At 69.9% G+C, this 57,671-nt stretch carries 48 protein-coding genes and 3 pseudogenes (2 of these 51 cut by a window edge); 25 read left to right on the top strand and 26 right to left on the bottom strand.

The features are described from left to right. The 6 genes from B0675_RS27930 to B0675_RS27905 form a co-directional block, all read right to left on the bottom strand. Nucleotides 1-1,023, bottom strand: the 5' portion of a protein-coding gene (locus B0675_RS27930) for an MFS transporter (RefSeq protein ID WP_081222370.1). It extends 276 nt beyond the left edge of the window; 1,023 of the gene's 1,299 nt are visible here — the first part of the coding sequence; the start codon lies at nt 1,021-1,023; its stop codon lies off the left edge, out of view. Nucleotides 1,024-1,058: 35 nt separating this feature from the next. Further along, a complete protein-coding gene (locus B0675_RS27925) occupies nt 1,059-1,994 on the bottom strand; it encodes a TauD/TfdA family dioxygenase (protein ID WP_081222369.1) in 936 nt (311 codons plus the stop codon). Between the two features lie 315 nt (nt 1,995-2,309). Beyond that, on the bottom strand, nt 2,310-2,912 hold the full coding sequence (locus B0675_RS27920) for a TetR/AcrR family transcriptional regulator (protein WP_081222368.1): 603 nt from the start codon (nt 2,910-2,912) through the stop codon (nt 2,310-2,312). Nucleotides 2,913-2,951: 39 nt separating this feature from the next. After that, nucleotides 2,952-4,469 carry a cryptochrome/photolyase family protein gene (locus tag B0675_RS27915; RefSeq protein WP_081222367.1) on the bottom strand — a complete coding sequence of 506 codons (1,518 nt, stop codon included), beginning with the start codon at nt 4,467-4,469 and terminating at the stop codon, nt 2,952-2,954. 327 nt (nt 4,470-4,796) lie between these two features. Continuing rightward, complete coding sequence (locus B0675_RS27910) at nt 4,797-5,693, bottom strand: NAD-dependent protein deacetylase (RefSeq protein WP_081222366.1); 897 nt, start codon at nt 5,691-5,693, stop codon at nt 4,797-4,799. 108 nt (nt 5,694-5,801) lie between these two features. Beyond that, nucleotides 5,802-6,413: a TetR/AcrR family transcriptional regulator C-terminal domain-containing protein gene (locus tag B0675_RS27905; protein WP_081222365.1), complete on the bottom strand. Its 612-nt coding sequence runs from the start codon at nt 6,411-6,413 to the stop codon at nt 5,802-5,804. A gap of 145 nt (nt 6,414-6,558) precedes the next feature. Here B0675_RS27905 and B0675_RS27900 point away from each other — a divergent pair, with 145 nt between their 5' ends. Together B0675_RS27900 and B0675_RS27895 are read left to right on the top strand one after the other, a co-directional pair. Further along, entirely contained in the window at nt 6,559-8,061 is a 1,503-nt protein-coding gene (locus B0675_RS27900) for an APC family permease (protein WP_081222364.1), read from the top strand. Nucleotides 8,062-8,112: 51 nt separating this feature from the next. Continuing rightward, nucleotides 8,113-9,690 (top strand): amidohydrolase, encoded by a 1,578-nt coding sequence (locus B0675_RS27895; RefSeq protein ID WP_081222363.1) that lies wholly within the window; start codon nt 8,113-8,115, stop codon nt 9,688-9,690. 82 nt (nt 9,691-9,772) lie between these two features. Here the strand turns inward: B0675_RS27895 and B0675_RS27890 are convergent, their stop codons facing one another. Beyond that, nucleotides 9,773-10,330, bottom strand: a complete 558-nt coding sequence (locus B0675_RS27890) for a GNAT family N-acetyltransferase (RefSeq protein ID WP_081222362.1) — start codon at nt 10,328-10,330, stop codon at nt 9,773-9,775. A 180-nt stretch (nt 10,331-10,510) separates the two neighbouring features. Beyond that, a complete protein-coding gene (locus B0675_RS27885) occupies nt 10,511-11,725 on the bottom strand; it encodes a glycoside hydrolase family 3 N-terminal domain-containing protein (RefSeq protein ID WP_081222361.1) in 1,215 nt (404 codons plus the stop codon). Nucleotides 11,726-12,733: 1,008 nt separating this feature from the next. Here B0675_RS27885 and B0675_RS27875 point away from each other — a divergent pair. Beyond that, complete coding sequence (locus tag B0675_RS27875) at nt 12,734-13,498, top strand: alpha/beta hydrolase (RefSeq protein WP_081222359.1); 765 nt, start codon at nt 12,734-12,736, stop codon at nt 13,496-13,498. A gap of 92 nt (nt 13,499-13,590) precedes the next feature. Here the strand turns inward: B0675_RS27875 and B0675_RS27870 are convergent, their stop codons facing one another. After that, entirely contained in the window at nt 13,591-14,031 is a 441-nt protein-coding gene (locus B0675_RS27870) for a hypothetical protein (RefSeq protein WP_081222358.1), read from the bottom strand. A gap of 222 nt (nt 14,032-14,253) precedes the next feature. On the opposite strand from B0675_RS27870, the gene B0675_RS27865 reads away from it, so the two are divergent. The 9 genes from B0675_RS27865 to B0675_RS27825 all read left to right on the top strand — a co-directional run bounded on the left by B0675_RS27865 (nt 14,254) and on the right by B0675_RS27825 (nt 23,416). Then, nucleotides 14,254-14,724, top strand: a complete 471-nt coding sequence (locus B0675_RS27865; protein WP_081223928.1) for a TrkA C-terminal domain-containing protein — start codon at nt 14,254-14,256, stop codon at nt 14,722-14,724. A 6-nt stretch (nt 14,725-14,730) separates the two neighbouring features. Beyond that, on the top strand, nt 14,731-15,999 hold the full coding sequence (locus B0675_RS27860; RefSeq protein ID WP_081222357.1) for a cation:proton antiporter: 1,269 nt from the start codon (nt 14,731-14,733) through the stop codon (nt 15,997-15,999). Between the two features lie 209 nt (nt 16,000-16,208). Next, entirely contained in the window at nt 16,209-17,195 is a 987-nt protein-coding gene (locus B0675_RS27855; RefSeq protein ID WP_081222356.1) for a GlxA family transcriptional regulator, read from the top strand. Between the two features lie 119 nt (nt 17,196-17,314). Next, on the top strand, nt 17,315-17,953 hold the full coding sequence (locus B0675_RS27850; RefSeq protein ID WP_081222355.1) for an HD domain-containing protein: 639 nt from the start codon (nt 17,315-17,317) through the stop codon (nt 17,951-17,953). A gap of 60 nt (nt 17,954-18,013) precedes the next feature. Further along, the gene (locus B0675_RS27845; RefSeq protein WP_081222354.1) at nt 18,014-18,652 is read left to right on the top strand and encodes an HD domain-containing protein; all 639 of its coding nucleotides are present in this window, start codon (nt 18,014-18,016) and stop codon (nt 18,650-18,652) included. A 22-nt stretch (nt 18,653-18,674) separates the two neighbouring features. Continuing rightward, complete coding sequence (locus tag B0675_RS27840) at nt 18,675-19,598, top strand: NADP-dependent oxidoreductase (protein WP_081222353.1); 924 nt, start codon at nt 18,675-18,677, stop codon at nt 19,596-19,598. 124 nt (nt 19,599-19,722) lie between these two features. Further along, the gene (locus B0675_RS27835; RefSeq protein ID WP_081222352.1) at nt 19,723-20,886 is read left to right on the top strand and encodes a 4-hydroxybenzoate 3-monooxygenase; all 1,164 of its coding nucleotides are present in this window, start codon (nt 19,723-19,725) and stop codon (nt 20,884-20,886) included. Between the two features lie 150 nt (nt 20,887-21,036). Next, a complete protein-coding gene (locus B0675_RS27830; RefSeq protein WP_241540032.1) occupies nt 21,037-22,887 on the top strand; it encodes a methyltransferase in 1,851 nt (616 codons plus the stop codon). A 190-nt stretch (nt 22,888-23,077) separates the two neighbouring features. After that, on the top strand, nt 23,078-23,416 hold the full coding sequence (locus tag B0675_RS27825) for a hypothetical protein (RefSeq protein WP_241540031.1): 339 nt from the start codon (nt 23,078-23,080) through the stop codon (nt 23,414-23,416). A gap of 66 nt (nt 23,417-23,482) precedes the next feature. On the opposite strand, the gene B0675_RS27820 is transcribed toward B0675_RS27825, so the two are convergent. Continuing rightward, nucleotides 23,483-25,201, bottom strand: coding sequence for a GAF domain-containing SpoIIE family protein phosphatase (locus tag B0675_RS27820; RefSeq protein WP_241540030.1), 1,719 nt, complete (start codon nt 25,199-25,201; stop codon nt 23,483-23,485). 405 nt (nt 25,202-25,606) lie between these two features. Here B0675_RS27820 and B0675_RS27815 point away from each other — a divergent pair, with 405 nt between their 5' ends. Continuing rightward, nucleotides 25,607-26,440 carry a DUF1963 domain-containing protein gene (locus tag B0675_RS27815; protein WP_241540029.1) on the top strand — a complete coding sequence of 278 codons (834 nt, stop codon included), beginning with the start codon at nt 25,607-25,609 and terminating at the stop codon, nt 26,438-26,440. A 131-nt stretch (nt 26,441-26,571) separates the two neighbouring features. Here the strand turns inward: B0675_RS27815 and B0675_RS27810 are convergent, their stop codons facing one another. From B0675_RS27810 to B0675_RS27795, 4 genes are all read right to left on the bottom strand, one after another. Further along, nucleotides 26,572-26,916, bottom strand: a complete 345-nt coding sequence (locus tag B0675_RS27810) for a DUF1622 domain-containing protein (RefSeq protein WP_081223926.1) — start codon at nt 26,914-26,916, stop codon at nt 26,572-26,574. 206 nt (nt 26,917-27,122) lie between these two features. After that, on the bottom strand, nt 27,123-27,839 hold the full coding sequence (locus B0675_RS27805; protein WP_081222349.1) for an NADPH-dependent F420 reductase: 717 nt from the start codon (nt 27,837-27,839) through the stop codon (nt 27,123-27,125). Nucleotides 27,840-27,885: 46 nt separating this feature from the next. Next, entirely contained in the window at nt 27,886-28,917 is a 1,032-nt protein-coding gene (locus B0675_RS27800; RefSeq protein WP_081222348.1) for an LLM class flavin-dependent oxidoreductase, read from the bottom strand. Then, on the bottom strand, nt 28,910-29,959 hold the full coding sequence (locus B0675_RS27795) for an LLM class flavin-dependent oxidoreductase (RefSeq protein ID WP_081222347.1): 1,050 nt from the start codon (nt 29,957-29,959) through the stop codon (nt 28,910-28,912). The genes B0675_RS27800 and B0675_RS27795 overlap by 8 nt, the downstream gene beginning before the upstream one ends. A 118-nt stretch (nt 29,960-30,077) precedes the next feature. Here B0675_RS27795 and B0675_RS27790 point away from each other — a divergent pair, with 118 nt between their 5' ends. Beyond that, on the top strand, nt 30,078-30,551 hold the full coding sequence (locus B0675_RS27790; RefSeq protein ID WP_241540028.1) for a MarR family transcriptional regulator: 474 nt from the start codon (nt 30,078-30,080) through the stop codon (nt 30,549-30,551). 221 nt (nt 30,552-30,772) lie between these two features. Here B0675_RS27790 and B0675_RS27785 read toward each other — a convergent pair whose 3' ends face one another. The 3 genes and pseudogenes from B0675_RS27785 to B0675_RS27775 all read right to left on the bottom strand — a co-directional run. Further along, on the bottom strand, nt 30,773-31,333 hold the full coding sequence (locus tag B0675_RS27785) for a CGNR zinc finger domain-containing protein (protein ID WP_081222346.1): 561 nt from the start codon (nt 31,331-31,333) through the stop codon (nt 30,773-30,775). A gap of 122 nt (nt 31,334-31,455) precedes the next feature. Then, on the bottom strand, nt 31,456-32,016 hold the full coding sequence (locus tag B0675_RS27780; protein WP_081222345.1) for an NAD(P)H-dependent oxidoreductase: 561 nt from the start codon (nt 32,014-32,016) through the stop codon (nt 31,456-31,458). A 133-nt stretch (nt 32,017-32,149) separates the two neighbouring features. Further along, nucleotides 32,150-32,583, bottom strand: a pseudogene (locus B0675_RS27775) (alpha/beta hydrolase); the annotation flags it as partial. A gap of 418 nt (nt 32,584-33,001) precedes the next feature. Between B0675_RS27775 and B0675_RS27770 the strand changes: the two are divergent. Continuing rightward, nucleotides 33,002-33,697, top strand: coding sequence for a type 1 glutamine amidotransferase domain-containing protein (locus B0675_RS27770; protein ID WP_081222344.1), 696 nt, complete (start codon nt 33,002-33,004; stop codon nt 33,695-33,697). 100 nt (nt 33,698-33,797) lie between these two features. On the opposite strand, the gene B0675_RS27765 is transcribed toward B0675_RS27770, so the two are convergent. Further along, nucleotides 33,798-34,253 carry a MarR family transcriptional regulator gene (locus B0675_RS27765; RefSeq protein ID WP_081222343.1) on the bottom strand — a complete coding sequence of 152 codons (456 nt, stop codon included), beginning with the start codon at nt 34,251-34,253 and terminating at the stop codon, nt 33,798-33,800. 105 nt (nt 34,254-34,358) lie between these two features. Continuing rightward, complete coding sequence (locus tag B0675_RS27760) at nt 34,359-36,284, bottom strand: N-acetylmuramoyl-L-alanine amidase (RefSeq protein ID WP_081222342.1); 1,926 nt, start codon at nt 36,282-36,284, stop codon at nt 34,359-34,361. 770 nt (nt 36,285-37,054) lie between these two features. Between B0675_RS27760 and B0675_RS27755 the strand changes: the two genes are divergently transcribed. Both B0675_RS27755 and B0675_RS27750 read left to right on the top strand, forming a co-directional pair. Continuing rightward, nucleotides 37,055-37,819, top strand: coding sequence for an SDR family NAD(P)-dependent oxidoreductase (locus B0675_RS27755; RefSeq protein ID WP_081222341.1), 765 nt, complete (start codon nt 37,055-37,057; stop codon nt 37,817-37,819). A gap of 49 nt (nt 37,820-37,868) precedes the next feature. Then, nucleotides 37,869-38,123: a hypothetical protein gene (locus B0675_RS27750; RefSeq protein WP_107482859.1), complete on the top strand. Its 255-nt coding sequence runs from the start codon at nt 37,869-37,871 to the stop codon at nt 38,121-38,123. Nucleotides 38,124-38,161: 38 nt separating this feature from the next. Here the strand turns inward: B0675_RS27750 and B0675_RS27745 are convergent, their stop codons facing one another. Beyond that, nucleotides 38,162-38,674, bottom strand: a complete 513-nt coding sequence (locus B0675_RS27745; protein WP_081222340.1) for a BlaI/MecI/CopY family transcriptional regulator — start codon at nt 38,672-38,674, stop codon at nt 38,162-38,164. Between the two features lie 152 nt (nt 38,675-38,826). Between B0675_RS27745 and B0675_RS41555 the strand changes: the two genes are divergently transcribed. Continuing rightward, on the top strand, nt 38,827-39,003 hold the full coding sequence (locus B0675_RS41555; RefSeq protein ID WP_164369763.1) for a hypothetical protein: 177 nt from the start codon (nt 38,827-38,829) through the stop codon (nt 39,001-39,003). 155 nt (nt 39,004-39,158) lie between these two features. On the opposite strand, the pseudogene B0675_RS27740 reads toward B0675_RS41555, so the two are convergent. Continuing rightward, a pseudogene (locus tag B0675_RS27740) lies at nt 39,159-40,211 on the bottom strand (AI-2E family transporter); the annotation flags it as partial. 358 nt (nt 40,212-40,569) lie between these two features. Between B0675_RS27740 and B0675_RS27735 the strand changes: the two are divergent. The 3 genes from B0675_RS27735 to B0675_RS27725 all read left to right on the top strand — a co-directional run bounded on the left by B0675_RS27735 (nt 40,570) and on the right by B0675_RS27725 (nt 44,217). Further along, a complete protein-coding gene (locus B0675_RS27735) occupies nt 40,570-41,031 on the top strand; it encodes a universal stress protein (RefSeq protein WP_081222338.1) in 462 nt (153 codons plus the stop codon). 106 nt (nt 41,032-41,137) lie between these two features. Beyond that, nucleotides 41,138-41,875 carry a beta-phosphoglucomutase family hydrolase gene (locus tag B0675_RS27730; protein WP_081222337.1) on the top strand — a complete coding sequence of 246 codons (738 nt, stop codon included), beginning with the start codon at nt 41,138-41,140 and terminating at the stop codon, nt 41,873-41,875. Continuing rightward, the gene (locus tag B0675_RS27725) at nt 41,872-44,217 is read left to right on the top strand and encodes a glycosyl hydrolase family 65 protein (protein ID WP_081222336.1); all 2,346 of its coding nucleotides are present in this window, start codon (nt 41,872-41,874) and stop codon (nt 44,215-44,217) included. The genes B0675_RS27730 and B0675_RS27725 overlap by 4 nt, the downstream gene beginning before the upstream one ends. Before the next feature lie 247 nt (nt 44,218-44,464). Here B0675_RS27725 and tnpA read toward each other — a convergent pair. Continuing rightward, nucleotides 44,465-44,829 (bottom strand): annotated as a pseudogene (tnpA, locus tag B0675_RS27720) (IS200/IS605 family transposase). Nucleotides 44,830-44,901: 72 nt separating this feature from the next. Between tnpA and B0675_RS27715 the strand changes: the two are divergent. Next, on the top strand, nt 44,902-46,128 hold the full coding sequence (locus B0675_RS27715; protein ID WP_081222335.1) for an RNA-guided endonuclease TnpB family protein: 1,227 nt from the start codon (nt 44,902-44,904) through the stop codon (nt 46,126-46,128). A gap of 56 nt (nt 46,129-46,184) precedes the next feature. On the opposite strand, the gene B0675_RS27710 is transcribed toward B0675_RS27715, so the two are convergent. Continuing rightward, nucleotides 46,185-47,798, bottom strand: coding sequence for a glycerol-3-phosphate dehydrogenase/oxidase (locus tag B0675_RS27710; RefSeq protein ID WP_241540027.1), 1,614 nt, complete (start codon nt 47,796-47,798; stop codon nt 46,185-46,187). Between the two features lie 941 nt (nt 47,799-48,739). On the opposite strand from B0675_RS27710, the gene B0675_RS27700 reads away from it, so the two are divergent. After that, entirely contained in the window at nt 48,740-49,801 is a 1,062-nt protein-coding gene (locus B0675_RS27700; RefSeq protein ID WP_081222332.1) for a GlxA family transcriptional regulator, read from the top strand. Nucleotides 49,802-49,960: 159 nt separating this feature from the next. Here the strand turns inward: B0675_RS27700 and B0675_RS27695 are convergent, their stop codons facing one another. The 3 genes from B0675_RS27695 to B0675_RS27685 all read right to left on the bottom strand — a co-directional run bounded on the left by B0675_RS27695 (nt 49,961) and on the right by B0675_RS27685 (nt 55,245). Next, nucleotides 49,961-52,717: a multifunctional oxoglutarate decarboxylase/oxoglutarate dehydrogenase thiamine pyrophosphate-binding subunit/dihydrolipoyllysine-residue succinyltransferase subunit gene (locus B0675_RS27695; RefSeq protein WP_277625260.1), complete on the bottom strand. Its 2,757-nt coding sequence runs from the start codon at nt 52,715-52,717 to the stop codon at nt 49,961-49,963. Nucleotides 52,718-52,933: 216 nt separating this feature from the next. Next, nucleotides 52,934-54,049, bottom strand: coding sequence for a tellurite resistance/C4-dicarboxylate transporter family protein (locus tag B0675_RS27690; protein WP_241540026.1), 1,116 nt, complete (start codon nt 54,047-54,049; stop codon nt 52,934-52,936). 164 nt (nt 54,050-54,213) lie between these two features. Then, nucleotides 54,214-55,245 carry a DUF4331 family protein gene (locus B0675_RS27685; protein ID WP_081222330.1) on the bottom strand — a complete coding sequence of 344 codons (1,032 nt, stop codon included), beginning with the start codon at nt 55,243-55,245 and terminating at the stop codon, nt 54,214-54,216. 425 nt (nt 55,246-55,670) lie between these two features. Here B0675_RS27685 and B0675_RS27680 point away from each other — a divergent pair, with 425 nt between their 5' ends. Beyond that, a complete protein-coding gene (locus B0675_RS27680) occupies nt 55,671-56,384 on the top strand; it encodes an SDR family oxidoreductase (protein ID WP_081222329.1) in 714 nt (237 codons plus the stop codon). Nucleotides 56,385-56,670: 286 nt separating this feature from the next. Then, nucleotides 56,671-57,671: the 5' portion of a preprotein translocase subunit SecY gene (gene secY, locus B0675_RS27675; RefSeq protein WP_081222328.1), read on the top strand. Its footprint extends 310 nt past the window's final position; 1,001 of the gene's 1,311 nt are visible here — the first part of the coding sequence; its start codon is at nt 56,671-56,673; the stop codon falls past the right edge of the window.

Raw genomic sequence — 57,671 nt, 5'->3', positions numbered from 1 at the left:
GCCGACGGCGACCAGTGCCGTCTTGGCGCCCGCGCCGTCGACCAGGGGCAGTGCCAGGCAGCAGAGGGCGCCGAGTCCGAGCAGGGTCCCGCCGACCCAGCCCCGCGCACGGCGACTGGGGACGCCCCGACGCAGCAGGTGTCCGGTGATGCCGGCCTGCGCGAGCAGGGCGACGGCTCCGATCGTCCACGGAGCGACGACGAGGGTGCCGGCCTCACCGGCGGAGTAGCCGAGGGCGTTGCGCAGGTAGGACGGCAGCCAGACCAGCATCAGGGCGACGGCCCAGTAGCTGCTGAAATAGGCACTCGTGACGCCGATCCAGGTACGGCTGGCGAAGATCCGCCGGTACGGAACCGCGCCTCGGGTGTCCGCCTCCGACCGCGCGGGCGTCGTGGCGCCACGGCTTCCCGCGTCCGCCCCGAACGCCTTCCACACGACGGCCCAGACGAGACCGGCGCCGGCCAGCACCCACAACGCGGCCCGCCAGCCGTGGTGTTGGATCACCCAGGACAGGCCGGGCGCCGAGACGATCACACCGAGCGTCACGCCGAGGGTGATCAGCGCACCCGGCAGATTGCGCCGGTGATCCGGGAACCAGGCCAGAGTGGCCTGTTGTGCGACGGGGAAGGCGGGCCCCTCGGCCGCGCCGAGCAGAACCCGTGAGGCGACCAGGACGCCGAGGCCGCCGCCGAGCGCCGCGGGGACCTGGGCGACGGACCACAGCAGGGCCATCACCAGAAGCAGCAGTTTCGGCGACACCCGGTCGGCGGCCAGCCCGACGGCGATCGCTGCCACGGAGAACAGCAGGAAGAACGCGCCGTTGGCCAGCCCGAACCGGGTGGCACTCAGATGGAGATCGTCGCGGATCTCGTCCGCGGCCAGGCCGAGGACGGACTTGTCCGCGAAGTTGACCATCATGAAGACCACGAGCAGCGCGGTCACCGTCCAGGCGCGCCGGCTGCCGCCGCCGGTGGATCGGCCGTCGACTGTGGGGAGTTGGGGCAGGGTCGGTACCGCGGTCATGGCGACTCCGTGAGGTGATGGTGGGCCCGGCGGGCTCAGGACAGCGGGACCCCGGCGATGGCGATGCGCTCCATCACCCGGCGCTGCGGGAAGTAGTCGTTGACCGCGTAGTGCTGGGTGGCGATGTTGTCCCAGATCGCGATGGAGTCGGGCTCCCAGCGGAAGCGCACCTGGAACTCCGGGATGCGCGCCTGAAGGACGAGGATGTCGAGCAGTTCGCGGTTCTCGGCCTCGGACAGGCCCGTGATGCGACGCGTGAACGGCTCGTTGACGTACAGGGTCCCGCGGCCACTGCGCGGGTGCCGCACCACGACCGGGTGTTCGACCTGCGGCCAGGTGGAGCGGAACGCGGCCTTCTGTTCGTCGTTCATCAGGGCGCCCCAGCTCGCCTCCCAGTCGTGGACCGCGGTGAGGTCCTCGATCCGCGCCTTCAGATCGCCGGGGAGGTTGTCGTACGCGGCCGCCATGTCGGCCCACATGGTGTCGCCGCCCGCAGCCGGCACCTCCACGGCGCGCAGGACGGCGCCCAGCGACGGGTTGGCCATGAACGAGTGGTCGCTGTGCCAGATGTTCTTGTTCCCGGCCGCCTTCGCGTCCTTGGCGAGGCGTGAGATGCCCTCAGTGCCGGTCCTGGCGAAGAAGGGATTGATCTCGGGCCGGCCCCAGACGGCGGAGAGCGCGAGCTGGTGCTCGGGGGTGAAGCCGTGCTGTCCGCGGAAGAAGACCACCTTCCATTCGAGCAGCGCCTGGCGCAGTTCCGCGGCGAGCCGGTCCGTGATCGGCCGCGTCAGGTCGACTCCGCAGAGGACGGCGCCGAAGTGCGGGGTGAGCGGCTCCACACGGAGGAGCTCGAACACGGTCGGTGCGGCACCGGGGGCGAGCCGCTCCAGGGTCCGGCGTCCGTAGTGCATCAGGGGCTTGTCCAGGACCGGCCGGGGCTGGGCCACCTGAGCCGTGGCGACGTCGTGCATGGGAGTCCTCCTCGCGACGAACGAGATTACGTAACCGGCAGTATCGTTATTGCGATGCGGCAGGACAAGGGGGCTGGACGTGTGGTTTTCGCGCGCGGGTTCCGAGGCGGAGCCGTCGGCCCGGGCGGGGGGAGCGCGCGGCGGGGCGGACGGTCAGGGGTGCGTGGATCGTCGTCGCCGGCACGCGCAGCGGCGGCCCGGGTCCCGGCACGGGCGTACCGCCTCCCGGCACGGGCGCACCGGCGCCCGCCTCGCCTGGCCGTACTGCCTCCCGGCCCGCAATCGGAGGTGCTCAGGCAGGTGTGAGGGCGGACCTCACGGCCGGACGCAGACCGCCCGGCCGATCAGTTCCACCACCGACTCGACGAAGGCCCCGTCCGGCAGCCGCAGTTCGCCGATCATCCGGAAGACCAGCGACGACGCGACCAGTGTCGTGGCGGCCGCCACGTCCACATCGGCCCGCACATCACCGCGGGCGACACCGCGCTCCAGCAGATGACGCGTCTCGCTGGTGACGCGGGCCGTGTAGGCGCGATAGGCGCTGGGTTCGGCGCCCTTCTCGGCGGCCGACCCGATCACCCCGGCCACCAAGCGGGCGATCCCCGGCTGTCGGTACGCCTCCGTCCGCGCCGTCAGCACGGCACGCAACTCGGCCCGGAAATCCCCCATGTCGGGCACGTTCAGCGATCCGATGCGCGACTCCGTGGCCGCGATGAGCAGATCCTGCTTCGTGGGCCAGCGCCGGTACATGGCCGGCTTGCTCACCCCGGCACGCGTCGCCACGGCATCCATCGTGAGGGCGCTCATGCCCTCCGCCGCCACCAGGTCGACGACGGCGTCGAGGACGGCCCGGGTGACGTGCTCCTGGCGAGGCCGGCCCGGCCCTCTTCTCGTGCCCTGCACCTGTTCGTCGGCCATACCGCGACCCTACGCGGATCACGTCCCCACCCACGCCGGTCAGGGCACGGCATCGCCGCTGTCCCGCGCCTGCCGCAGCAGTGCGTCCAGGTCGCCGAGCCGGTCGAGCCCGCGGACCGCCTGGCTCATCCGGTTGTTGCCGGACAGCCGTTGCCGATGCCGGTGCAGAAAGGCCCAGTATCCGGTGGTGAACGGACAGGCGCGTTCCCCCACGCGTTCCGTCGGACGGTAGGCGCACCCCGTGCACAGGTCGCTCATGCGGTGCACGTACGCGCCGCCGGAGGTGTAGGGCTTGGTGGTCATCCGCCCGCCGTCGGCGTACTGGGACATCCCGACGACGTTGGGCAGCATGACCCAGTCGTAGCCGTCGACGAAGCAGCGGTGGAACCAGTCCGTGACCGCCCGCGGATCCCAGCCGCGCTGGAGGGCGTAACTGCCGAGCAGCATCAGCCGCGGGATGTGGTGGGTCCAGCCGGTGTCGCGGACCTGGGCGAGGGTCGTCGCCAGACAGCGTGCGGTCACGGCGTCGGCGTCGAGGTCGAGGAACCAGTCGGGGAGCGGGGTGTGGTGCCGCAGCGCGTTGCTGTCCCGGTAGTCGTCACCGAAGTGCCAGTAGAGCTGCCAGACGTACTCACGCCAGCCGGCGATCTGCCGGACGAATCCCTCCACGCTGTTGATCGGCGCCCGTCCGGACCGCCAGGCGTCCTCCGCGGCCTCGACGCACTCGGCCGGATCCAGCAGACCGAGGTTCAGCGACGACGACAGCAGGCTGTGGCTCATCACCGGATCCGCCGCCAGCATCGCGTCCTCGTACGCGCCGAAGCCGGTGAGGCGGTGCTCCACGAATCGCCTCAGCGCCGCCAGCGCCTCACGTCGCGAGGCGGGGAACCGGCGGGGGCCGTCCCGTCCGACGAAACGCACCTCCCCGCTGCTCTCCCACCGGTCCAGGTCGTGCCGGACCTCCTCGTCGATGGCGTCCTCCCGCGGCCGGTAGGGCGCCGGCGCGTCGAGGGTGGGAGCGTTCCGGGGAGGAGGTTCGCGGTTGTCGTGGTCGTGGTTCCAGCGTCCGCCGGCCGGGTCGTCCCCGTCCATCAGCAGGTCGTGTCCCCGCCGAACCCACCGGTAGAAGTCCTCCTGCCGCAGTCGCCGGCCACCGAGGCCGTCCGCCCAGGTGCCGAAGTCCTCATGGGGCACCAGGAATCCGCGGGCCGGCAGGACGGTGACGGCATCGAGCGACCGCACCAGCCGCAGGGCCGCGTGCGAGGTCGGATGATGCACCGTCACCGTGCCGCGGCCCCCGACGCCGCCGATCACTTCGCGGAGCCCCTCGCGGTAGGTGTCGGCGCGGATGTAGCGGGCCCTGTCGCCCAGTTCGGCCGCCCGGTGCCGCATCGCCGACAGGATCAGGTGGGCCTTCGCGCGGTGGAAACGCCGACGCCGGAAGACCGAGCGCGCCTCGATGATCAGCACCGACGCGTCGCGGTCGGGGCCGCCCTCTCCTGGAGTGAGAAAGTGGGGACCCAACTGGTCGCCGAAGAGCCAATGGACCGTCTTCATGGGCGTGTTCGGTCTCCATCACTCGGCGGACGTTCGGTGACGCGGGTGGCCGACGCGGCGAACGACCCCGCCGGAGCCCGAGCCTGGTGTGCGCCGACCGCGTCGAGGGCCCGTGCACGTTCCTCTCTACACGGCCGCGGGCCGACCGATCCGCGTGCCGCACGCGCGCCGTCCGGTACCGACCCGGACGGGTGACGGTGGAGCCGGGACATCCGTGGGCCGTGGGCCTGGCGTCTGCCGGCGGTACCGGCCGGGGCTGCCGCGCCGGCCCGGCGGACCAGCGGGACGCGTCAGGGGCTGAAGGGGTCCGGCTCGCTCAGGCCTCGTTCAGGCGGCTGTCCCGTCGAGTGCGATCTCCAGTCGTGCGGCCGCTGTGGTCAGGGTTGTTCCGAGGGGGAGGGCGACGCGGGTGAGGGCGTGCGGATCGCCCCGGGTCGGGTCCCGGTTGATGATCAGGACCGGTTTCCCTTCCTGGGCGGCCTGGCGCACGAATCGCAGGCCGGACATCACCGTCAGCGAGGAGCCCAGCACCAGCAGGGAGGTCGCCTCGCGGACCAGCCGACGGCAGTCTTCGACGCGCGCCGGGGGCACGGACTCGCCGAAGAACACGACGTCGGGTTTGAGGATCCCGCCGCAGACCGTGCAGGGCACGACGTGGAAGTCGCCGACCTGCTCGTCCGTGAGGTCGGCGTCACCGTCCGGGTTGATCATGGCGGACGGCGGCTCGAAGCCCGGATTGGCCTCCTCCAGCCGTCGGGCGAGTTCACGGCGCTCGCTCACGTCGTGACAGGAGAGGCACACGACTCTGTCCAGGCCCCCGTGGAGTTCCACGACGCCCTCGCTGCCGGCGGCCTGGTGCAGACCGTCGACGTTCTGGGTGATCAGCCCTGAGAGCAGTCCGTGCCGTCCGAACGCGGCTACGGCACGGTGTCCGTCGTTGGGGCGGGCCCGGCCGAAGGTGCGCCAGCCGAGGTGACTGCGCGCCCAGTACCGTCGCCGGGCCCGGTCGCTCCCGGCGAATTCCTGGTAGGTCATCGGCGTGTGCCGGCTCAGGCTCCCGTGCTCGCCCCGGTAGTCCGGGATGCCGGACTCCGTGGAGATGCCGGCCCCGCTGAGCACCAGCACCCCACCGGTGCTCAGGGCGTCGGTCACCGGCCGCAGATCCGTGGTGCCGGGCGGCAGGTCCTCGGTGGGGGTCCAGCTCAGTGTGGGGCGCATGCGCATGCTGCCAGGGTACGGACCCGGCGCGGCGGTTCGCCGGACAGCGCCGGCACCTGTGCCGGCGCCGCCGCGGACGGGGACCCGGGTCAGTGCCTCGACGGCGTCAGGGCCTCACGGCAGGAGCAGGGAGCGGGCGTGGCTCAGGAAACCGGTCAGGGCCAGTTCGAAGGCCGCGTCGGCGCGGCCCTTGCCCATCGCCGCCAGGGCCGCGGCCAGGTGCGGTGTCGCCGTTTCGTCGGTCAGCTCCCACATCATCTCCGGCGCGGCCATGTCCAGGGCCGACCCCAGCACGACGTTCTCCAGACCGATGATCACGGGCATCACGTCCGGCAAGGAGAAGCCGGCTTCCAGCAGGAGACCGGCCGCCAGGTCGTACTGCTCCAGGACGCGCGGCGCCCGGACGGGCGATGTGGTCAGCAGGGGAATCGCCTTGGGGTGAGCGGCGAAGGCCGCGCGGTAGGAACGAGCCCAGTCCGCCATCCGCCGGTCCCACGGCTGCGCGCCGGCCGTCAGCGGAGCCGGGTCGATCGCGACGGCCACCCGCTCGCGCAGCAGTTCCACGATGCCGTCCCGGCCGTCCACGTGGTGGTACACCGATCCCGTCTGGACGCCGAGCCGCCCGGCGATCTTCGGAACGCTGAAGTCGCCCTCCGCGTCGACGAGTTCGAGCGCGGTCGTGGTGATCCGCTCCCTGTCCAGCAGTGGCTTGCTCGGCCGTCCCATCGCGCTCTCCCGAAAATGTGGTCTTCCCGAATGCCCAGAGGGAGGCTACATTGCCGAAACCGAAAGCCTTTAGATTTAGCTTCCGGGCCCGGGACCGATGTCCGCGGGACCCCGTCTCCCCGCCGCCAGAAGGGCTTCCTTCCGCATGCCCGCACCCCCATCGCAGACGCAGTCCCACACCGACCGCAGCGTCGGCGCCGCACCCACCCTGCGCGCCGGAACCCTGGGTACCGCCGACATCGCCTTCTTCGTCGTGTCCGCCGCCGCCCCGCTCACCGTCATGGCGGGCGTCGCCCCGTTCGCCATCGCGCTGGGCGGCATCGGCGCACCGGTGGGCTATCTCGTCGCCGGCGTGACGCTGGCCGTCTTCGCCGTCGGTTTCACCACGATGAGCCGCCACGTCCGCAGCGCCGGGGCGTTCTACGCCTTCATCACCCGAGGTCTCGGCCGCTCCGTGGGCATCGGCGCCGCCCTGCTCGCCATGGTCGGCTACAACGGCATGGAGATCGGCGTCTACGGGCTCCTCGGCACGTCCACGCAGGACACCCTCCACGCCCTGTTCGGTGTCGACATCCCCTGGCTGCCGGTCTCCCTCGCCGGGCTCGTGCTCATCTGGTACGGCGGCTTCCGGTCCATCGACTTCGGAGCCAGACTCCTCGGCGTCCTGCTCTGCGCCGAGACCGGCATCCTCGTCCTGCTGGCGGGCGGCGTCCTGCTCAAGGGCGGCGCGCACGGCCTGTCCATGGCCTCCTTCGCCCCGCACAACGTGTTCGTCCCCGGCACCGCCGCCGTACTCGCCTTCGCGTTCGCCGCCTTCACCGGGTTCGAGTCGACCGTCATCTACCGCCGCGAGGCCCGCGACCCCGGGCGCACCGTGCGCCGCGCGACGTACATCGCGGTCGCCTTCCTCGGGCTGTTCTACGCGTTCATCGTCTGGACCGTGATCCAGGCGTTCGGCGACGCCGGAGTCGTGGCCGCCGCGGGCAGCGACCCGGCCGGACTGTTCTTCTCGGCCATCAGCACCTTCGTCGGGGGCTGGGCGGCCGACCTGATGCACATCCTGATCGTCACCAGCGTCCTCGCGTCGCTGCTGGCCTTCCACAACGCGATCAACCGCTACGGTCTCGCGCTCGCCGAGGAAGGCGTGGTGCCCAAGGCCTTCGGCCGCGTCCACGCCCGGCACCGCTCGCCGTACGTCGCCGGCCTCGCGCAGACGGTGCTGGGCGCGGTCGTCGTCCTCGCCTTCTGGGCCGCGGGTGCCGACCCCTACGCCCAGCTGCTGCTGTGGGTCAACACACCCGGAATGGTCGGCCTCATGCTGCTCCAGCTCCTGGCCGCGATCGCCGTTCCCTTCTACTTCCGCCGCATCACCCACCAGGAGGGCGTCCTGCGCACGGTCGTCGCCCCGGCCGTGGCCACCGTGCTGCTCGGCGTGGCGATCGTGCTCGTCTGTACCCACCTCGACCTGTTCACCGGAGCGTCCTCGCTGGTCAACGCGATCCTCGCGGCCGTCGCCCCCGTGGTCTTCGTCCTCGGCCTGGCGCTCGCCCGGCGACTGCGGCGCACCAGGCCCGACGTCTTCGACCGCTTCGCGGCGGAACCGGCCGACGACCCGGACGCCGAGCACGCCGGAGCCGTACCGGCCTGACCCGGTGCCTCGCCTTCCCCCACCGCCGACACCCCCGAACGGAGCCCCCTCGTGTCCGAAGCCGACCTGCTGCTCACCGGCGCCCACGTCCGCACCCTCGACCCCGCCCTACCGGAGGCGACGGCCGTGGCCGTCCGGGACGGTCTGATCGCGGCCGTCGGCGACACCGAGGACGTCGTCCGCGCGTGGAGCGGTCCGGGAACGGAGCGCGTCGACCTCACCGGAGCCACCCTCGTCCCCGGCCTGGTCGACGCGCACAGCCACCCGGTGTGGGGGCTGGAGATGGCGACCGGCACCGACCTGTCGGGCGTCCGCACGCTCGACGAACTCCGGGCGGCGCTGCGCGACGCCCCCCGGGCCGACGGCTGGGTCGTCGCCTGGGGACTCGACCACAACGTGTTCGCGGGCCGGCGGATCGACCGCGCCCTCGTGGAGGACGAGCTGTGCGGCGCCCCCGCCTTCGTCCGCTTCTACGACGGACACTCCGCCCTCGCCAGCGCGACCGCGCTGACGGCCGCCGGAATCACCGGACCGCGCACGTTCGCCCAGCGCGCGGAGATCGTCTGCGACGCCGACGGCCGTCCCACCGGTCACCTCGTCGAGCACGCGGCCATGGACCTGATGCTCGACGCCGTCCCCAGGCCCTCCTTCGGCGAGCGCCGTACCGGACTGCTCGCGCTCCTGTCCCAGATGGCGGCCACCGGACTGACCGGCGCGCATGTCATGGACCTGGGGCACGGCGACGTACCGCGGCTGCTCGCATCGGTGGAGGAGGAGGCGGTACTGCCCCTGCGCCTGCGCCTCGCGCCCTGGTGCATGCCGGGCACGGACCAGCAAGGTCTGGACGAGCTGATCGCCCTCCAGAGCGAGGCCGGACGCCACTGGCGGGTCGGAGGGGTCAAGTTCTTCATGGACGGCACCGTCGAGGGCGGTACCGCCTGGCTGGAGCACGCCGACTGCCACGGACAGGGCACGGACGCCTTCTGGCCCGACCTCCGGGCCTACTCCGACGCCGTGCGACGGCTGCACGAGGCCGGTGTCGGAACCGCCACCCACGCCATCGGCGACGCGGCCGTACGGCACGTCCTGGACACGGTCGAGTCCCTCGGAGCGGACGGTGCGGGCAGGCACCGGATCGAGCACATCGAGACGGTGCCCGACGACACGATCCCGCGCTTCGCGGCCCTCGGCGTCGCCGCGTCGATGCAGCCGCCGCACACCGCGTACACCCGCGGCGACCACGCGGACGAGTGGTCCAGGCGCCTCGGCTCCGACCGCGCGTCCCGCGCGTGGCGCATCCGCGACCTGCGGGACGCCGGCGCGGTGGTCGCGCTCGGTTCGGACTGGCCGATCGCGCACTACGACGTCCGCCGGGTCCTGTCCATGGCGCAGGCACCCGAGGGCGCCGCGGGTGCCCGGAAGGGACTCACCGGGCTGATGGCCCTCGAAGGCTGCACCTCGCACGCGGCACGCGCGGCCGGTGAGGACGCCGGTCGGATCGCACCGGGTCTGCGGGCCGACCTCACGGCCCTCGGCGTGGATCCCGCCTGCGCTCCCGCGGACGAGACCGCCGACGCGCCGGTCCGCCTCACCACCGTGGGCGGTCACATCACCCACCGCGGTGACTGAACACGTCGTCGCCGGCGGGGACGGGGACGGAGGCCCGGGCCGAGACAGCCGACGGACGTCCTGAGGCTGTCCGCCGTGACGGTCAGCGACCGGTGCGGCGCGCCGGAAAGGAGGTGCCGGCCCAGGCGACGCGGAGCATGTCGGGGGCGCCGTGGAGCCGGGCCGGAACACCGCCGGGAGGCGGCACCGGCGCCTTCTCGACGCAGGTGCCGCCGAGGGTCCGGTAGAACTGCCGGGCGGCGGTGCTCTGCTCCAGCACCCAGAGGTACATCGACGGGCCCGTGGCCCGTTCGGCGACGGCCTCCGCGGCCCGGGTGAGCAGCGCGGTGCCCGTCCCGGCGCGCTGACGGCCGTGGACGACGTGCAGGTTGTCGACGAGGCTGCCCCAGCGCTCGTCGGCGTCGAACACGACGTGCACGAATCCCGCGAGTTCGGCGTCGTGCTCGGCGACGACCGTCAGGTGGTCGCCCGGTGCGGCGAACCGCGACGACCACACGGCACGACGGTCGGCGACGACATCCCCGTCCAGGAACGCGTCGGCGTAGGCCCCGCGATAGTGCCTGCGCCAGCTGTCGGCGTGCAGCGACGCCACCTTCCCGGCGTCGTCGGCACCCCCCACACGGAACCGCAGCGACGTCACGCCGGCCCTCCCCGTCTCATGATCAACGGCCCGTCGGACCGGAACACGCCCGCCCACCCCCGACTCCGGCACGCGATCCCCGGTGTCACCCGCTGTCCCCGACCCTGTCCACGACCGTTCCGATACGGAGTGGCCGTCGCCGCGCGCTCGCACGACGCGTCGCACCACAGGCGCGCGGGGTCAGTCGCAGGACAGCAGGCCCGCCTTCTGCTTGGCGTTCAGGACGCGATGCACGCTCTGGTCCACCTGGTCGCGGAACGTCGTGCTCTGTGCCATGCGACTCTGCACGGCCTTGGTCATGGCGGGGATCAGGTTCGGTTCGACCGTGAGGACCACGTCGCCGCCGGCCGACAGGAACTTGACCGCCCGGTCACCCGGAGACACGGACTTCACCGCCACCGCGTTCCCGAGGTCGTCGGAGATGACCACGCCCTTGAAGCCCAGGTCCTTGCGGAGCATCCCCTGGATCACCGTCGAGGAGAACGCCGCGCGGTTCTTCGCGTCGATCTTGCTGTAGGTGGCCGAGGAGATCATGACGAACGGCGCCCCGGCCTTGATCCCGGAGTCGAACGTCGTGACGCTCGCGCTGGTCCTCGTCGTCACGCCGTCCACGACGCCGGCCGTGGTGTCGGTGTTGCCCCGCACGTAGCCGAGCCCCGGGAAGTGCTTCAGCGTGGGCAGAACCCCGGACTGGGTGGAACCCTCGAGGAACGCGTCGCTGTGCGGGGCCACCGTGGCGGCGGTGTGGCCGAACTCGCGGTCGAACCGGCCGATCGGCGCGTTGTCCCTGCCCAGACTCGCGGGTACCACGTCCGCGACGGGCGCGAGGTTCAGGTTCACACCGGCCGCCTTGAGTTCCTTGGCCCAGACCGCCGCCTCGCTGCGCAGTTTCGACGTGGTCCACGTTCCCTGGGTGAGGGCGCTCGGGATGGTCGAGAACCCGGGGCCGGACAGCACCTGCACCTGACCGCCCTCCTGGTCGGTCGAGACCAGGAGCCCCACACGATGCCCTGCGGCGGTGTCCGCCTTGGCCTGCAGAGGGTCGACGACGGCCTTGGTCGCCTTCGTCCCGGCCGTGCTCCGGCCGGCCAGGAACACCGAGCCGACGTGGTACTGCTGCATGAGAGCGATCCGCTTGCTGTCAGGAGCGGACGGCGTGACCGATCCCATGAAGAGCTGGCCGACCCGCTGAGGAGCCGTCATCGCCCTGAACGTCGTGTCGGCGCAGGTGTTCGCCGCGAACTTGGGGCCCTTCCCCGACGGGTCGATGATCGCGGCCTGCGAGATCTGGACGCCTGCCGCTCCTGCCAGCGCCAGCGCCAGGGCCAGCGAGGTCGCGAGCTTGACGCGACGCTTGGCGGGGGAGCGGTGGGCCGGCGACTGGTGGGATGCCATGAATACTCCGACGGTGCCTGCTGCGGACCGCTCGGACGTCGAGCGGATAGTCAGATGCCACGCTCATCGTATCAACGTGGGAGTGGGTCGCCAGTGCGCGAACAGGCGGGTGACCTGCGCACGGCGGCCCTCTGGACCGTCACCGCGCGCGGTCACTCGACAGGGTCCCCGGTGGTCTCTCCGTGACCGAACGGAAGCCCGTCCCAATGGAGTTGCCGGACCTCCGTCCACGTGCCGGCCGCCGGAATCGCGAACCGGAGCGGGTTCGATCTCGGGAGGGGTTTCGCCGACGCGGACCGTCCAGCGGACCAGGGCCTCGCCCAGATCATCGACGGTCTTGCGGTGGGACGCGAGGCCGGCGAGGTTGTCCGGCTGATGGGGGTCGGCCCACGGGTCGTACAGCTCGGTCCCGCCCGTAAGCTGAATCCCGTCCCGGCCGGCGTGAGCGGGACACGCACGGACGCGTCGTGGGTGGAGCACTTGTACTCGTCGTTACGGGTACGGACGGGCGAGCCGTGGTCCGCGGTCCAGGCGAGGACGATCGAGTCGGTCAGATCGAGGCCGCGCAGGCGTCCCACAGCCGGTCCACCCCCCGTCCACCCGCTTGAGCTGCCCCAGATAGCCGCCCATGTGCCGCTGTGAACCACCGTTCGGCGCGGCGGCCGGGTCCGGTAGGCGTCGGAGGTGCACTCCAACAGGTCGTCGGCCAGCCACCGTTGGGAGCCACCCGGCGACGCTGGACATCCCGGCCGGCAGCGGGATGCCACTGCGGAACACCGGCCGCGGTGTCGGGGCTGCTCATGGAGCTGTGACCATGCGGCGGAAAAGGAGGGGGCGCGGGCGCTGTCGGGCTGTTACCTTTCCGTCGACCGCGGCACCGTCCCGAGGAGGTGAGACCCATGAACGCTGTATCCACGTGGGTGCTCCCCCTCTCGTCACGGTCGGGCGATTGACACAGGTGTCGCCGGGAGCGCCTCGACAGCAAGGCCCTCCCGAAAGGCACCACGCATGCATCCTCCGCAGTTCACCGCCGAGTCGTCGTCGAACGGCGTGCTCGAGCGCGACTTCACCGTGGGCGACGTCCCCGGAGTCCTCTGGTCGCCGGCCGGCGCCGCCGAGCGCGCGCCCCTGATCCTCATGGCTCACGGCGGCGGCAACCACAAGAAGCACCCGGCGATGTCCGGCCGCGCTCGACGTCTCGTGTCCGGCTACGGTTTCCACGCCGCCGTCCTCGACGCGCCGGGTCACGGCGACCGGCCGCGCACGGCACACGACGAGGCGGAGATCGCCGAGTTGTTCCGGGCGCGGGCGGCCGGCGAGCCGGAAGGCCCGATCGTCGTGCGCTACAACGAACACCTGGCGCGCATCGCCGTACCCGAGTACCGGGCGACCCTGGACGCCCTCCAGGAACTCCCGGAGATCGGCACCGACGGCCCGGTCGGTTTCTGGGGCATCAACATGGGCACCGCGATCGGCGTACCGCTCGTGGCGATCGAACCCAGGATCACGGCAGCCGTCCTCGGCCAGCACTGGCCCGACGTCCTGGCCGAGACGGCGAAGCGGATCACCGTCCCGATCGAGTTCGACCTGCAGTTGGACGACGAGCACATCACGCGCGAGGAGGGACTCGCGCTGTTCGACGCCTTCGCCTCGAAGGAGAAGTCGCTCCATGTGAACTCCGGCAGGCACAAGGAGTTGCCCCGGTTCGAGGCGGACAGCGCGGTCCGGTTCTTCGCCCGTCACTTCGGCGGCGCGGGCACCGTACCGGCCTGATCCGTCCTGAGGGGTCGCGGCGCCCGGCATCCGGCCCGGCGCCGTGACCGCGATGCCGAGCACCGGCCGACGGGTTCGGCCGCGGCAGGCGCTCAGGGGATGCGCGGCTCGTCGTCGAGTTCCGTCGCCGCGGCGGTGACGGCGGGGAGTGCGCGGTAGGCGGCCCGGGCATGGGCGAGGCGGGCCAGGGTCGTCCCGATGAGGGCGGCGGACAGCAGGCAGGCGAGCCAGAAGGTGTCGCGGTGCCCGATCCAGCTGAGGGTGCCGGCGGGCGGCACGGCGAAGCCATTGAGGAACAGCCAGCACAGCACGGCCGTTCCGGGAGCCGCGGTGAAGCTGGCGGGGAGGCCGAGGACGACGGCGAACAGGGACAACGCCGTGAGGGCGAGGCCTGGTCGGTCCGGTCCCACGGTGGTGTTGAGGAGGACCACCAGAACCAGCGCGCCCACGAAGGCCGTTGCCCACACCAGCGACGTGGACACCGGCCGGGGCACGGGCCGGCTGCCGTTGCTGAGGGAAACCCACTCGATCAATGGGTCACGTCTCCTTCCGGTCCGCGCCGGCGTCAAGGGGCGGGCAACGCCGGTGGATTCGACTGCTGCTGTGGGTGGACCCCGAGGACGAATTGTTCCACCGGCGTTCCCGGGGGGCCGCGGGGGTCGGCCCCGGTGCTGGGTATGGTGACACCCAGTGGTTCGTAAAGGAACAGTCAAATGAGACAGACGGACGGGAGGGCAGCTGTGGGGGCTGCACGCATGAGCAGTACGCCGTTGCCGGGGATCGGGGTCCGCTACGACCTGAGCACACGAGAGCAGCGCCGCCTGTCGGTCGTCGCGCACCGGGACGGTTCGCGGACGTTGAGCGCGTACCGCCAGGACGACCCGGATGCCTGCGCTCTGTCGGTGCGGCTGTCCTCCGGAGAGGCGGAGGTGCTCATCGGCGCGTTGATGCCCGCGCATCACAGTCCGAGTCTGCTGTCGACGACCGAACTGGGGCTGGTGGCGGAAAGGAGCGAACTACCCGCCACCTCGTACTGGAACGGGCGGTTGCTCGGTGAGACGCGCATGCGCACGGACACGGGAGTGTCGATCGTGGCGGTACTGCGCCGGGCGGAGGCGATCCCGTCGCCCGGGCCGGACTTCCGGCTGGCCGGCGGGGACACGTTGATCGTGATCGGCACGCGCGAGGGCGTGGAGGCTGCCACCGCGATCCTCGGACGGGAGTGAGGCGCGATGCACTCCTCCGCCACCTTCCTGATCGAGTTCGGGGCCATCATCCTCGGCCTCGGACTGCTGGGCCGGTTCGCCGGTCGCTTCCAGTTCTCGCCCATCCCCCTGTATCTGCTGGCCGGGCTGGCCTTCGGTCAGGGCGGCATCCTCCCGCTCGGCACCAGTGAGGAGTTCGTGGCGATCGGCGCCGAGATCGGCGTGATCCTGCTGCTCCTCATGCTGGGCCTGGAGTACACGGCCAGCGACCTGGTGTCCAACCTCAAGACCCAGTACGCGGCAGGGCTGGCCGACGCGGCGCTCAACGCCCTGCCCGGGGCCGCGATGGCCCTGCTGCTGGGCTGGGGCCCCGTGGCGGCCGTGGTCCTGGCCGGCGTCACCTGGATCTCCTCCTCCGGAGTCATCGCCAAGGTCCTCGGTGACCTGGGACGGCTGGGCAACCGGGAGACACCGGTGATCCTCAGCATCCTGGTCCTGGAAGACCTGTCCATGGCCGTCTATCTGCCGATCGTCACCGCGCTGCTGGCCGGAACGACCCTGGCGGCCGGCAGCGTCACGCTGGCGATCGCGCTGGGCGTGGCCGGGCTCGTGCTGCTGGTCGCGGTGCGCTACGGCCGGCACATCTCACGCTTCGTCTCCAGCGACGATCCGGAGAAACTCCTCCTGGTGGTCCTGGGCCTGACACTGCTGGTCGCCGGGCTCGCGCAGGAGCTCCAGGTGTCGGCGGCCGTCGGAGCCTTCCTGGTCGGCATCGCCCTGTCCGGCGAGGTGGCGGAGGGCGCGCACAACCTGCTGGCTCCGCTGCGCGACCTGTTCGCCGCGGTGTTCTTCGTGTTCTTCGGTCTGCACACCGACCCGTCGAGCATTCCACCGGTGTTCCTGCCCGCGCTCGCCCTCGCGGCCGTCACCGCGGCGACGAAGATCGCCACCGGCTACTGGGCCGCGAGGCGAGCCGGAGTCTCGGTCAAGGGGCGATGGCGCGCGGGCGGCACGCTCGTCGCGCGCGGCGAGTTCTCCATCGTGATCGCCGGGCTCGCGGTCACCGCCGGGATCGAACCCTCGCTGGGACCGCTGGCCACGGCGTACGTGCTGATCCTGGTGATCCTCGGCCCGCTCACCGCCCGCTACACGGAGCCCGTGGCGCGCCTGGTGGGCGGCCTGCGCAAGTCCTCTCCCGCAACCGGGGCCGCGTCGGATCCGTCCGCCCCCGATCGGGAGGACGCGGTGGACGGGCAGGACGCGCTGGACGAGCAGGGCACCGTCGGCCGGGTGTGACGGAGGACGGTCCGGCGGGCCGCGGCCAAGGCCGCGCCGACCGGCGGTGAACCGCCACCGGAGAACCCGGTCCGAAGGCCCCGGTCGTGCGGTTCCGGGCGCAAGCCCGGCGGGTCCACCCTCCCGTTCGGAAGCACGCTTCGGGCTCCTTACCTGGTAGACGTGACCAGTACGGCGGGGGAGCGGCGTGGCGAAGGGAACGAGGAGCGATGGCATCCCGAGCGCACAGTGTGGGCGTCCTGGTGTTCGACGGCATGAAGATGCTGGACCTGTCCGGGCCCGCGGAGGTCTTCAGCGAGGCCAACCGGTACGGCGCCGAGTACCGGCTGAGCATCGTCGCCGTAGGGGGAGCGCCGGTGCGGTCCTCCATCGGCATGAGCGTGCCCGTCGACGTGGAGGCCGCGGCCGCGGACCCCTTCGACACCCTGCTGGTGGTGGGAGGCGACCTGCTGCCGGCCGGGCCGGTGGACCCTGAGCTGGCCGCCACGGCCAAGGCCCTGGCGGCGGGGGCCGAGCGCGTCGCGTCGGTCTGCACCGGGGCGTTCGTCCTGGGAGCCGCGGGACTGCTGGAGGGCAAGCGGGCGACCACGCACTGGCAGCACACGGCAGCGCTGGCTCGTAGCTGCCCGTTGACGCGGGTGGAGCCGGACGCGATCTTCGTCAGGGACGGCGGCACCTACACCTCCGCCGGTGTCACCGCCGGCATCGACCTCGCCCTCGCCCTGGTGGAGCAGGACCATGGACCGGACCTGTCGCGGAAGATCGCGCGTTCGCTGGTGGTGTACATGCAGCGGGCCGGCGGGCAGTCCCAGTTCTCCGCCTCGCTCCAGGGCCCGGCACCCCGGACTCCCGTGCTGCGGATGATCCAGGACGCCGTCCAGGCCGATCCGACGGCGGACCACGGCCTGGACGCTCTGGCGGCGCGCGTCCGGGTGAGCCCACGGCACCTGACCCGCATGTTCCGCGCCGAACTCGACACCACCCCCATGAAGTACGTGGAACTGATCAGGTTCGACCGGGCGAAGGCCCTGCTCGACGCCGGACACAACGCGACGGAGGCGGCCTCGCTCTCGGGCTTCCCCAGCTACGAGAGCCTGCGACGCGCCTTCGCGCGACATCTCGGGCTCTCCCCGACTCAGTACCAGCAGCGCTTCGCCACCACCACCCCGACGTCACGTGCCGGCACCGGCAGATGAGCCGACCGGCGGAGTCATGACCGTTTTCGAGGGCATGTCGGCCATCCCGTCGCGGACGCGACGGCCCCGCGCGGCGGAAGCTGGGGACAGGACCCCCACCCCGCCCAGGGAAGGCAGCCATGACCGAGTACATCGCCGACATTGCGATCCCCGACAGCAAGCTCGCACGGGACGCCACGGACCTCATCCGGGACACGACACCGGCCCTGATCTTCCACCACTCCCGCCGGGTCTACCTCTTCGGCAGCCTCCAGGCGGCCGCGCTGGGGCTCAGCCCCGACCCTGAACTGCTGTACGTGGCCGCACTGTTCCACGACACGGGCCTGGTGCCGCCCTACCGCAGCGACGATCAGCGCTTCGAGATGGACGGCGCCGACCAGGCACGCGCGTTCCTGCTGGCGCACGGTCTGTCCGAGAGCGACGCGTCCACCGTCTGGACGGCCGTCGCCCTGCACACCACGCCAGAGGTGCCCTACAAGATGGCGCCCGAGATCGCGGCGACCACCGCGGGCGTCGAGACCGACGTACTGGGCCTGCGCCTGGCCAACATCACGCGAGCGCAGATCGAGGCGGTCACGGCTGCCCATCCGAGGCCGGACTTCAAGCGGCAGATCCTCGAAGCGTTCACGGACGGCTTCAGGCACCGCCCCGACACCACGTTCGGCACGGTGAACGCGGACGTGCTCCAGCACTTCGTCCCGGGATTCCGGCGGACCGACTTCGTCGACGTCATCGAGAACTCCGCCTGGCCGGAGTGACCGCACCGCGGGACCGAAACGGAGTGCCTTGGCGCATCACACAGAAAGACACGAACATTCATGACCGAGACCATTTCCGGAGTGGAAATTCCTCAGACGTCGGCCGTCGCGGCCGCCACCGAATTCATTCGGGAGACGACGAACCCGCTCATCTACCACCACTCCCGCCGCGTCTTCCTCTTCGGTTCCCTGCACGCGCGCAGGCTCGGCCTCCGGCCTGATCCCGAGCTGCTGTACGTCTCCGCCCTGTTCCACGACGCCGGACTGCTGTCCCCGTACTCCGCCAAGGAACAGCGCTTCGAGCTCGACGGCGCCGACCACGCCCGCGCGTTCCTGCTCGACCACGGATTCCCGCCGAGCGCTGCCGAGGTGGCCTGGATGGCGATCGCGCTGCACACGACGCCGGGGATTCCCGGTCGTCTGGGGGCGGAGATCGCGGCCACGAACTACGGTGTACTGACCGACGCCGTCGGATGGGGCCTGGCGGAACTGGACGACGCTCAGGCCGACGACATCGTCGCCGCCCATCCGCGCGGAGAATTCAAAAGAGATTTCCTGCAGGAATTCGTCGACGGTCTGAGGGACCGCCCGGACACCACGTACGGGACCGTCAACGCGGACGTGCTCGAACACTTCATCCCGGGATTCCGACGTACCAGCATGGTCGAGCGCATCACCGACGCGCCGTGGCCGAGCTGACGCGAACGAAGGAGGTCATGACATGCGAGCCATCACCGCCGGGAACCGCGACGCCGGCGTCGAGGGGCTGACCCTGACGGACATCCCCCACCCCCACGCGGCGGAGAACGACGTCATCGTGCGGGTCCACGCGGCGGGGTTCACCCGGGGGGAACTCGACTGGCCCGCGACGTGGACCGACCGTGCGGGCCACGACCGTGCGCCGAGCGTGCCCGGCCACGAGGTCTCGGGGGTCGTGGCGGAACTCGGTTACGGAACGACCGGGCTCACGGTCGGCCAGCGGGTCTTCGGACTGACCGACTGGACGCGCGACGGCTCGCTCGCCGAGTACGTCGCCGTGGAGGCCCGCAATCTCGCCCCGCTGCCCGCGGACGTCGGCCACACCGTGGCGGCCGCGCTGCCGGTCTCGGGCCTGACCGCCTGGCAGGGCCTCTTCGACCACGCGCAGATCAGGGCGGGACAGACCATCCTCGTTCACGGCGCCGCGGGGGCCGTCGGTTCGATGGTGGTGCAGCTCGCCGGGGAGGTCGGATCCCGGGTGATCGGAACCGGCCGGGCGGCCGACCGGGAGACGGTTCTGGGCCTCGGCGCCCACGCGTTCCTCGACCTGCAGAACGACCGGCTGGAGGACGCCGGGGAGGTCGACGTGGTGTTCGACGTGATCGGCGGTGACGTCCTCGACCGCTCGGCAGCACTCGTGCGCCCCGGCGGCACGCTCGTCACGATCGCCCGGCCACCCACCGTTCGACCCAAGGACGGGCGAGCACTGTTCTTCGTCGTCGAACCCGACCGTGCGTCTCTCACGCACCTCGTCCAGCGGATCAGCGACGGACGCCTCGACGCCCGGGTTGCCGCCGTACGCCCCCTCACCGAGGCCGCCGCCGCCTTCGTCCCCGATCGACGTGTCTCCGGCAGGACGATCATCCAGGTCGCCGAGGACCGATGATCTCTCTTCTCTTCGTACGGGCATTCAGGTGATTTCGGTGTGATCAAGGATTTTGGGCTCCTTAGTATTTCTTTCCGTGACAGACGGAAAGAGTTGTCGGCAGCCGGACGACTGCGCGACCGATGTGCTCGTCCTCGGGGCCGGTCCGGCCGGGCTCGTGCTCGGCAACATCCTCGTGGACCGGGGAATCGACTGCGTCATCCTGGAACGGGCCGAGCGCGCCCACGTGCAGACACGTGCCCGCGCCGGATTCCTCGCCGCCAACACGGTGCGGATCCTGGAACGGCACGGTCTCGCCGAAGGACTGCACCGACACGGACAGACCCACAGCACCTGCGAGTTCCGCACCGAGGACGGCCGCTTCCGCCTGGACTACAGCGGGCTCGGACAGGGCGAGCGCCACACCGTCTACCCCCAACAGGACCTGGTGACCGACCTGTTGACGCGGTTCCTGGAACGCGGCGGACAGATCCGCTTCGGCACCGAGGCCGTGACCGTGCGCGGCGCCGACAGTGAACGGCCCGAGGTGGCCGTGCGCGAGGCGGACGAGCGGCCCGGCCTCTGGCGGGCGCGGTACGTGGCAGGCTGCGACGGACGACACGGCGCGGCCCGGCGCTCACTGCCGGCCGGAACGGTTCGCCACCATCGCGATCACGGAGTGACCTGGCTCGGTCTGCTCGCCGAGGCACCGCCCAGCCTGGACGCGGTCGGATACGCCGTGCACGCGCAGGGGTTCGCCGGGCACATGGCCCGCACCAGCGAGATCACCCGCTACTACCTCCAGTGGGAGCGCGGGATCCCGGCCGACGCCTGGTCCGAGGAACAGATCTGGCACGAACTGGAACTGCGGATGCGGGCAACGGAGTACGGCCCGCTGCGCCGCGGGCCCCTCGTGCAACGGGCCGTCGTCGACCTGGAGTCCGACGTGCTCGAACCGCTGCGCCACGGCGCCCTGTTCCTCGTGGGCGACGCCGCCGGTCTGATCAGTCCCTCCGCGGCGAAGGGCGCCAACCTCGCCGTCCTCGAAGCGGCGATCCTGGCACCCGCCCTGGTCGACGACCTCACGACCGGGAACTCCGCGGGCCTCGACTCCTACTCGGCGCGGTGTCTGACGCACATCTGGCGTGCCCAGGAGTTCTCCCACTGGATGATCGGCCTGCTGCACGGCCCCTCCGGCACGGACGGCGAGTCCGGGTTCCACAACTCCCTGCGCCGCTCCCGCCTCACCTCGCTGCGCACCTCGCGCAGCCATCAGGACTGGTTCGCCGAGCACTACGTCGGCGTCTAGACCGTGTCCGCAAGGCCGTGTCCGCGCAGTCCCGCCTGCCCGGCGACGCCTGGCACACACCGCGGACACGCCTTGGCCCGCCGCCCTCGAGCTCGCACCCGCGTCCATCCGTACGCACACAACCGAACCCCGGAATGAGGATCCCCCGCAATGATCACGGCACTGTCGGGCGACACGTCCCGCCTGCGCGCGACGGTCGATTTCGTCAAGGAACAGGACACCGCCACCCTGCTCCCACTCCTGCTCCCCGGGCTCGACGGCCCGGAGCTGCGGACCCTGGCCGAGCGCTGCGCGTTCGCGCACGCCGCACTCCTCGTCTTTCCGCCCGACGGAGCAGCCCTGGACGCCCTCCTCGCCGAATGCGGGCTCGTCGCCGACACGCCACCGCGGCCCAGCGTCGTCGTCCGCGAACGCCTGGCCGCACGGCACGAGCGGTCCGCGGCCCACCTCGACGTCGGCATTCTGCGACCGGCGGTGGACTGCCGGGACGGGGCGCGGCGCATGGTCGAGGTGTTCGCACTGACCGTGCCGCCGGGTTCCGACCTCGAAACCGTCGCCGCGCACGAGCGGGAACAGCAGCACGAGGCACATGTCGCCTTCGAGGTCGAAGCACCGGACCCGCTGGTCCTGCGCGGCCTGTGCGCGACCTTCGGGCGCTACGGCGCCACCCCCGGAGGCGGCGGCTACAACCCGCACGAGAACGGCACGGTGTTCTACTTCACCGCGCCCGCCGAGGCCAAGGCCGGCTACCGCCGCGTGGAGCTGTACGTCCCCGGCGACCACCGGGACATCCTCGCCGCCCACCTCGACGAACACCGCAGGCAGCAGCCCGCCGAGGCCCTGCTGCGCCTGCTGACCGGGGCGTGGACGACCCAGGCCCTCGCCGCGTTCGCACAACTGGAGGTGGCCGACGCGCTGCACGAGGAGCGGGCCGTCGGAGTGGCGGAACTCGCGCACGCCGTCGGAGTCCACGCGCCGAACCTGACCACCCTGCTGCGCTACCTCACGATGCTCGGCGTGGTGGCCGAGAGCCGGGACGGATTCCGGCTCACGGCCACCGGCAGACTGCTGCGCGCGGACGCCGACGGTTCGATGCGGCCGCTGGCGCTGATGTACGGAGGACCGTTCTACGAGTCCTTCGCCGGGCTCGGGCACACCGTGCGCACCGGACAGGTCGCCTTCGAAGAGCGGTTCGGCGAGAACCACTTCGACCACTTTGCCCGCGATCCCGAACTCGCCGAACTCTTCGACCGGTCGATGGCCGCCGGTTCACGGATGTTCGACCCGCTGCCCGCCCACCCCGTCCTCGCCGAGGCTCCCGACGGGGCCACCGTCGTCGACATCGCCGGCGGCAACGGCGAACTCCTCGGCCGAATCCTTTCCGCGCACCCCCACCTGCACGGCGCTCTGCTGGAGCGCCCGCACACCGTCGAGACCGCCCGCCGCCTCCTCGGCGAGGCCGGCCACGCGGCGCGATGCACCTTCCGCTCGGGCGACTTCGCGGACGTCCCCGCGGGCGGCGACGTCTACGTCCTGTCCCGCGTCCTGCACGACTGGGACGACGACCGCTGCCTCGACATCCTGCGCCACTGCGCCCGCGCGATGCCCGACACCGCCGATCTGCTCGTCGTCGAACGCGTCCTGCCCACCGACGGCTCGGCCTCGCTCGCCACGGCCTGGGACCTGCACATGATGTGCAACGTGGGCGGCCGCGAACGTCGCGCGGACCACTATGCCCAGTTGTTCGCCGACGCGGGCCTCACCCTTGTAGGCCAGGACCCCTGCCCCTGGACGGCAGCGTTCTGCACGTCCGCAGAACCGGTACGCCTCACACCGCGTCCGAGGTCTAGGAGCCGCCGGAACACCGCACGCCCACCGGCAGCCGACGAGGCCGCCGGTGGGCTCAGCCCTGTTCTCTCCGTCGGAGTGCCAGGGCGATGTGGCTGTATTCGGGCAGTGGGGGTCCACAGAAGCATCGGAGCTTGTCGTCCTCCACCGTGATGAGCGGTGCGGATGACTCCAGCGGGAGCCCGGTGAGAGCGCACCAGTCCGCGACTCCGGAGCGAAGAGCCCGGCCGCCAGGGCGTGTTGAGCATGACACCGAGCTCTTCTGAGTACGGGTACTCAAGGCACGGCAGGTCCTCGAGGGCGAAGGTGGGGGCATACCGAGTGACGGGAGATCACCGTGAACATGCCGCGCACGAACCGATCCGCAACCCCCTTCCGCGCCGGAAGGATGCGCGTCGCCGCCGCCGCTGCCCTCGCGGGCACGGCCGCAGCCGCGGTCCTCACCGGATGCGCCGGCTTCGGATACCAGGAGAACATCTGCGGCAACGGCGAGTACCCCGCCCTGTCGGTGGGCGGCACCGGGTCCGCCTGCTTCTCGGACAGGGAGGAGCCGTCGGACGGCTACGCACGGTACCCCGCGGGCAAGGTGCCGCAGCAGGTCGACGACAAGTGGGACGTGTACTGGCGTACCCACACACTCGACAAGGACGGAAAGGTCATCGCCGCGCCGGACGCGAACTGAACGGGAACGGCCGGATGCCCACGGCTGATCCGTGGCTCGGAACGTCGAACGCTGAGCCTCGCGGATCTACGGCGTGCCGAGCGGGATGCGGATGGTGAGCAGGGCGACGTCGTCGTCGTTGTCGGTCGGACGGGTGCGTTCGAGCAGCCGGTCGGTGAAGGAGTTCAGCGGCCGGTGGGCGAGCGCCGCGGCGTGCCGGCGCAGGCGTTGCAAGCCGGTGTCCAGCAGTTGTCCGCGGGTCTCGATGAGCCCGTCGGTGTAGAAGACGAGCGTCGAACCCGGCGGCAGCGTCGCCTCCGCGTCGTGGCGCGGGCGGTCGGTACCGGTGCCGAGAAGGAGCCCGTTGCCCTCGTGGAGGTAGCGGGTCACGCCGTCGTAGTCGACCAGCAGGGGCGGCGGGTGGCCCGCGCTCGTCCAGCGCAGGATCCAATGTCCAGCGGGGTCGCAGGCGAGGCGGGCCAGGATGAGCGTCGCCATGCGGACATCGGTGATGTGCCTCATCGCCTGGTCGAGGTGCTGCACGGTGCGGTGCGGGGGGTTGTCCTGCGACCAGGTGTAGGCGCGGAGCATGTTCCGCAGTTGCGCCATGCCGGCGGCCGCCTCCAGGTCGTGGCCGACCACGTCGCCGATGACCAGGGCCGTGTCCCCGGCCGGGAGCGGGAAAGCGTCGTACCAGTCGCCGCCCACGTGCGAGGCGTCCGGGGCCGGCAGATAGCGAGTGGTCATCTCCACCCCCGACAACCGCGGAAGCTGAGGCAGCAGATAGCGCTGCATGGTGGCGGCGATCTGGCGCTGACGCTGATAGTGGCGCGCGTTCTCCAGAGCGATGCCGATCCGGCGGGCTATGTCCTCCACAAGGGCCAGATCGCCCGTGGTGAACGCCTCGTCGCGTCGGGTGCGCCCCAACGTGAGGGCACCGACCACCTCGTGGGGGCCGCGGATGGGAGCGATGGCCGCGGTCTGGATCCCGGTCGCCTCGAACAGCCTGCGCTGCTCCACCGCGATACCCGTGTCGGGGGGCCCGTCATAGGTCTCGGGGCCCGCCAGAGCGGAGGCCGCACCTCGCAGGGCCGCGGACAAGGGCATGGGGGAGGAGGCGGGGATCGGGGGCATGGGGCCCTGCAGGTCCTCGCGGGTACGCAGTACGGAGTCCTCGGCCTGGACGACCAGTGATCGCGTCACCTCGTCCCCCTCGGCGATGAGGTCGATGACCGCCCAGTCCGCGAGCCGCGGAAGCATCAGTTCCACCACCCGATGCAGGGCTCCGTGCACGTCGACGTTGGAGATCAGCTGAGCGGTGGTGTCCGCCAGCAGGGCCAGACGCTCACCCTCGGACAGAGCCCGGGGTGACGGTGCGGGCCGTGCCGCGTCGGGCTCGGGCTCCTCGGCGGGATGGAAGGCCACCAGGGCGACCACGCCCTGCTCGTTGGCTTCGCAGGGCAGGGCGAACCACTGCCCCGGCAGGAGGGTGCCGTCGCCGCGGGGGTACCAGTTGCGGCCCGACCGCAGCGCCTGCCGGTCCGTCTGTCGGTCCGTCTGTCGAGGGAGCCCGCCGCTCTCCCGCGGGACCGGACGTCCCCGCGCGTCCCGGTGCAGCAGGTCGTGGGAGTCGTACCCGATCATGTCGTCGGCGCCGAGAAGGAGGAGATCGAGAGCGCGTGTGTTGACCCAGACGATCCGACCCGAGTCCCCGACGGCGTAGACGCCCGCACCGGCGTGCTCGAGAGCCGCGCTGACGCCCAGCTGATCGATGGCCGTCGTCGGTGCCGTTGAGCGGTCCGTCATCATGGCTCCTCGCATGACAGGGGGCTTCGCCCGCCCGTCCGTTCGGGTCCCGGACCTGGCCCGGGCGGGCAGCGTGATCAGAAGAAACCGCCCCACGGCCGCCCTGGCTGCCGTACCCGCTGACCACGTCAGAGGGAACGAACAGTGCCGGGGCCGTTGGGACGGATTCCCTGAGGAGGCCGCTCTTGTCCGAACCGCCGATCGCCGTCGGCCACGAGAGCCGAAGTCCCCCTTTTCTAGCACGCGTTTACGGACCTGATGCGCCCGGAAACGAGCACGATGCGGCCGGGACCGCGTCGTGCCCGCGGTTCGACCGTGCGGGTCGCGTCGGACCGCGCGCTCCCTGCCCCTCTCCTCCGAGGACGGTCCGGTTCCGTGTCGGTGGGCCGTGGCACGATCACCGGCATGGCATACGTCGACGAGCGGAACGTGACCGGGCTGGCGAGCGAGTACGGCGTTCCAGCCGATGTCGCAAGGGAGTTGGCGGGGCTGCTGAGGCCGTGTGTCCTCCTGGTGAGGAAGGCCGACCTGCCCGATGCGGACCAGGAGGACACCCTGCCGGCCGGACTGACCGGCGGCCTGCCTCCGCTGCCCGGGGGTGAGGACGGAGGCGATGACGGGAGCGGCCCGGCGGATCCCTTCGTGCTGGCCGTCGACTGCGCGGCCCTGCCCCGCGACTCCCTCGACATCGAAATTCCCTCGGACGGGCAGCTGTTGTTCTTCACTACATTCGAGTACGAACCGGAGGATTCCGCGGTTCTCCACGTCCCCGCCGATGGATCGACCGGGGAACGACCGTCACGGGACATCGTGGGTGGTGGACCGAGGACCGTCGTTTACGAACGGCGCCCCCTGTATCCCGTGCCGGGGTTGACCATCGACCACGACTGGCGCGGATGTGACCTTGTGCGGAGCTTCCTGGACGGTGACGGTGAAAGCGACGGCGCGGGCGAAAGCGACGGGCGCGACGTCGGAGCGGGCGTCGAGATGGTGGACCGTTTCGTGGAGGCGCTGGTGAACGGCGTCCACGCCGGGACCCCGCCCCACTCCGTGGCGCAGATCGGCGGCTTCTCCGACCAGTGGCAGGTCCCTCCCGACCAGGACGGTCTGGTGCTCCTGGCCCAGATTTCCGGGAACGGCGTCGCCCACGGCTTGTTCACCCTGAACCTGGTGGTCGGCACTCGCCAGGACACCGCCGCCGGACGCTGGGAGAACCTTCACTTCGAGCAGCAGTGCTGATGTGTTCGGTGTCGCCGCTGCCCCACCTGCCGTCGTCCCCATCGCCGGGCGACCCGGCCCGCCCGGACCTGCCCGACGTCGTCGGGCCATCGGGCGCGGCCCGCGTGCGGACAGACGCCTGCCCGGTGCCGTCACACGTCCTTTCCGGAGCCTGCCGGGGTCTCTTCGGCCGCGATCTGAGCGCGCTCCTCCTTGATCTCACGACCGAGGAAGTAGTTGAGCGCCGTTCGAATGGCCGCGATCGCGGCCAGTTGACCGATCTCGCGAAAGGTCGGGGAGATGGCCGTCCGCAAGATGTCGGAGGCGAGCTGGAACTCCAGACCCAGGAGCAGGAAGCGACCCAGGGTGAGACGCACGGACACGAAGATCTCGGCCTTGCGTTCCCGCAGTCCCACCGTGACCAGGCGGGAGAAGGCGACGACCGCGCCGACGAAGATGATGATGGCGCCGCCCGCTTCCACCAGGCGCACCAACATATCGACTCCGGTCCGCAGACCGGACTCGGGCAGCAGGTCACCGATGCTGAAGATCACGGCAGTCGACTCGTCCTCCCTGGCTCCTTTGCCAGGCTAGGCGCTGGTCCACACCCGCGCCTCGGCACGGAAGCCTTGACCGGGTCGATGGGGCCGGATGGGTGGCCCGGCCCCCGGATGCCCCGACGGGGCCCACGCGGCCTGCCCGCTCAGCGGGCCATGCCGAGGGGTGCCGTACCCGCGGCCCGGGATGCGAGGACCGTCCGGCCGTGCTCCGTGGTCGGGAAGCGGTCCAGCATGGCCCGTAGCTCGCGGGCTCCGACATTGGCGCCGAACGGCTCCGTGCCCGGTTGCAGTCGTACGCCCTCGGAGAGCGGGCCGGCGTCCACGGGGTCGAAGCCGAAGGCGTCCACAAGATGCGCGACGGTGGCCAGGTCGTGCGCGTCGTCGCCGGCGAGCGCGATCGCCTTGCGGCCGGGTGTTCCGGCGGGCAGTGCTCCGTCCTCGAGGTCGTGGTATCCCATGTGGTTGAACGCCTTGATCACGCGTGAGTCGGGCAAAAACGCCTGCACGATCTCGCTGGTGGAGACCGCCGGGTCCGTGAGGTCCCGCCGGAGGCCATCGACTTCCCACCAGTAGTTCATCGCGTCGATGACCAGCTTCCCCCGCAAGGCCTCGACAGGGAGACTGCGATATTTGCCGAGGGGGACCGCCAGGACCACCGCATCCGCCCCGGACGCGGCATCCTCCGCCACGACAGCGAGGGCGCCGGGGGCGAGCACCTCCACAGTGAGAGCGATGCTCTCGACCGCGCCTGAGCCCGCGATCAGCACGCGGTGGCCGGCGGCGAGAGCCAGCCGCGCCAGTACGGTCCCTACTTTCCCGGCGCCCAGGATGCCGATCGTGTGTACGTCCTCGGTGTTCATCGTTCCTCGCTCCTTCGGTCAGCCGGCCAGGGGATGTCGCGTCGGGTCAGCCGGCCAGGATGTCGCGGACCATGGGAATCACCTTCGTGCCGTACAGCTCCACCGCGCGCAGCCGGGCACTGATCGGCTGCGCCCCCGCGGTGTAGATGAGGTCGAAGCGGCCCACGCCGAGTTCGCCCACGGCGCGGGCGATCTTGCGCGCGACCGTCTCCGGTGCCCCGATGTACAGCGAGCCGTGCTCGATCTCCGCCTCGAACTCCGCGCGGCGGATCGGCGGCCAGCCGCGGAGCGCGCCGATACGGTCGCGGATGATCCGGTAGCTGGGCCAGTACACCTCGCGGGCCTCCTCGTCGGTGTCGGCCACGAACCCCGGTGAGTGCATTCCTACCGGATGTGCGGTGGTGCCGAACTGCGCGGCGGCTTTCCGGTAGAGGTCGATGTAGGGCGCGAAGCGTGTGGGAGAGCCGCCGATGACCGCGAGCATCAGGGGAAGGCCGTAGCGGGCGGTCCGGACGACCGACGGGGGTGATCCGCCGACACCCACCCAGGTGGGGAGGTGACCGGATTCGGTCGGAGGGAAGACCTCGGCCGCTTCGAGGGGAGCCCGGAGAGTGCCCTCCCAGGTGACGGGCTTCTCGTCGAGGAGACGCACGAAGAGCTCGATCTTCTCTTCGAACAGCTGGTCGTAATCGCTGAGGTCGTAGCCGAAGAGGGGGAACGACTCCGTGAAGGACCCCCGCCCCAGGATGACCTCGGCTCGCCCGTCGGAGAGGGCGTCCACGGTCGCGAAACGCTGGAAGACCCGGACGGGGTCGTCGGAGCTGAGGACCGTCACGCCGGAGGACAACCGCAGGCGCCGGGTACGCGTGGCGATGCCGGCGAGCACCGTTTCCGGTGTGGAGACCGCGTACTCGGGGCGATGGTGCTCGCCCACGGCGAGGACGTCGATGCCGATCTCGTCGGCGAGAACCGCCTCGTCCACGAGCTGCCGGATCGCCCGGGCATGGGAGACCTGCGCACCGGAGTCGTCGACGGGGACGTCGCCGAACGTGTCGAGGCCGAAGTCGAGATCAGACATGACGGGACTCCTTCGTGATCAATTCCCTCACGCGTGGCGCGACTTCACTGCCCAGCAGTTCGATGCTGCGGGCGCGGGCCTCACGGGGGAGATGCATGATGTCGTACTTGAGGTCGAAGCGGCTCAGGCTCAGGTCACGGGCCGTCGCGGCGATCTTGCGGGCGACCGTGTCCGGAGAGCCCACGAACAGCGCACCGTGGTCGATCTCCTCGCGATAGACGTCCCAGGTCGGCGGATAGAAGCCGCGCTCCCGCGCGAGACCTGCCACCACCGGCTTCCAGTACTCCCACCAGGTCTCGGCGGCCTCCTCGTCGGTGTCCGCCACGAATCCCAGGGAGTGCTGGCCGATCGGCCGGGCGCCGTGCCCGGCCTGCCGCAGGGCGCGCTGGTACAGATCGACGTGACGGGCGAAGCGCTGCGGGCGTCCACCGATGACGGCCAGCATGAGAGGGAGGCCGTAACGGGCGGCTCGGACAACGGAGTTGGGACTTCCCCCCACTCCGATCCAGGTGGGAATCCCGCCCGGGCGCATCCGGGGGCGCAGGCGCTGCTCGGACAGTGGTGAGCGAAAGGCGCCGGACCATGTCACCGAGTCCTCCCGCTGGAGCCGCATGAGGAGTTCGAGCTTCTCCTCGAAGAGCTCTTCGTAGTCGCTCACGTCGTAACCGAACAGAGGGAACGAGTCCGTCGCCGAGGCGCGGCCCACGACGAGCTGGGCGCGTCCGTCGGAGACCGCGTCGAGCGTGGAGAAGTCGTGGAAGAGACGCACCGGATCGTTGGTGCTCAGCACGGTCACCGAGGTCCCGAGGCGAATGGTGCGGGTCGCGGACGCGATGGCGGAGAGCAGCACCGGAGCCGCGGTGTCGACGTGGCCGGGTCGGTAGTGTTCGCCGACGCTGAAGACATCCAGCCCGACGGCCTCGGCGTGCCGCGCCTCCTCGATGAGCAGTCGGACGGTCTCGCCGTCGTCGAGGACGCGGCCGGCGTCCGTCGCGACCTCCCCGAACGAATTCAGACCGAAGGTGAATGGCGCGGCCGTCATGGCGTCCTCCTCCGATGGTTCCCGAGGGGCGGGCCACCTGAAAGATGCGGGAGTAGCATGTGCTTGATGCGGCAAGTATTACTCGACATGATTGACACGTCAAATAAAGAGGTGATCAGTGGTGAATGAACGGCGGAGCCTGTATCCCGACGCCGAGGAGCTACGGGTCTGGCGCGACTTCGTCGAAACCGCGCAGGCACTCCATGACGAGCTTGCCGCCCGGCTGCAGCAGGATTGTTCCTTGTCGCCGGGCGACTACGCGGTGCTGCTGGCGCTCAGCGAAGCCGCCGGTCGCAGGCTGCGGTCGTCCGATCTGGCCCGGACCATGGGATGGGAGCGCAGCAGGCTGTCGCATCACCTGGGACGGATGGAGCGCCGCGGGCTGATTCGCCGGGACAGGTGTGCGACCGACAGTCGGGGTGCGGAGGTGGTGCTCACCGCCGAGGGCGCCGACGCCTTCCGGGCGGCCTTGCTGCCGCACCTGCGAGCGATCCGCGAGGTCTTCGTCGACTCGTTGAGCCCGGAGCGGATCGTGGCCGTCGGTGACGCCATGGCCGCGTTGCGCGCCGCGCGGGGGATCCACCGCGGCTGACCCGGCACGCCCCAGGTTCCGACCCCGGCCTGCTCGCGAAGCGGTCCGGCGGGCGACCGTTTTTCACCGCGCCGCAGGGGCACGTCCATGAACTCGACAAAGCGATGGTGACGGCCAAGCCTTGACGACTGCGACTGCGACTGCGACTGCGACTGCGACTGCGACCGCGCAGCGATGGCGACGGGGTCTCAGTGAAGGTCGATCAGCGCACGTCCCGCCCGTCAGCCGGAGACGGGCGTGGTCTCTTTCTTACGGGCGCGGTAGGCGGCCGCTTTGATCTTGTTGCCACAGGACTCCATGCCGCACCACTGTCGGCGCATCCCGCGTGAGCGATCGATGTACGTCCGCGTGCACTCGGGGTTGCCGCACTCCTTGAGCAGGGGCACGTCCGGCCCGCTCAGCAACTCGATCGAGAGCCGCGCCACCGTGGACAGTGCTTCGTCGGGGGTCGCCGCCGTCCAGCGCCCGGACGGGGTGAGCTGGGGCACGGCCGGCGACTTGCGCGCGGCGCTGTTGACCACGGCGAGGGCCCCGTGCCCGAAGTCCTCACCGAGCCGACGCGCTGTGACCAGCTCGTAGATGGCCTCACGGAGGGCCTTCGCCTGCTCCACGTCGGCGCTCCGGCCGGGGGAGACGGCATCGACGACGCCGCTCTCCGTGTACCAGGCGTCCAGTCTGTCCGGCGTCGCGAACATCTCGAACCGCGCCGATCGCCGGGCGCGCAGGGTCGCGGCGAAGTCGAGGGCCGGATTCCCGCAGACGAAGACGTGGTCGAGGTTCACATCACGAGTCTGGCAGGTGACTGTAATGACTGCCAAGGCATGCCGATGGAGGCCGACGCGCGGAAGGGCACGTCGACCTCGCGGCTCACACCTGGCCCGCCGGCGCTGGCCGTCCCGGTCCGTCAGGCGGCCCGCAGGGGAGCGAGAGCGTTGGCCCACGCCACGACCTGGTCCAGGGTGGTGACGAGTGTGTCCCGCTGGATGTCGGCCGGTGTGAAGGTGGAGAAGTTCTCGAAGTCGGTGAACAGTGAGAGGGCCACCTGGGAGCGGACGTCGGCCAGCTGCAGCTCGCCCGCTATGCCGCGCAGGTGCTCCACGGCACGGGTACCGCCGACGCCGCCGTAGCTGACGAAGCCCACGGACTTGTTGTTCCACTCGGCGTAGAGGAAGTCGATGGCGTTCTTCAGGGCGCCCGGCACCGTGCGGTTGTACTCGGGGGTCACGATGACGTAGCCGTCGAAGGACGCGATCGCCTCGGCCCATGCCTGGGTGTGCGGCTGGGTGTAGTTGCCCATCGACGGCGGGTAGGCCTCGTCCAGAAGGGGGAGCTTGTAGTCCAGCAGGTCGACGAGCTCGAACTCGGCGTCGGTGCGCTCGGTGGCGACTTCGTGCACCCAGCGGGCGACGGCCTCGGCGTTGCGGCCCGGCCGGGTGCTGCCGATGATGATTCCGATCTTGGTCACGGGAAGACCCTTTCGTGCAGACAGCAGCGGCTGATCGACACACTGCCCTAAGTACTTGCTTAGCGAAGTATGCAACTTAGTGATTGACGGGTCAAGTAAGTGTCGTCGGGTCCGCTGTGGGCCGGCCGTGGGCTCAGAGGCGGTCCGCGTCGACGACGGCCCGGGCGAAGGTGGCGGGCGCCTCCTGCGGCACGTGGTGGCCGATGCCGGCCGGCGTCCGGTGGTCGTACGGGCCCGTGAAGCGGTCGCGGTAGGCGGCGCCGTTCCCCGGCGCGGCGAACGGATCGCGCTCGGGGCCGAGGGTGAAGGTCGGTACGGTGATGACGGGGCGCGTGGCGAGGACCTTCTCGTAACGGTCGTGACGGGGATGGTCAGGCGGCCCCGCTCGGTGCTGAAGTACCACTGGTACCACCAGGCGTACTCCGCCCGGGGTGTCAGCGGCTTCTTCTGGGCCTCGATGTTCGTGATGAGGTAACCGCTCACGGACACAAGGGCTTTGACGCGCTCGGGCCGCAGGGCGGCGATGATGTCCGCGGTCCGGGAGCCCCAGTCGAATCCCGCGAGCAGGGTCGGTGGGGGCGTGGGGAGCCGCTGCGTGTGCGACCTGACCGTGGCACAGGCGCCGTCACCGGTCAAGCAGGTGACGGTGATCTCCCGTTGTCGTCACCCCTCCTGGGCGTCGCCACGTCCGTGTCGTCGCGTGCGGCCGACGCGTGGGCCGCACGCGGGCACCCCTTGGAGAGGGCGGGGATCTCTTCTCGTTCTCCAGCCGCGGGATCAGCCCTCGGTGTGCCCGGACAACATCCCCCGGCTGCGGACAAGTTGAGTGGAGAAGCGCGGTTCGAATTCGTTCGGCAACCGCAATTCCACGCTGCGTGTGCGGATTCGGGGCCCCGTCGGCATGCGCTGGGCCATGGCCGTACCTAGGCTGGAATGCGTCTGAATCCCCCGGACAGATTGTTCGAGGGCGAGGAGGCGGACGGTTATGGCGAAGGTGCTTTTCATCGTGAGCGGTGCCACGTATTGGGTGTTGAAGGACGGGACCCGCTACGCGACCGGCTACTGGGCCGAGGAATTCGCGATGCCCTACAAGGCGATCACGGAGGCCGGCCACGAGGTCGTGGTCGCGACACCCGGCGGCGTGACACCGAATGTCGACATGATGAGTCTCCGGCCCTCCATGGCCGGCGGTGAGGACGGAGCTCTGGAGCTGGAGGAGATCATTCGTTCAGCGGAGGTGATGCGTCGGCCACTGAAGCTGTCGGACGTCCGGCTCGAGGACTACGACGCGGTCTACCTGCCGGGTGGCCACGGTCCGATGTCGGACTTGGCCTTCGATGCCGACGCCGGCCGGCTGCTGACGGCGCAACTCGCCTCGGGCAACCCGCTGGCGATCGTGTGTCACGCCCCCGCGTCGCTCCTGGCCACCCGGATCCACGGCGTGTCTCCCTTCAAGGGCTACCGGGTCACCGGGTTCACCAACGAGGAGGAGGAAGGGGTCGGCCTGGCCTCCCGGGCGCCCTGGCTGCTGGAGGACGACCTGAAGGAGAAGGTGGGCGTCGACTACAGCCGCGGGCCGATCTGGGAGCCGTACATGGTCGAGGACCGCAACCTCGTCACCGGGCAGAATCCGCACTCGGCGGCCGTCCTGGCCGACCGGCTGCTCGAAATCCTCAAGTGAGTACGTCGTAGGGTGACCGCGTGACGCGGCGCGTGAGGCCGGTCGGGTCCCGGCGCCAACTGCCCCGCGCCGACCGGCTGTCCACGGCGGACGGCCCACCTCACAGCGGCGCGATGCGCTGCAGCACCTCCGTGGCGGCGGCGATGTCACAACCCTCCAGGCGCGAGAACACGTGGTGCCGCACACTCGCGAGGTTGGTCGGCCACGCGGCCTTCAGCTGGGTCCACCCGGCGTCGGTGAGAGCGGCGAGCCAGGACCGGCCGTCGTCCGGGGACTTCTCGCGCACGACCAGGGACCGGGCCTGCAGCCGGTTCACCACCCGCGTCATGCCGCTCAGCGACATCCCGCACATGTTGGCGAGTTCACTCATCCGCATCTGGTTGTGCGGCGCCTCGGAGAGGTGCACCAGAACGAGGTACTCGGTGCTCGAAATGGTGTGCTCATCCAGCATGTCGGCGTCGACGAGCCGAGGAAGCAGAGCCATCACGCGGCCAAGGGCCCGCAGGAACGCCTCCTCGTCGCGGTCGAGGGGTTCGATGTGCATCACGTCCGGCATGGCCACAGTCTAGATCTCCGGCACGCGGGGCCCGCGCGGTGTCCGCGCGACGCGGTGAGGGGCCGAGCCCAGTGGGTTCGGCCCCTCAGTGGGTGGACAGGCTGATCAGTTCCCGTCTTCCCAGTGGCGGGACACCGGCGTCGCAGTGACGTCGTTCGCGTAGACGAGTACGACCCGGTGGTTGTACTGGATGGTGTACATCTTCCTGGCGCCGAGGACGACGGTGCCGCTGCTCTTGAAGTAGTCGTCGGTGACGACCGGGGGCCGCGTCGCGACGTACGCCTGGCCTGCCGGGACGGTGTACATGCTCAGCGCGGACTGCGTCGACGGGCTCAGACCGGCCGGGTACTCGGAGGCGTCCGGGTAGCTCTGCCCGTACACGGCCACCGAGGTGCCGCCCGCCGGCTGGATCAGCTTCACGCCGTAGGTGATCTTGGCGTTCACGCCTGCCGGGTTGTGGAACCACACCTTGGCGCCGCTGAACCAGATCGCGGTCCAGTCGCCCCGCACGTCCGCGACGACGAACTGCTGTCCGGACTGGGCGGTGCCGCCCCAGTCGCTGATGCGGTCCGTGCCGTCGCCGCTCCCGTGGATCGCCTGGTCGCCGAAGAGCGGCGCGGTCGCGTCCGGAGCGGTGCGGAGATAGACGAAGTTCGACTCCTGCTGCCGGTCCGTGCACGGCGTCGAGGGGTCCAGCGGATCGTCGCCCGGGCAGACCCGCACGGTCTGTACGTTGTCGGCGAACGTCGGGTCGACGGTCACGACCTGGCCCACGTCGGGGACGCGATGCACACCGCTGTACGCGTGACCGAGCAGCGTCATGAAGTGGTCCCAGTCCCAGGCGTTGCCCGGGTCCCAGTGCATGCCGGAGACGTAGGCGTCGGCAGGACCGGCAACGTTGTCATGGCCGATGATGTGCTGACGGTCGAGGGGAATGTCGAACCGTTCCGCCAGGTACCGGACCAGAGCGGCCGTGGACTCGTACTGGGCCTCGGTGTACCAGGTGGCGCCGTTCGCGGCGTATCCCTCGTGCTCGATGCCGAGAGAGTGCATGTTCGTGGAGTAGTTGCCCGCGTGGAAGGCGATGTCCTTGGTGGGGACCATCTGGGTCACGGCGCCGTCGGACGACCGCATCACGTAGTTGGTCGCCGCGTTCTTGGTCGGGGAGGCCAGGTCCCTGACGCCGGCGTCGTACGTCGACTCCAGGTCGTGGATGACGATGGTGTCGATCCGGATGCCGTTCGCCGGCCGGTCGGACACCTGGAGACCCACCGGGGAGCCGGGCACGAACGTGCACACCACGCTCGCCGGACATTCGGTGTCCGCCGTGTCCGCCGACTTCAGGTGCAGCCGGTCCACCTGCGCGGCCGCGGGGCGAACCGAGTCGGTGGCGCCGAGGCGGACGCGCTGGCCGTCCTGCGTCACGCGGGAGGCGCCCTTGCGGAGAGTGTCGAAGACGCGGTCCGCGAACACCTTCGCGGCCTGTCGCTGCGTCGACTGGCTGTAACGGGCCACGGCGCCATACCACTTGGACGGGTCCGACGGTGTGCCGCCGGCGACCCTCCTCTCGTACGAGGCGAGGAGGGCCGCGCCGCCTCGGATGTTCGCCCCGGGGTCCGTGCGCAGGGTGTCCGGGGACAGTCCCGTCAGCTTCGCGGCGGCCTGCACCGTGTGGAGGGCCGGCTTCGAGGCCAGCGCGGCAAGGTCGTCGCGGCCGGCGGCGCCGGAGCCACCGCCGGCCATCATGGCCGGGGTGACGTCGGTGAGGTGCATGGGCCCGAAGCCGCCATCGGTGCTGTGCCGCGCACCGTGGGACTCCCACGCCGACTCCTGGTAGGCGACGCCGAGCAGAACATCGAGGGGAACGTCGAACTCCGCGGCGGCTGAGGCGAAGTCCTGCTGACGGGTGGTGGCGGGGCCGCTCCGGCTGTCGGCGAACGCGATGGACTGGGGCGCGGCCAGGCCGCTTGCGGCCAGTGCGCCGACCGCCACCACGACGGGGAGCCGCAGTCTTCTGTTCCTCTTGTGCAAGACGAAGATCCTTACGTGGGGTTCGGGTGACAGGGCACGCGATGAGCCGCAACCGGGGAGCCTGGAAGCGCGGTTGAGTTCCTGGTCGGATCCCGAGGTGATGCGCCCTCAAGTCCGGTGACGAGGTGAACCACGGCGGCACGCCTCGCCGTAGTGGACGCGGCGTTCGGCAGCCGTCCTCCGGATGCACAGGTACCTTAAGGGACCGAGTCGGCACGGTCGCACCCGCCCTGTGGTTCGTCCCGGCTACCGCGGTCAACTGGCAGGCCCGTCCGGCACGGTTATCGGGTGGTGGCCCAAGTCGCCCCGGGATCACGGCAGATGAGAGACGTCCCGATGGTCCGGCGGTGAGCGCCGGTCGAGATGCGCACCTCCCTAGTACCGCTTGAGCCGGGCGGGCGGATCCCCGTCGAGGTCGGATCCTGAGCCGGAAACGTCGCTCGAAGTCTTCGGCCTGGGCGACGCGCGCTGAACCTGCGGGTTCGAGGACGGGACGACCACAGCCCGGGTCCCACCTGTCCGCATGCGTCAGGCCCGACTTGTACCTAAGCTGGACGGGACCGGTGGGCCTTGAGCGATCGCGGCCATGGCGAGTGATGACGGCGCCGAGAACTGCCCCCGGGGGCAAGGCGCTTGGCGCTCAACACCGTCGCTTTGACAGCTTCGCCCGGCACCTCGGACCTGGAGACGGGACGCCGGGGCCGAGTCCCGCCGTGCCGAGTCGCGCCGCTTCCCTCCGGTCGACAGCCCGGAACGCAAGGAGAACGGCCATGGGAACACTCGACGGCAAGGTAGCCCTCATCACCGGTACCGCGGCGGGTATGGGCCGTACCGCGGCGATGATCTTCGCCAGGGAGGGAGCGAAGATCGTCGGAGTGGACGTGCAGACCGGCGGCAACGAGGAGACCACCGAACTCGTACGTCGCGCCGGAGGCGAGATGACGGGCATGGCGCCGGTCGACCTCACTGACCCTGACCAGGTGCGACAGATGGTCGACGATGCCGCGGCCGTCCACGGCGGGCTCGACGTGGTGTACAACAATGCCGCCCTGCAGCGATTCGGGCCCATGCCGGGATTCTCCGTGGAGGACTGGCGTGTGACGCAGGCCGGTGAACTGGACATTCCCTTCTTCGTCTCGAAATTCACGTGGCCGCACATGGTCCGGCGCGGGGGTGGCGTCATCATCAACGTGGCGTCGGTGGCAGGTCTCATAGCGGGCTCGACCCCTCCGATGGTCGGGCACACCGCGGCCAATGCCGGCGTCATCGGAATGACGCGACAACTCGCCCTCGAAGGAGCCCCGCACGGGATCCGGGCTGTGGCTGTCAGCCCTGGTCCGGTGCTGACCCCGGCCAGTGACCGGGACCTCGGTGACGACCAGGAGGCGCGGGCCGCCATCGTGAGCAAGACGTTGCTCAAGCGCTTCGCCCGGCCCGAGGAGATCGTGGAACTCGCTGCCTTCCTCGCCTCCGACAGGGCGTCCTACATCACCGGTGCCAACTATGCGGTGGACGGTGGCGCAAGCTCCTGGTGACCTCTCCATCGTCACCACCTTGACAGGTGACGAGCCACGGTTCAGAGTTATGGCCATCCAGGACGCCGACGGACTCGGTTCGTCGGCCGGCCCGGGCGGCGGCAAGGGAGAGGACAGCAGCGTGGACACGGAGAGTGCGATGGACGCGGCGGCGCGGCAGGCCCGATTCGGCAAACTCCCCGAGCGCATCGGCTTCGACCGGATGGTCCAGGAACAGGCGGCGAACGGCCCTGGCGTCGCCCCCTACAACCCTGAAGCCTCCTGGAACCAGTTCTCCTGTCTCGCTCTGGACCTCGGGCTGTGACCCGATCCGGCCTGAGAACTCCGAACGTGACGTGTTCGTCAGTCGGAGTTCTTCGGCCGGGAGGAGACGCGAAGCTCAGGGCGCTTCGCGAGGCTGTACAGCACGGCCCGCTGCTGCTTGTGCCGCTGGACGCGGCCCTTCGCCACCAGTGACTCGAGGGTGTTGCGGACGACCTGAGGTGTCGGGCTGCGGTCCGGATGCCTCGCCAGGAGTTCTTCCCGTACTTCCTTGGCCAGGAGCGGCTCGTCGTGGCCGGCGAGAAGCTCCAGCAGAACACTCCCGAGCAGCGACCGACGCGGCGTCGCCTTGGTGTCGGACGCCGCCGAGGACGCCCGGTCCGCCGAGGACGCCCGGTCCGGCACGGGTGACGGGTCCGGCAGGCCTTCGTACCGCTCGGCCAGCCGCAGGATGTCCATCAGCATCGCCTCTTCTTGCCGCAACGCCGAGATCCTGCTGGTCAGTTCCCTCTGGAGGCGGCGGTTCTCCTCCAGGTCCGACGCGGCCTGCTCGACGTACCGCGACCGGAGGGTGGCGGACGGTCGGCTGGTCACAATCGTTCACTCCTTCGTGTCCATGGATGACGTTGCGTATCCTACCCGTGCATACGTCGATGCAACTTGCCTGAGCAATTACGTCCGGGCTCCACTCCAGGGGGAGCGGGTGGCCGAGTGGCGATCCGTGAAGCCGTGGCTAGGGTTGTCGTATGGCCAGGAACGATGGGAATCAGGGCGCTGCGGACGGGTGGGAGGACCGGGTTCGTACGGCCTCCACGTCGTCCGACCCCGAGGTGGTCCGGAGTCTGGTGCGTGACGTCTACCGCACTGCGCAGGACGAACTGGACGCGCAGCGGGCTCAGGCGGAGTTCGAGCGCGAGGAGTGAGTACGTCCGAACGCCGAGCAGGGTGACGGGCGAGGGACTCCGACACCGACCGGCTGCGGCCTGCTCAGGTCTCGCGTGCAAGGGCTCGGCGCCGGGTGGATGCCGCGGAGCCGCTACTCCGCGCTCTCCCGCTGGTCTTGGCCGTCCCTGTGCAGAAGGTGGCCCGCGACCGTGTTGACCACAGCCACCAGAGGCACGGCCACCACCGCGCCCCCGATCCCGGCGATCAGACCCCCGGCGGCCACCGAGAGAATGACGCCGAGGGGGTGGACGCGCACCGCTCGCCCCAGGATGAACGGCTGCAGGACGTGCCCTTCCAACTGCTGAACGCCGAGGACGATGAGAAGGACCAGGAGGGCGGTGAACACGCCCTGGGTGACGAAGGCGACGATGACGGCCAAGGCTCCTGAGGCGACCGCGCCGACCAGCGGGACGAACGCGGCAGCGAAGACGACGACCGCCAGGGGCACCGCCAGAGGGACGCCGAGGATGTAGATCCCCAGCCCGATGCAGACGGCGTCGATGAAGGCGACGATGACCGTGCCGTGCACGTACGCCGTGAGGGTGTGCCACGCCGGGGGGCCGGCGCCGTCGATCGCGGAGCGGGCGGATGCCGGGGCGAACTTGAGCGCCCATTTCCAGATGCGGGGTCCGTCGTAGAGCAGGAACAGCGTCGAGAACACCGTCAGCAGGACCCCGGTCAGGAGTTCCGCCAGGACTGTGACGCCGTGCAGGCCCGCTGCGGTGAGCTGATCGCTGCTGGACCCGATGCTGTCGCCCAGCTTGTCGGAGATGTGGTCGAGCCGGGCCTCGGTGATGTGGAACGGGCTCTTGAGGAGCCAGTGCTTGAGGTCGTCGACGCCGCTCTGCAGTTGATCCGAGAGGTCGTCCACGTTGTCCATCACCTGCCAGACGACGAACCAGCCGACCAGGCCCAGGAGGACGAACCCGCAGAGGGCCGTCGCAACGGTCGCGAGCCCCTTCGGTACCCGGTGCCTTTGGAGACGGGCCACCGTGGGCTGAAGAAGCGCGGTGATCAGGAGAGCGGCCGCGAAAGACAGCACGATCAGGTGGACGGCGCCGATGACGCGGATCAGCACCCACAGGATGGCCGCCAGGACGAGCAGACGCCATCCCACTTCCGCTCCGACCCGAATGCCCCACGGAACGACGGAGACGGGTTCGGGGCGGCCGGACGCGGACGGCGCGGCTACCGCGGGCGGAGAAGGCGGTGGGGGAGGCGTGGACGGCGGCGCGTCCGCCACCACCTGATCGGCGTCGAAATGCTCCGGCCTCTTTCTGAACCGCACAGGCCGCACCTGTCTGTCGGAAGGGACACGCCATACCCGCGGGAGTGCCGCCGCTGTGGGCGGAATGCTCCGACTGCCGATACGGATACGAATTCAATACCAATGATCAACTGAAGGGCCCCATTCCGGAGGGCGCGGGCCATGGGATCACCTTGATGGGTCAAGTGTGCCGACGACGCCGGAGCCGGGCGCTCGCGGCCGGCCGTTCGAGGCTGCCGGAGCGCTTCCGCCGACGGGAACAGTTAGCCTTTCCTGTGTGACTGACGAGCATCAGGATGTGTTCGAGCGCGGTACGGACGGACCCCGGGTCGTTCTCGCGGGCGTCGACGGGTCCGAATCCTCGTGGCGGGCCGCGGCCTATGCCGCGGGCCTCGCGCGCAGACAGAATTCGGATCTCGCGCTGGTCTACATTCAGCCCTACATGGCGGCGAGCGTCGCCGCCGGTGTGAACGCCGCGGCGTTGACCGAGGAACTGGCCGAAGAGGTCGCGGGCGAAATCAGGAAAGCGACCGAGAATCTGCAGGCTCTCGGAGGGGTCCGATGGGCCTTCCACACGTTCCGGGACGATCCCTACAACGGGCTCGTGTCGGCAGCCCGTGATCTCAAGGCCGACACCGTCGTGGTCGGCGCCTCCGAGTCCGCCGGACACAGACTGATCGGCTCCATGGCCGTCCGCCTGGTCAAGCGCGGCCTCTGGCCCGTCACCGTGGTTCCGTGACCGTCGGCCTGCCCCTGGTGTGAAGACCGTGGTGGCTCCGGCGTCAGGCGGGTGAAGGGCATCGGCGACAGGCATGGAGGGGGACGGGTCAAGGAAGGACCGCTTGATGACGAACCTCGGCCTCCCCACCGGAATTCAGGCGTGTCTGTTTGATCTCGACGGTGTGATCACGCGTACCGCCGGTCTGCACGCCGCGGCGTGGAAGGACATGTTCGACGAGTTCCTGGAAGCCCGGTACGGTCCGGAATTCCGTCCTTTCGATCAGGCCGACTACGACCGATACGTCGACGGTAGGCCCCGCGCGGACGGAGTGCGGACCTTCCTCGCCTCACGCGACGTGGAACTGCCCGAGGGCAGTCCGGGCGACCCGGCGGACGCGGACACGGTCCGGCGCCTCGCGGAACGCAAGAACGAACTACTGCTCGCACGGATCCGCCAGGACGGCGTCCAGGCGTACGACGACTCCCTCGACTACGTCAGAGCCGTCCGCGACGTCCCCCTGCGGACCGCGGTCGTCTCCTCCAGCAAGAACTGTCAGGCGATGCTGAGGGCGATCGGTGCGGAGGAACTGTTCGAGGTCCGTATCGACGGGACGGTCGCCGAGGCACGAGGCCTGCCGGGAAAACCCGCGCCGGACACCTTCCTGGCCGCCGCCCACGAGCTGGGAGTCGCGCCCGCGGCCTGCGCGGTGTTCGAGGACGCACTCGCGGGGATGGAGGCCGGTCGGTCGGGCCACTTCGGCTACGTCGTCGGAGTCGACCGAGCCGACCAGGCGGCAGACCTGCGATCGCACGGCGCCGACACCGTGGTCGAGGGACTGGGCGCCCTGAGGGAGACGCGATGATCACACACCCCGCGTACACCGTCGATCCGTGGTCCCTCCACGAGCGCGGCCTCCAGCTCGACATGCTCGCGCAGAGTGAATCCGTCTTCGCCCTGTCCAACGGCCACATCGGATGGCGCGGGAACCTCGACGAAGGGGAACCGCACGGCCTGCCCGGCTCCTACCTGAACGGGGTCCACGAACTGCGGCCCCTGCCGTACGCGGAGGCCGGGTACGGGTACCCCGAGTCCGGCCAGTCGGTCATCAACGTCACCAACGGGAAGATCATCCGGCTGCTCGTCGACGACGAACCCTTCGACCTGAGGTACGGCACCCTGCGCTCCCACGAGCGCACGCTCGACCTGCGCTCAGGACTGCTGCACCGCGTCTGCGAGTGGACCTCTCCATCGGGGCACACCGTCCGGGTGAGGTCCACCCGCCTGGTGGCCTTCTCCGAGCGGGCCATCGCGGCCATCCGCTTCGAGGTGGAAGCCGTGGACGCCGAGGTACGTCTCGTCGTCCAGTCCGAACTCGTCGCCAACGAGGCGCTGCCGCAGGGCTCCGGCGACCCCAGGGCCACATCGGCGATCACGGCGCCACTCGTCGCGGAGGAGGACTTCGCCGCCGGGATGCGGCTGCGCCTCGTCCACACGACCGAGCGCAGTCGCCTGCGGGTCGCCGCCGCGGCCGACCACCTCGTCGAAGGACCCGCCGAGACACAGACGTCGAGCGAGAGCGACGCCGACGTCAGCCGGCTCACCGTCACCTCGCAGGTCGCGCCCGGCCAGTCACTGCGGCTGACCAAGTTCGTCTCCTACGGATGGTCTGCGGAGCGGTCCCTGCCGAGCGTGCGCGACCAGGTGGACGCCGCCCTCGCCGGCGCGCGCAGCACGGGCTGGGAGCAACTCCTCGCACAACAGCGCTCGTACCTCGACGACTTCTGGGAACACGCGGACGTCGAGGTCGACGGCGACCCGCAGATCCAGCAGGCCGTCCGCTTCGGGCTCTTCCACGCGCTCCAGGCGGGAGCCCGGGTCGAGGGGCGCGCCATCCCGGCGAAGGGCCTGACCGGCTCCGGCTACGACGGGCACTGCTTCTGGGACACCGAGGCGTTCGTCCTGCCCGTGCTCACCTACACCCATCCCGAAGCGGTGGCCGACGTCCTGCGCTGGCGACAGAACACCCTCCCCGCGGCCCGCGACCGCGCCCTCCAACTCGGCCTGCGCGGCGCCACGTTCCCCTGGCGAACGGTGACCGGCTCCGAGTGTTCGGCCTACTGGCCGGCAGGCACCGCCGCCTTCCACATCAACGCGGACGTCGCGGACGCGGTGACCACCTACGTGTCCGCCACCGGCGACGAGGACTTCGCCCGCGACACCGGCGTCGAGATCCTGGTGGAGACCGCCCGCCTCTGGTCCTCCCTCGGCCAGACCGACGCCGACGGGACGTTCCACATCGACGGTGTGACCGGACCCGACGAGTACAGCGCCCTGGTCGACGACAACGTCTTCACCAACCTGATGGCACGCTCCAATCTGAGGACCGCCGTCGCCGCCGTCCAGCGCTACCCGGAGCAGGCCGCCGCGCTCGGCGTCAGCGCGGAGGAGACAACTGCCTGGCGGCTGGCGGCCGATCGGACGCACATCCCCTACAACGCCGACCTCGGCGTCCACGAACAGCATGCCGGGTTCACCCGGCACGAGAAGTGGGACTTCGCGGAAACACGGGCGGACCAGTACCCGCTCCTCCTCCACTACCCGTACTTCGATCTCTATCGCAAGCAAGTGGTGAAACAGGCAGACCTGGTTCTCGCCATGTACAAGTGCGGAGACCTGTTCAGCGACCAGGAGAAGAGGCGCAACTTCGCCTACTACGAGGCGCTCACCGTCCGCGACTCGTCCCTCTCGGCCTGTTGTCAGGCCATCATGGCGGCCGAGGTGGGACACGTGGACCTCGCCTACGCGTATCTCGGCGAAGCGGCCCTCATGGATCTCGACGACCTTGAGAACAACACACGCGACGGGCTTCACATCGCCTCGCTCGCGGGCTCCTGGCTCGCCCTGGTCGCGGGCTTCGGCGGCATGCGGCAGAAGGGGGCGATGCTCACCTTCGCGCCGCGCCTGCCCGGTCAGTTGAGCCGTCTGGCGTTCAAGGTCCAGACCCGGGGGCGCTGCCTTCGCGTGGAGATCGACTCCTCCGCCGTCACCTACACCCTCACATCGGGGGAGCCGCTGACCATCGCCCACGACGGAACGCGGCTCACGGTCTCCACCACCACCTCCCGGCGCATGCCGCTCCTGGTCCACGCCCCCGAACGCGCCCCCGAGCAACCTGAAGGCCGCCGCCCCGCACAACGACCCTGAGCCCGGCATCGCTCGGAACGATGCCGGGCTCGACGCCGGGACGGTGTGGCGTCGTGGCCGCCCTGGGCCGACGCGGCTACCGGAATTCATTCGCAGTGCATCGGCCTTCAGGCCGGTGGTGGAGCGAATCTGATGGTGGCGACGCGGAGCGTCGCGGATTCAGGGCCGGCGGAGCCGGATACCGCAAGGGCTTTGCCTGGGGGTGCGGAGCGTCGCGAGGGCTGGTCCCGGCGGTGCTGGGTGGTGCTCACACCGGCCGGTTTTGCTGTTCGATGTACTGCTTGACCACGCTGAGCGGGGCGCCGCCGACGGTTCTGGCGAAGGAGGAGGACCACAGCTTGTTGGCCCTCCAGTAGTGGCGTGCCAGGTCGGGGAACTCCTGGCGAAGGCGGCGGGAGGAGACGCCCTTGAGGGAGTTGACCAGTTTGCTCACGGCGACCTTGGGCGGAAAGCTCACCAGCAGGTGGACGTGGTTGTTGTCGCCGTTGAACTCCACCAGGTCACACTCGAAGTTTGTACGCACCGACCGCATGATTTCTTCCATACGCTTCACGTGGGCATCGGTGAACACCATGTGCCAGAACTTTGAAGCGAAGCCATGTGGACGTGCATCACGAAAGCGGATTCTGGCCTTTTCCGATCTTCCGTCTATCGGCTATAGCCCAACTGTGTAGCGTGATGGTTGTGCAGCTTCGGTACTCCTTCCGCCTGTACCCGGACATCAGCCAACAGGAAGCGTTGGCGAGGGCGTTCGGGTGCGCCCGTGTCGTGTTCAACGATGCGGTCCGCGCCCGTGAAGAGGCTCGTAAAACCGAGCAGTCGTTCCCGACGGGTGCAGAGTTGTCGAAGAGACTGATTACCGAGGCGAAGCGGACGGTGGAGCGGTCGTGGTTGGGTGAGGTTTCTGCGGTGGTGCTTCAGCAGTCTCTGCGGGACGTCGAGAGGGCGTATCGCAACTTCTTCGCCTCCCTCAAGGGCGATCGCAAAGGCCCCCGCATCGGGCGTCCTCGCTTCAAGTCCCGCAAGGACAAGCGGCAGTCGATCCGGTTCACCGCCAACGCCCGCTGGAACATCACCGACAAAGGGCGCCTGAGTCTGCCGAAGATCGGTGCGGTGAAAGTGAAGTGGTCCCGCACGCTGCCCACCACGCCGTCCTCCGTCACCGTGATCAAGGACGCGGCCGGGCGGTACTTCGCCTCCTTCGTCATCGACACCGCCCCCGCTGTCGATGCGACCCGGATGCCTGACACCGACCGCACCGTCGGCATCGACCTCGGCCTCACCCACTTCGCGGTCCTCTCCGACGGCACGAAAATCGACTCACCGCGGTTTTTGCGGCGCGCGGAGAAGAAGCTGAAGAAGACCCAGCGGGAACTGTCCCGCAAACAGAAAGGGTCGAAGAACCGGGACAGGGCCCGCCTGAAGGTCGCCCGCGCCCACGCCACAGTTGCTGATGCACGCCGCGAGTTCCACCATCAGCTCTCCACCAAGCTGATCTCCGAGAACCAAGGGATCGCCGTGGAGGACTTGTCGGTGGCGGGACTGGCCCGCACCAGACTGGCCAAGAGTGTGCACGACGCCGGATGGGCATCGTTCATCAGCATGCTGGAATACAAAGCAGACCGGTACGGACGGACCCTGGTCACGATCGGCCGGTTCACGCCGACCTCCCAGACCTGCTCGACCTGCGGCGTCAAGGACGGGCCCAAGCCTCTCAATGCCCGGGAGTGGACGTGTGCCGCCTGCGGCACCGTCCACGACCGGGACCACAATGCCGCGATCAACGTGAAGATGGCCGCCGGACTGGCGGTATCAGCCTGTGGAGCGCCGGTAAGACCAGGAGCAATCCCGGCACAGCGCGAAGAAACAGGAAGCCACGGATTCCCGACCCAAGCCCGTGCCGCCGCGTAGCGGCACAGCAACGATCGAGAAGGCCAGAATCCTCGGGCTTCAGCCCGAGGAGCAAGTCAATTCGCGTGCAGCAGGTCCTCCACCTGGCGGCGGATGTCCTCCGTGGCCAGGCCGCGGATGGTCAGGGTGGTGCGGCGGCGCAGCACGTCGTCGGCCGTCTCGGCCCATTCGTTGTCGCGGGCGTAGACGACCTGCGCCCAGATCTCCGGGGCGTCCGGGTGGATGCGTTCGGCGAGTTCGGGGTTCTCGTTCGCCAGGCGCGCGATGTCGAAGGCCAGCGAGCCGTAGTGGGTGGACAGGTGCCGCGCGGTGTCGGCGGCCATGCGGGGGCCGTCCGCAGGGTGGTCGATGAGGAGGCGGTGTGCGACGGCGCGCGGGTTGGCGATGCCGGGCAGCGGCATCTTCTTCGGCAGCTCGGAGATCGGCTCGATGCCCTCGCCCAGCGGGTGGCCGGGCAGCGTCTCCAGCTTCTTCATGACGGTGCGGCCGATGTGCCGGAAGGTGGTCCACTTGCCGCCCGCGACGGACAGCATGCCGCCGCGGCCCTCGGTGACGACCGTCTCCCGCTTGGCCTTGGAGGTGTCGCCGGGACCGCCCGGCAGCACCCGCAGACCGGCGTACGCATAAGTGATGAGGTCTCGGGACAACTGTTCGTCCCGCACGGACAGAGCGGCTTCGTCCAGGATCTGTGCCGTGTCCTTCTCGGTGACCCCGACGTCGCCCGGGTCGCCCTTGTACTCCTCGTCGGTGGTGCCGAGCAGGAGCATGTCCTCCCAGGGGAGGGCGAAGGTGATGCGGTACTTGTCGATCGGGGTCGCGAGCGCGGCCTTCCACGGCGCGGTGCGCTTGAGGACCAGGTGCGCGCCCTTGGACAGCCGGACGGAGGGAGCCGCGTTCGGGTCCTCCAGCTTGCGCAGGTGGTCGACCCACGGCCCGGTCGCGTTCAGCACCAGACGGGCGTCCACACCGAACTCGTCCCCGGAGCGCTGATCCCTGAGTTCCGCTCCCGTCACCCGGCCGTTCGTGAAACGCAGCCCGGTGACCTCGGCGTAGTTGAGGACGGAGGCTCCGGACTCGACGGCGGCGCGGAGGGTCATCAGGGCGAGCCGGGAGTCGTTCATCTGGTCGTCGCCGTAGACGGCGACGGCCTTGAGGTTGTCGGTGCGCAGCTCGGGCACGCTCTCCGCGGCCTTGGCGGGGCTGAGCAGGTGGCCGACGCCGTCGCCGAAGGCGGAGAGGGCGGAGTAGGCGAAGACGCCCGCTCCGAGCTTCGCCGCGCCGTGCGGCCCGCCCTTGTACACGGGGAGGTAGAAGGTGAGCGGATTCGCCAGGTGGGGGGCCACCTGACGGGAGACCGCACGGCGCTCGAAGTGGTTCTCCGCCACCAGCTTCACCGCGCCGGTCTGCAGGTAGCGCAGACCGCCGTGGAGGAGCTTGGAGGAGGCGGAGGAGGTGGCGCCGGCGAAGTCACCGGCGTCGACCAGGGCCACCCGCAACCCGGACTGCGCGGCGTGCCAGGCGGTGGAGATGCCCAGGATGCCGCCGCCGATCACGAGAAGGTCGTACGTCGCCCTGGAAAGCTGCTCCCGGGTCTCGGCGCGGCTCGGATTGGGAGCGTAGGTCAGGTGTGTCCCCAGGGCGGGCAGACGTGCTTCGGACGAGTCGTTCACCGATATCTCCTTCTGCCGCTTGGCAACCCGAAATGCTGGGGGACGCCCATGAGAAAGCGAGATGTCGAATCGGCCGGATGGAATCCGGCGTTCGTCATTCATTGTAATTGGACCTTCACACGGCTGCCTGTACAGGAAGTGATGGGAAGGTCCTGGTCGCCGGCCGGCCAGGACCTTTGCCGTGTCCTGATTCGAGGGCCTTTCGTCCACCGGGACGGCGATCGCCAGCCTCGGTGAACGGGTTACGTGGTCAGGTCGTGGTTCGGCGACCGACGGGTCGACTCTCGGGAACGCGTATGTCTGAACGGAATCCTGCGGACAACACCGGGCGGGACGATTTCCCGACGCTCCGGGCCTTGGGGCACTTGCACGGCACGTTGCGGACGCGGCACGGTCTGTCGCTCCTCGACTACCTCGCTCTCGGATTCCTCGCCGAGGCAGAGGGCGGTTCCGCGTCGGTGGCAGAGCTGAAGGCCTTTCTCGGCGAGTCGGGAGACCGGGTTTCCTACCTCCTGAGAGGCATGCAGGGCCTGGGTCTGGTCGATCGCCGTCGTGGCGACAGGGACCGACGGAACGTGAGGGTCACGTTGACTCCGGCCGGACGGGCCAGGTTCGTGGACGTGGAGAGGACGGCGAACTCGATCGTCCGTACCCGTCCGGTGGCTGGGCCGGCCACTCCGTGTCCTGCGGCGTCGACCCCCGACGGCGTTCACTGAGAGGCTGTGCCTCCCAGCAGGGAGCGAACCACTCGTGGCCGCGGTACGGGCCACAGGCGCATAGTTGGTGTGTGGCCGTCGGCGTACACGGCGACGTCCGTGCCGTGCTGCTCGCCGCCGTTTCTCCGTGTGCTCCGTTCCGGAGGGGCGACGTGCCGACGGACGCGCCGCCCTCGACCACGGAGCGAGCTCGTGTTCACGCCGCGGACTGCCGGGAGGCCTTCGATGAACCGCAAGCGCCCTGGAGCGGATCCGATCACGGTGACGGTGTTCGTCTTCCCAGGGGTGCGGCTCCTCGACGTGACGGGCCCCATCGAGGTGTTCACGACGGCCAACGAGTTCGGCGGACGCTACCGGGTGCGGATCGCCTCGGAGGACGGTTCGGCGGTGATGAGCTCCGCCGGGACCCGTCTCGGCGCCGACCTCTCCGTAGCCGACGTGCGCGAACCCCTGGACGTCCTGGTCGTGCCGGGCGGTCCGGAATGGGAATCGCTGATCAAGGACGACGCGCTCCTGGATGTCGTCCGGAGCCTGAACGAGAAGAGTCGCTGCACGGCGTCGGTGTGCACGGGAGCGTTCCTGCTGGCCGCGGCCGGGCTGTTGAACGGACGTCGTGCTGCCACGCACTGGCGGCATTCGCGGCAACTGGCGCATCGCTATCCGGCTGTGCGGGTCGACCCGGACGCCATCTTCGTGCGGGACGGGAAGATGATGACGTCGGCAGGTGTCAGCGCCGGTATCGACCTGTCGCTGGCCCTGGTGGAAGAACACTACGGTGCGGAGGTCGCCCGCTCGGTCGCCAAGGACATGGTCGTCTTCATGCAACGGCCGGGTGGTCAGTCCCAGTTCAGTGTCCGCGCGCGGACCTCGCACACGACCCAGGACGTCCTGCGTCGGCTCCTGGACGCCGTCGCCGAGGATCCGGGGGCCAATCACACGCTGGCCGCCATGGCTTCCCGGGCGGGCATCAGCGTCCGTCATGTGACGCGGCTCTTCCACGAGGAGGTCGGAACCACTCCGGCCCGCTATGTCGAACAGGTCCGGCTCGAAGCGGCGCAGGCGCTGTTGGAGACGAGCGACGACTCCATGCCGCTCATCGCCCGGCGCACCGGATTCGGCTCACCCGAGTCGCTGCGCAGGGCGTTCGTGCGGAACCTGGGTGTGACGCCCGCTGCCTTCCGGGCCAGTTTCCGGACGACGCACGCGGGCGAGCGGGATCTGGTGCCCGCAGTGTTGCCTCCGCGTCCGGTGCACGATCGACCGGTGACGGAGTCGGCGGCGAACTGATCCTCCGCCCCCCCCCGTGGCGCGACTGAGCGGTACGGGGCATGGTGTGCCGCCACCGGCAGCGGGCCCTCCGCGGAACGCGGTCCGAGGAGAGCCCGCCGGGGACACATACGTCGTACGGCGCGGCGGCGTTTCTTCGCGGGGCCGTCGGCGGAGCGGTCAGTCGAAGGCCGACAGCACGAGATCCCTCTGTTCGCCCGCGTGCCGGCGGGCGGAGCCCACGGCGGGGGCCGGCGCCTCGGGGCGGCTGACACACACCGCGGGCCGGCCGGCCAGCCGTTCCAGACGGGGCGCGACGAAGGACCATGCTCCCTGGTTCCGGGCTTCTTCCTGCACCCATCGCACCTCGGCGGCGGCGGGGAAGCGGGCGAGTTTCTCGGCGATCTCCTCCTCCGGGAAGGGATAGAGCTGCTCGAGCCGGACGATCGCCGTGTCCGCCAGGTCCGCCTCCCGGCGGTGGGCGTCCAGGTCGAAGGAGACCTTGCCCGAGCAGAACAGCACGCGCTCGACCCGGCCGGCGTCCACCGTGTCGTCGCCGACGACCGCACGGAACGCACCGTCGGTGAACTCCGTCAGGTCCGAAATGGCCGCCTTGGACCGCAGCATCGACTTCGGAGTGAAGACGACCAGAGGCTTCTTCCGGCGTCCGAGGGCTTGGCGACGCAGCAGGTGGAAGTAGTTGCCGGGCAAGGAGGGCATGGCGACGGTCATGTTGTCCTGCGCGCACAGCTGCAGGAATCGCTCGATCCTTCCGGAGGAGTGATCGGGGCCCTGTCCTTCCAGACCGTGCGGCAGCAACAGGGTCAGACCGGAGCGCTGACCCCACTTCTGCTCGGACGACGAGATGTACTCGTCGATGACCGTCTGGGCTCCGTCGGCGAAGTCGCCGAACTGGGCCTCCCACAGCACCAGGGCGTCGGGCCGTGCCAGTGAATAGCCGTACTCGAAGGCCAGCGCGCCCATCTCGGACAACGACGAGTCGTAGAGCGCGAGTTCGGCGGCACCGGAACCGAGGGAACTCAGCGGTGTGTGCTCCAGACCGGTGTGCCGGTCGGTGAGCACGGCGTGCCGCTGCCCGAACGTGCCGCGGCGGGAGTCCTGCCCGGCGAGCCGCACCGGGACCCCGTCCATCAGCGACGAGCCGATGGCCAGTGACTCCGCGGTGGCCCAGTCGATGGTGCCCTCGTCCAACATCGCCGAACGCCGCCGGAGTTGGGGAGCGACGCGTGAGTGGACGGTGAACCCCTCCGGCGTGTCCGTCTGCGCGGCGACGATGTGCCGGGCCGTGGCCTCCGTGATGGCGGTGGACACCGCGGAACGTGCCGCGTCCTGGTCGTCCGCCGGTTGTCCGGACGCTGGGGACCGGGCCGCCGACAGTGCCCGCGTCTCGGTGAAGGCCCGCTCCAGGTGACCCTGGTAGTCCCGCAACGCGCCTTCCACCTGGCGCTCACCGATGTCTCCCCGGCCTGTCAGCGCCTCGGCGTACAACGTGCGCACCGAAGGCCTGTCGTTGATCCGGTCGTACATCGCCGGCTGCGTGATGGACGGGTCGTCGACCTCGCTGTGCCCATGGCGCCGATAGCAGATCAGGTCGATGACCACGTCCTTGTGGAACGTCTCCCGATAGTCGAACGCCAGCCGGGCGACCCGCACGACGGCCTCGGGGTCGTCGCCGTTGACGTGGAAGATCGGCGCGTCCACGGACCGGGCGACGTCCGTGGCGTAGGTGCTGGAACGGCCGAAGGCGGGCGAGGTCGTGAAACCGAGCTGGTTGTTGATGACGACATGGACCGTCCCCCCGGTGCGGTAGCCGGGCAGCTGCGACATGTTCAGCGTCTCGGAGACCACGCCCTGGCCGGCGAAGGCGGCATCGCCGTGGAGGACGATCGGCAGGACGGGGCCGGCTGCTCCGTCCCGCACGGCCTGGTCCTGCTTGGCGCGCACCACGCCCTGTGCCACCGGCCCCACGACCTCCAGGTGCGAGGGGTTGGCCACGACGGAGACGGCGAGCGACCGGCCGTCCAGGGCACGGTACGTTCCCTCCGCGCCGAGGTGGTACTTCACGTCGCCCGATCCCTCGACGGACCGGACGTCCGTGGCGTCCTCGAACTCGTGGAAGATGTCCGCGTACGACTTGCCGATGATGTTGGCCAGGACGTTGAGCCGGCCTCGGTGGGCCATGCCGATGACGGCTTCGCCCATGCCCTGCCGGATGCCGCGCAGCAGCAGGGCGTCGAGCAGCACGATCGCCGACTCGCCGCCTTCGAGCGAATACCGCTTCTGGCCCACGTACTTGGTCTGCAGGAACGTCTCGAAGGCTTCTGCCGCGCCCAGCCGGTACAGGATGTGCAGCTGTTCGGCGACGTCCGGCCGGGCAGAGGCCGACTCCGTCCGCTGCTGGACCCAGAGGCGCTCCCGGGAGCCGCGGATGTGCATGTACTCGGTGCCGACGGAACCGCAGTAGAACTCCCGCAGGGCGCTCAGCACGCTGCGGAGCGTCATGGTGGTCCGGCCGGTGAACCCGTCCACGGCGAACTCTGCGTCCAGGTCGTCGTCGTGGAGGCCGAACGCCGTGATGTCGAGATCCGGCCGCGCGGTCCCGTGCCCGTTCGAGATCGGGTCGGTGTCGGCCGCCAGATGCCCGCGCGCTCGGTAGGCGTCGACGAGTGCGGCGACGCGGACCGCCTTGATCGCGGAATCGCCGGACTCGCCGGACTCTTCGGGAGCGGGTGCCTCGCGGCTCTCCGCACGCTGAGCCGGAAGGGAGACGGGGGAGGCGAAGAACTCCCTCCAGGTCCGGCCCACCGACTCGGGGTCGTGCAGGTAGCGCTCGTACTGTTCGTCCACGAGCCATTCGTTGATGCCGAAGTCCAGCCCCTTCGGGGCCGCCTCCGCGGCACGGGATTGCGACGCCACGGTGTGGATCGCCTTCTTTCCTCAATTCGGAACGACCGACGGCCGGCACTGGCGGAGTCCGGAGGTCACCCGCAGTGCTCGCGGGCTTCGTCTTCGCCGGACGTCCGTAGTGGGAGCTGGGCATTCGCCCGTGTCGGACCACCGACCCTATGCTTTCGGTGCAGTCCGGGTGGATAGCCCTGAATGCCATATCGACGGCAGATCAGGACATTGCCGCTAGGGGTGCTGGGAAGCGGCCTGTCGACGGCCGGACGCGAGACGGGGGCGGACCGCGGCGACGGCCATGGCGATGATCACGACCGCCCACACGCCGACGGCGACCCAGATCTCCCCACGGCCCATCGCGGTCATCCATGACGTCCCGGTCACGCGTCCCAGTTCGTGCGTGGCGACCCCGTACATGCCGATCGGGAAGACCAGGTTCCACCAGCCGAACTCGTAACGCAGCGGAATCCTCCGCACCCCGTGGCGCCACACGCCCAGGGCCAGCAGCAGGGGGATCAGCCAGGTGGCGAACGACCAGAGGACGACCGACCAGCCGGTGAGGACCGCGTGGGGGAGGAGCAGGCTGTCCGGTGGCAGTTCGAGCAGCCTCGCCCCGGCGAGCACACTGATCGCCGCCGCGCCCATGAAGATCCACAGTGACGTCATGAGATCCCCGGGCGCCACCGGCCGCACGAGCAGCCTCGCCAGGACGATCCCGGCGACCAGCAGGTACTGCACCAGGGCGATGGCCCAGCACACCACGGCCACCACCGGCAGGAAGTCGCCCGAGGTCACATGCGCCAGGGAGGCCGCCGCCACCGCTATCGAGTCGGAGCCCACCGACCAGAGGAACCAGGTGCCGTTCACCTGGTCGAGCGAAGGGCGCCGCCGGGTGGTGGTGATCAGGGCCAGGGGAACGGCGTAGCCGAGGAACAGCCACACCGCCGCTCCGAACGCCAGAAACGCCTCGGCGACTGCCGTGTGTCCGCTCGGGACCAGGCGTGCGGCCAGGACATCGGGGGCGATGGCGATGGTGAGGAAGGCGAAGGACCGGGGTCCGAGGAGACCGACGGCGAACTGCTCGGGCCGGTGCAGCAGCCGCCGACCGTAGGCGGGCAGGAGGACCGCGAAGCCCGCGAGACCCACCCAGAGAAGTGCCGCCGAAGCGGTGCCGGCGCCGTTGACGTACAGCGCCGTGGACACGATCCCCGTACCCATGACGAACGAGAACGCTCCCGGGTTGAGGTTCGCCACGGCGGAGGAAAGCATCGCCCGGTATCCCTCGGGGCGCGCGTCAGGCTCGATGGTGGACACCTCAAGGCCGTTCGCCGAGGACGGTTCTGTCACCGTCAACTGGTCCTGGCACGTTCGACGTGAACACCGATTCCTCGATTCACCGGTTCAGGGATGGCCGCACCGCGTGCACCGGCCCCCGCGCGCGGCCTCGGCGGCCAGGACCGCGAACCTCACGCATCGCAGGCGGGACCGGGTGCGCCGAGGGCATCGGGCCGTCAGCCGGTCGGAGCCACGTAGGGGAAGGACGACGTGGTGGGTGCGTCGACCGCTTCCTTGCCCAGTCCCACGCTCAAGGCGCTGTCCGTCGTGAGGGAGAACATGACCTCACCCGCGTTGTCGGTGAGCGCCCGGCCGTTGAACTTCGCGAAGCCGAACACGGCCGGAGTGCCCACCGTGTACGGAAGGACGTCCGGGAGAAGTCGGTCGGCCACTTCCTGGCCGTAGACCTGGGGATCCGACGTGGTGCCGCGGGCGCCGACGACCGCGGCGACGCGGCCGCTGATCGCGCCGGTGAGGACGCGGGTGTCGTCGGCCGGCCGGGTCTGGTTCAGGAGTTCCGCGAGCTCGTCGTCGAACTGCGCGAAGATGGGCGACACCATCGGGAGTCCGCACCGGTTGATGCGGTGCCACCCGCCGGCGTCGGTGGCCAGCGCCGTCACACCCCATACGCCGATGTCCTCGCCGCCCGTGTACGCCAGGAGCTCGGAATCCGGCACCTCGAGCACGATGGAGCGCACTTTCATGTTGGCGAACAGGCTGGTGATCTCGGAGGAGTCCGGTTCGGGCACATGGACGTCGGTGCCGTGCTGGAAGGCCTGGCCGACCGCCTCCACGACGGCCGGATTCATCCAGAACGGATCGCTGGCCCGACCGGTCCACACCCGTAGACCCGCGTCGGTGCTGAGCTCCCGGCCCGTCCGGCCGGCGAGCAGAACGGTTCCGGCCGCCGAGTCGTCGGCCGCGTCGGCTCCGGCCATACGGCTCAGCTCGACCGTCTGGGAGCCGTCGGCGTCCGCCGCCCCGAAGGTGAAGCGGTAGGCGAGATCCTCGACCGCGTCGCCGGTGCTGTCGATCTTGAACTCGTATCGGGCCTCGGGGTGGAACCCCTTCGGCGCGTCGGGACCCGCGGAGTCGGAGCAGACGTTCATCACCAGCACAGTTCCGCGGTCACCTCGGAACACGTACGTGTCGGAGATGTTCAGCCGGGCGTCGGCCCTGGCCGCGGGAGAATCGAGATGGTGGGACATGTGATGGCTCCAGACGCAGTTCCGGCGACGCGTGCGTGACGCCGTGATCCCTCTGCGGCATGTGCGGTACGCAGGTCCGGGACGATCCTGGACGCATGACCTGTGCCCGGACTCAACTGCCTTTGAAATGGCGGGGTCTGGGCCGCGGGACGACAGTGAGTCCCCTATGGGTGATATGCCACGTTGTTCAGCCTACCGCTCCTGCTGATGGATGCACGGTGAAGTCGGACTGCGCGGAACTCCTCCCGGGCGGCCGGACGGAAGGACCGGGAGTCCGGACGACGCGCGGATCCGGTCTCCCGCCCCATGTCCGGACCCTTCGCGCAGAGCCGGTGGCGTGACCTCGTGGGACCAGTCGGCTGCTCATGGAGGGGACACGCGGAGCGGTCGCGCACCCGCACGTCCCTGTCGGGCCAGAATCCCGTATGGACAACACGCACAAAGTCGCCGTCGTCACCGGCGCCTCACGCGGCATCGGGGCGGGCGTGGTCACCGCCTACCGGCAGCTCGGCTACGCGGTCACCGCGGTCGCCCGCTCGATTCCGCCGTCGGACGACCCCGACGTGCTGGCCGTGGCCGACGACGTGTCCGCGCCCGGTGCGGGCGCCCGGATCGTCGAGGCGACGATGAACCGGTTCGGCCGACTCGACACCTTGATCAACTGTGCCGGAGTGTTCGTCGCGAAGCCGTTCACCGACTACACCGACGAGGACTACGAGAGCGTCGTCGGCGTGAACGTGCGCGGCTTCTTCGAGGTGTCCCGGAGCGCGATCGGTGCGATGCTCTCCCGCGAGGGCGGCGGACACGTCGTGAACATCTCCACCAGTCTGGTCGACAACGCCGACGCCCGGGTCACGGGAGCCCTCGCGTCCCTGACCAAAGGCGGACTGAACGCCGTCACCAAGTCGTTGGCGATCGAGTACGCCACCCGCGACATCCGCGTGAACGCCGTATCGCTCGGTGTCATCCGGACCTCGATGCACCCGACCGACCCCGGCGGCGAGCAGGCGGCACTGCACCCGGTCCGACGGATGGGCGAGGTGGACGACGTGGTGCGGGCCATCCTCTATGTGGAGCAGGCCCCGTTCGTCACCGGTGAGATCTCGCACGTCGACGGCGGACAGAGCGCGGGACACTGACGGCGTCGAGCGTGGCCGACGGGCCGCGCTCGACGCCGCCCGTTCGACCGGCACCTGATTCACGAAACGTCCCCCGTCGGTCGCCGCTCCGAAAAGGCGGTCGGATGACGCAAAGACGTCGGCTGTTGCGTGACATCGCCTCAGGTCGGCCCACTGCGGCGAACAGGGCATTCCGAACACGCGCGGGCGAGGCGACGGTCATATAGGGGCAATCTCCTCTTATGCTGCGATTGTTCTTTGCTTTTTTCACCCCTGACGTTCCTGCGTGGGGGCGGAGGAGGAAGCCGTGCCCAACGTATTCGTCCAGGTGCTCCGCACGCCCGACTTGCGCAAGAAGCTGTACTTCACGCTCGGCATCATCGTTCTGTACCGCATCGGGTCACACGTTCCGATCCCCGGCGTGGACTACCAGAACGTCCAGACGTGCGTGAGTGCCGTGTCCAAGGGGACCGGACTGCTGGGCCTGGTGAATCAGTTCAGCGGTGGGGCGCTGCTGCAGATCACCGTGTTCGCCCTGGGAATCCTGCCGTACATCACGGCGAGCATCATTCTGCAGCTGCTGACGGTGGTGATTCCCCGGCTGGAGGCCCTGAAGAAGGAGGGGGCGGCCGGACAGGGGAAGATCACGCAGTACACCCGCTACCTCGCGGTCGGGCTCGCCCTCCTCCAGGGCACGGGTCTGGTCGCCACGGCCCGGAGCGGCGCTCTCTTCCCCAGTTGTCCGACGGCCGGCAACATCGTCCCCGACCAGTCGATCTTCACCACCGTGGTGATGGTGCTGACGATCACTTCGGGGACCGCCTGTGTGATGTGGTTCGGCGAGCTCATCACGGAACGCGGTATCGGCAACGGGATGTCGATGCTCATCTTCATCTCCATCGCCTCCACCTTCCCCGGCGCCTTGTGGACCGTGAAGGAAGAGGGCACCATCGCCGGTGGATGGGTCAACTTCGGCCTGGTCCTTCTCATCGGGTTCGCCATGGTGGGTCTGGTCGTCTTCGTCGAGCAGGCGCAGCGCCGCATTCCGGTTCAGTACGCGAAGCGGATGATCGGCCGTAAATCCTACGGCGGAACAGCCACGTACATCCCGCTGAAAATCAACCAGGCGGGTGTGGTCCCGGTCATCTTCGCCTCATCGCTCCTGTACATCCCGGCACTGATCGCGCAGTTCGCCGATTCGTCCGCCGGGTGGACGACGTGGATCACCCGCAATTTCACCCGCGGGGACCACCCCTTCTACATCGCCGCCTATTTCCTCCTGATCGTCTTCTTCGCTTTCTTCTACGT

Origin of the sequence: Streptomyces sp. M41(2017) (assembly GCF_002078175.1) — a bacterium.
Lineage (GTDB): Bacteria > Actinomycetota > Actinomycetes > Streptomycetales > Streptomycetaceae > Streptomyces.
This window is presented reverse-complemented; position numbering and strand designations above follow the sequence as displayed.

What these genes read in the sequence shown, in the direction of transcription:
- B0675_RS27925 (WP_081222369.1), bottom strand. Translation starts at nt 1,994, where the DNA reads ATGCACGACGTCGCCACGGCTCAGGTGGCCCAGCCCCGGCCGGTCCTG.
- B0675_RS27920 (WP_081222368.1), bottom strand. Translation starts at nt 2,912, where the DNA reads ATGGCCGACGAACAGGTGCAGGGCACGAGAAGAGGGCCGGGCCGGCCT.
- B0675_RS27915 (WP_081222367.1), bottom strand. Translation starts at nt 4,469, where the DNA reads ATGAAGACGGTCCATTGGCTCTTCGGCGACCAGTTGGGTCCCCACTTT.
- B0675_RS27910 (WP_081222366.1), bottom strand. Translation starts at nt 5,693, where the DNA reads ATGCGCATGCGCCCCACACTGAGCTGGACCCCCACCGAGGACCTGCCG.
- B0675_RS27905 (WP_081222365.1), bottom strand. Translation starts at nt 6,413, where the DNA reads ATGGGACGGCCGAGCAAGCCACTGCTGGACAGGGAGCGGATCACCACG.
- B0675_RS27900 (WP_081222364.1), top strand. Translation starts at nt 6,559, where the DNA reads ATGCCCGCACCCCCATCGCAGACGCAGTCCCACACCGACCGCAGCGTC.
- B0675_RS27885 (WP_081222361.1), bottom strand. Translation starts at nt 11,725, where the DNA reads ATGGCATCCCACCAGTCGCCGGCCCACCGCTCCCCCGCCAAGCGTCGC.
- B0675_RS27875 (WP_081222359.1), top strand. Translation starts at nt 12,734, where the DNA reads ATGCATCCTCCGCAGTTCACCGCCGAGTCGTCGTCGAACGGCGTGCTC.
- B0675_RS27865 (WP_081223928.1), top strand. Translation starts at nt 14,254, where the DNA reads ATGAGCAGTACGCCGTTGCCGGGGATCGGGGTCCGCTACGACCTGAGC.
- B0675_RS27860 (WP_081222357.1), top strand. Translation starts at nt 14,731, where the DNA reads ATGCACTCCTCCGCCACCTTCCTGATCGAGTTCGGGGCCATCATCCTC.
- B0675_RS27855 (WP_081222356.1), top strand. Translation starts at nt 16,209, where the DNA reads ATGGCATCCCGAGCGCACAGTGTGGGCGTCCTGGTGTTCGACGGCATG.
- B0675_RS27850 (WP_081222355.1), top strand. Translation starts at nt 17,315, where the DNA reads ATGACCGAGTACATCGCCGACATTGCGATCCCCGACAGCAAGCTCGCA.
- B0675_RS27845 (WP_081222354.1), top strand. Translation starts at nt 18,014, where the DNA reads ATGACCGAGACCATTTCCGGAGTGGAAATTCCTCAGACGTCGGCCGTC.
- B0675_RS27840 (WP_081222353.1), top strand. Translation starts at nt 18,675, where the DNA reads ATGCGAGCCATCACCGCCGGGAACCGCGACGCCGGCGTCGAGGGGCTG.
- B0675_RS27830 (WP_241540032.1), top strand. Translation starts at nt 21,037, where the DNA reads ATGATCACGGCACTGTCGGGCGACACGTCCCGCCTGCGCGCGACGGTC.
- B0675_RS27825 (WP_241540031.1), top strand. Translation starts at nt 23,078, where the DNA reads ATGCCGCGCACGAACCGATCCGCAACCCCCTTCCGCGCCGGAAGGATG.
- B0675_RS27820 (WP_241540030.1), bottom strand. Translation starts at nt 25,201, where the DNA reads ATGACGGACCGCTCAACGGCACCGACGACGGCCATCGATCAGCTGGGC.
- B0675_RS27815 (WP_241540029.1), top strand. Translation starts at nt 25,607, where the DNA reads ATGGCATACGTCGACGAGCGGAACGTGACCGGGCTGGCGAGCGAGTAC.
- B0675_RS27810 (WP_081223926.1), bottom strand. Translation starts at nt 26,916, where the DNA reads ATGTTGGTGCGCCTGGTGGAAGCGGGCGGCGCCATCATCATCTTCGTC.
- B0675_RS27805 (WP_081222349.1), bottom strand. Translation starts at nt 27,839, where the DNA reads ATGAACACCGAGGACGTACACACGATCGGCATCCTGGGCGCCGGGAAA.
- B0675_RS27800 (WP_081222348.1), bottom strand. Translation starts at nt 28,917, where the DNA reads ATGTCTGATCTCGACTTCGGCCTCGACACGTTCGGCGACGTCCCCGTC.
- B0675_RS27795 (WP_081222347.1), bottom strand. Translation starts at nt 29,959, where the DNA reads ATGACGGCCGCGCCATTCACCTTCGGTCTGAATTCGTTCGGGGAGGTC.
- B0675_RS27770 (WP_081222344.1), top strand. Translation starts at nt 33,002, where the DNA reads ATGGCGAAGGTGCTTTTCATCGTGAGCGGTGCCACGTATTGGGTGTTG.
- B0675_RS27765 (WP_081222343.1), bottom strand. Translation starts at nt 34,253, where the DNA reads ATGCCGGACGTGATGCACATCGAACCCCTCGACCGCGACGAGGAGGCG.
- B0675_RS27755 (WP_081222341.1), top strand. Translation starts at nt 37,055, where the DNA reads ATGGGAACACTCGACGGCAAGGTAGCCCTCATCACCGGTACCGCGGCG.
- B0675_RS27750 (WP_107482859.1), top strand. Translation starts at nt 37,869, where the DNA reads ATGGCCATCCAGGACGCCGACGGACTCGGTTCGTCGGCCGGCCCGGGC.
- B0675_RS41555 (WP_164369763.1), top strand. Translation starts at nt 38,827, where the DNA reads ATGGCCAGGAACGATGGGAATCAGGGCGCTGCGGACGGGTGGGAGGAC.
- B0675_RS27730 (WP_081222337.1), top strand. Translation starts at nt 41,138, where the DNA reads ATGACGAACCTCGGCCTCCCCACCGGAATTCAGGCGTGTCTGTTTGAT.
- B0675_RS27725 (WP_081222336.1), top strand. Translation starts at nt 41,872, where the DNA reads ATGATCACACACCCCGCGTACACCGTCGATCCGTGGTCCCTCCACGAG.
- B0675_RS27700 (WP_081222332.1), top strand. Translation starts at nt 48,740, where the DNA reads ATGAACCGCAAGCGCCCTGGAGCGGATCCGATCACGGTGACGGTGTTC.
- B0675_RS27685 (WP_081222330.1), bottom strand. Translation starts at nt 55,245, where the DNA reads ATGTCCCACCATCTCGATTCTCCCGCGGCCAGGGCCGACGCCCGGCTG.
- B0675_RS27680 (WP_081222329.1), top strand. Translation starts at nt 55,671, where the DNA reads ATGGACAACACGCACAAAGTCGCCGTCGTCACCGGCGCCTCACGCGGC.